This window comes from Cellulophaga baltica 18, assembly GCF_000468615.2.
Classification (GTDB): domain Bacteria; phylum Bacteroidota; class Bacteroidia; order Flavobacteriales; family Flavobacteriaceae; genus Cellulophaga; species Cellulophaga baltica.
In genome coordinates this window covers 3,517,955-3,575,625 of the sequence record NZ_CP009976.1, presented here as the reverse complement: position 1 = coordinate 3,575,625, position 57,671 = coordinate 3,517,955, and the positions used below count along the sequence as shown (strand labels likewise).

Below are 57,671 nucleotides of genomic sequence, written 5' to 3'. Positions count from 1 at the left end.
CTAAAGAAGCTTCTCCAGAAGTTACATCTGAACTTGCTACCGCCGTTGGAGCTTGATTGGCAGGAGTATTTACGGTTATTGTTATTGTCGCCTCAGAACTAGACAAAGCTGGTGTTCCATCATCGGTAACTGTAAGCGTTACATCATATGTTCCCGGTGTAGTAAAGGTGTGAGAAGGATTGGCAGTTGTAGCTGTGCTTCCATCTCCAAAATCCCAGGCGTAGGTTAATGTATCTCCAGTATCTGGATCAGTTGAAGTATCTCCTGTAAATTGCACATCTAGAGAAGCTTCTCCTGTAATTATATTTGAACTTACTACCGCCGTTGGAGCTTGATTGGCAGGAGTATTTACGGTTATTGTTATTGTCGCCTCAGAACTAGACAAAGCTGGTGTTCCATTATCGGTAACGGTAAGCGTTACATCATATGTTCCCGCAGTTGTAAAGGTATGAGAAGGATTAGCAGTTGTAGCTGTAGTTCCATCTCCAAAATCCCAAGCATAGGTTAATATATCGCCAGTATCTGGATCAGAAGAAGTATCTCCTGTAAATTGTACCGCTAAAGAAGCTTCTCCTGTAATTATATCGGAGGTTGCTACAGCTGTTGGAGCTTTATTGGCAGGAGCAATTACTGTTATTGTTATTGTCACCTCAGAACTTGACAAAGCCGGTGTTCCATCATCGGTAACGGTAAGCGTTACATTATATGTTCCAGCTGTTGTAAAGGTATGAGAAGGATTAGCAGTTGTAGCTGTAGTTCCGTCTCCAAAATCCCAAGCATATGTTAATGTATCTCCAGTATCTGGATCAGAAGAAGTGTCTCCTGTAAATTGTACTGCTAAAGAAGGAGCGCCAGAAGTTACATCTGAACTTGCTACCGCGTTTGGAGCTTGATTTGTATCTGTTACAATTATCGTGATAGTATCCGTACTAGTTAAAGCTGGTGTTCCATCATCAGTAACTGTAAGTGTTACGGTATACGTTCCTGCAGTTGTAAAGGTATGAGAAGTATTGGCCGTTGTAGCTGTATTTCCATCTCCAAAATCCCAAGCATATGTTAATGTATCTCCAGTATCTGGATCAGAAGAAGTGTCTCCTGTAAATTGAACTGCTAAAGAAGGAGCGCCAGAAGTTACATCTGAAGTTGCTATAGCTGTTGGAGCTTGGTTTGCGGAAGGAACTGTTACGTTTACCGTATAAGTTTGAATTGTTTCATCTTGAGCCGTAACTGTATAAATTACTGGATTCGTAAAATCTTGACTTGTTTCTGATTCCGGCGAAACACTTGCTCCTGTATGAATAATAACTGGTGACAATGTAGTTAAGTCAGTTCCTTCTGGAAGTTCTATAGTAATATCCGTTCCAACTATGGTACCTTCTACTCCATTTACTATAAAAGAAGTAATTTCTTTTTCTGTAGAAAGTTCATCAACCACTTCAAAACTTACGGTTTGAAGTAGTTCTTGTCCGTTTGAATCTTTCAATAAAAACTCTAAAGTTGTTTGTCCTAGTTCTGTAGAAACATACGTTAAGGTATACGTTCCAGGTGTAATACTAACAAATTCATTAAGGGTTTCATTCGCTCCACTAGGAGAAGATGTTATTGTACCTGTACCTTGAGTAAAGGAATAATTCCGTTCATAGGTAACTCCTGTAGTGGTAGTTTCACTCCCTAAAGTAATACTAATATCTTGTGAGCCACCCAACAAAACTTGTCCTGTAGGTCCTGTAGCAGTCCAAGAAACAGGAACATCACTAATAACATAAGATACAGTAACCTGCTCCTGAAAACCAAAAGTATCTTCAGCGGTAAAGGTTAACGAATGATCTCCTATAGTTGTTGGGATATAATTTAAACTAGCAGATAATGGACTCAACCCTACTTTTTCTCCTTCGGAAATAGTAGCTCCGGATTCATCTTGAAAATATCCTTGGCCTGTATTAATCTTGTACGAATAGGAATAAGAATATCCTTCCACGAGTTCTTCTGGAGTTACAGTAATAGAAGTAGCGAGCGGTGAATTAATAAAACCATCTGCTACATGAGTTTCTGAAATTTCAAATTCTACTTCAGTGTATAGCCCAACCTCTTTAGTACAGGCTATTATTATAGTGAGGACTAAGCTTAGATATATCGCTAAAGTTTTGAACTTCTTCATACTCAAATTATTAATTTAATTACAAGCAGAGCCATCTTGAACAATAAAGTTTATTGTTTCTACCTGATCTGGTAAGCCTAAGTTGTTTGAAACTGTAAATTCAAATTCCATATACTCACAATTCGTAAAAGGTCCTTCTAAAATTCCTGTGGAAATATTTGGATCGACCGTAAATTCACTACCCACGATGTGTGAAGTGCTGTTGTAGGTTAAAAAGGTAACATTTGGAAGACCAGTTTTATCCTTATAACTCATAGTAAATTGAATATTTTGAGCTAGTGCCGTAGAATTCGGAGTTATTCTAAAAGTTAAAGCCTGTGTAGTTGTTGTAACTGTGGGAGGGATTGGATCAATACTAAATGTATAACTAGGAAATGTTGGAGGCAATACTGTTAATGTTATACTATCTTGCAAATTACCATCTAGAGTTGTTACCGTAATAATCACATCACCATCACTTACACCTGTAACCACACCACTTGCACTAACAGTTGCTTTTCCTGGATTACTACTAACCCAAGAAACATTCTGATTTGTTGCATTGGAAGGTGTTATAATTCTTGTTAAGGAGATAGTTCTACCTATAGCGACTGTGGAGCCACTTCTATTTTCAATAGCTACACTAGTTACAGCTATCGGAGCAGCATCTACTGTAATAAGAGATGTTGCTATTTTATTTCCATCATCCGTAGTCACTGTAATAATTGTATTACCAACTCCAACCCCAGTTACTACACCACTGGCGTTCACAGTTGCAGCATCAGTATTACTAGAGGACCAAGATACTGCTTGATTACTTGCATTGCTTGGTTCTATATCAGCTGTTAAAGTGGCTGTAGTACCGTTAATAATGGTTAATGTTGGTGGGGTCAAATTAACTCCAGTTACTGATATAGGAGCAGCATCTACTGTAATAAGAGATGTTGCTATTTTATCTCCATCATCCGTAGTCACTGTAATAATTGTATTACCAACTCCAACTCCAGTTACTACACCACTAGCGTTCACAGTTGCAGCATCAGTATTACTGGAGGACCAGAATACTGCTTGATTACTTGCATTGCTTGGTTCTATATCAGCTGCTAAAGTGGCTGTAGTACCATTAATAATTGTTAATGTTGGTGGGGTCAAATTAACTCCAGTTACTGGTATAGGAGCAGCATCTACTGTAATGAGAGATGTCGCTATTTTATTACCATCATTGGTAGTTACCGTAATAGTTGTATTACCAACTCCCACTCCGGTTACGACACCACTAGCGTTCACAGTTGCGACACTAGTATTACTAGAAGACCAAGATACTAATTGATTACTTGCATTATTCGGTATAAGATTAGCTATTAAAGTAGTCGTAGCTCCTTCAATTATAGTTATTGTTGGCGGCGTCAAATTAACCCCAGTTACCAGTATAGGAACTGCATTCACTGTAATAAGATTATTAGCAGAAAAATTACCATCAACTGTTGTAACTGTAATAATAGCTGTTCCTGTCCCTACTCCTGTAACTACACCCGTTGCATCCACTGTCGCTATAGCATCATCACTAGAAGACCATGTCACATTTTGATTAGTAGCATTAGAAGGAGTAATAGTTTCTACTAGTGTCGTTGTACTTCCGTTAATAATAGTTATAGAAGTTGGATCAATTGTTATTCCTGTAACAGCTATAGAAGCAGCTTCTACGGTTACTAAAGAAGTAGCTGTAAATCCGCCATCTTGGGTTGTTACCGTAATTTTGGCTTCTCCAATACCTACACTAGATACTAATCCACTAGCATTGACTGTAGCCACACTCGTATTATCAGAGGACCAAGTCACATTTTGATTGCTAGCATTAGCAGGAGCAATAGTTTCTGTTAATGTTGTTGTACTTCCATCCGTGATTGTTATGGATGTCGGTGAAATAGAAACACTAGTTACAGCTATTGAAGCAGCTTCTACGGTTACTAAAGAAGTAGCTGTAAATCCGCCATCTTGGGTTGTTACCGTAATTTTGGCTTCTCCAATACCTACACTAGATACTAATCCACTAGCATTGACAGTAGCCACACTCGTATTATCAGAAGACCAAGTTACATTTTGATTGGTAGCATTAGCCGGAGTAATAGTTTCCGTTAATGTTGTGGTACTTCCATTGGTAATGGTTATCGCTGTTGGATCAACCGTTATTCCTGTTACGGCAAAAGTTGCAGCTTGAACCGTGATAGTCGAAGTAGCTGTAAATGCTCCATCTTCAGTAGTTACTGTGATGGTGGCAGTTCCTATTGCATTTCCTGTTACCACACCAGCAGCACTCACGGATGCAATAGCATCATCACTAGAAGACCAAGTCACATTTTGATTGGTAGCATTAGCAGGAGCAATAGTTTCCGTTAATGTTGTGGTACTTCCATTGGTAATGGTGATTGATGTTGGATCAACCGTTATTCCTGTTACGGCAACGGTTGCAGCTTGAACCGTGATAGTCGAAGTAGCTGTAAATGCTCCATCTTCAGTAGTTACTGTGATGGTGGCAGTTCCTATTGCGTTTCCTGTAACGACACCAGCAGCATTGACAGTAGCCATACTCGTATTATCAGAAGACCAAGTTACATTTTGATTGGTAGCATTAGCAGGAGTAATAGTTTCCGTTAATGTTGTGGTACTTCCATTGGTAATGGTGATTGATGTTGGATCAACCGTTATTCCTGTTACGGCAACGGTTGCAGCTTGAACCGTGATAGTCGAAGTAGCTGTAAATGCTCCATCTTCAGTAGTTACTGTGATGGTGGCAGTTCCTATTGCATTTCCTGTTACCACACCAGTAGCACTCACGGATGCAATAGCATCATCACTAGAAGTCCAAGTCACATTTTGATTGGTAGCATTAGCAGGAGTAATAGTTTCCGTTAATGTTGTGGTACTTCCATTAGTAATGGTAATTACTGTTGGATCAACCGTTATTCCTGTTACGGCAAAGGTTGCAGCCTGAACCGTTATAGTCGAAGTAGCTGTAAACCCTCCATCTTCAGTAGTTACTGAGATGGTGGCAGTTCCTATTGTGTTTCCTGTAACGACACCAGCAGCATTTACGGATGCAATAGCATCATCACTAGAAGACCATGTCACATTTTGATTGGTAGCATTAGCAGGAGCAATAGTTTCCGTTAATGTTGTGGTACTTCCATTGGTAATGGTGATTGATGTTGGATCAATCGTTATTCCTGTTACGGCAACGGTTGCAGCTTGAACGGTTATAGTCGACGTAGCTGTAAATCCTCCATCTTCAGTAGTTACTGAGATGGTGGCAGTTCCTGTTGTGTTTCCTGTTACCACACCAGCAGCATTTACGGATGCAATAGCATCATCACTAGAAGACCAAGTCACATTTTGATTGGTAGCATTAGCAGGAGCAATAGTTTCCGTTAATGTTGTGGTACTTCCATTAGTAATGGTGATTGATGTTGGATCAACCGTTATTCCTGTTACGGCAACGGTTGCAGCCTGAACCGTGATAGTCGAAGTTGCTGTGAATGCTCCATCTTCAGTAGTTACTGTGATGGTGGCAGTTCCTATTGCATTTCCTGTTACCACACCAGCAGCACTCACGGATGCAATAGCATCATCACTAGAAGACCAAGTCACATTTTGATTGGTAGCATTAGCAGGAGCAATAGTTTCCGTTAATGTTGTGGTACTTCCATTAGTAATGGTAATTACTGTTGGATCAACCGTTATTCCTGTTACGGCAAAGGTTGCAGCCTGAACCGTGATAGTCGAAGTTGCCGTAAAGTCGCCATCTTCCGTAGTTACTGTAATTGTAGCCGATCCTATTGCATTTCCTGTTACCACACCAGCAACACTCACGGATGCAATAGCATCATCACTAGAAGACCAAGTCACATTTTGATTGGTAGCATTAGCAGGAGCAATAGTTTCCGTTAATGTTGTGGTACTTCCATTAGTAATGGTAATTACTGTTGGATCAACCGTTATTCCTGTTACGGCAAAGGTTGCAGCCTGAACCGTGATAGTCGAAGTAGCTGTAAATGCTCCATCTTCAGTAGTTACTGTGATGGTGGCAGTTCCTGTTGTGTTTCCTGTAACGACACCAGCAGCACTCACGGATGCAATAGCATCATCACTAGAAGACCAAGTCACATTTTGATTGGTAGCATTGGCAGGAAGTATTACAGCGCTTAAATTTTCTGTTCCCCCGATATTAATTGTTATAGGGTTTGGAGTTATCGCTACACTAGCTACAGAAACATTGCTACTACAATTCACCGTATACGCTTGTATCGTTTCATCTTGAGCAGTAACCGTATAAATTACAGGACTAGAAAAGTCTTGATTTGTTTCTGATTCCGGAGAAATACTTGCTCCAGTATGTATAATTACGGGTGCTAAAGCAGTCAAATCGGTTCCTTCAGGAAGTAACACATCAATAGTAGTTCCCGTAATTGTCCCTGCTACTCCGTTTACTATAAATGAAGTAATTTCTTTTTCACTAGAAAGTTCATCCACAACTTCAAAGGTAACGGTAGTTATTAATTCTTGCTCATTGCTATCTCTTAATAAGAACTCAATCGTTGTAACCCCTAATTCATTAGAAATATACTCCAATTCATAAGTTCCTGGTTCAATGCTTACAAAATCATTCACCGCAATAGTATTGCTTTCAGGAGCTGCGGTATATAAATTACCAGAGCCTTCAGAGAACGAATAATTTCTTTGGTAGGTCGCGCCTGTTACAGCCGCTTCATTTCCTAAGGTTACCGTAATACTTTGAGAGCTCCCTAATAGCACTGGACCTGTAGGTCCTTCGGCTGTCCACGTAACTGGAATATTAGTAATGGTATAGGTAAGTGTAATTTCTTTTGTAAATCCAAAAGTATCAGATGCGGTAAAGGTTACCGAATGATTTCCTATAGCTGTTGGAATATAATCTAATGAAGCTGATAGTGGATTAAAAGAGGCCTTTACTCCTTCTTCAATTGTAGTACCATCAACAGCTTCAAAATATCCCGCTCCAGAGTTTATTTTATACGAAAAAGAATAACTAAGATCTTCTAATAGTTCCTCAGGAGTAATTGTTAGAAAAGTAGCTAGAGGTGTACTTATAAACCCATCAGCTTCATGTTCTTCCGTGATTTCAAATTCTACTTCTGTATATAAGCCCACTTCTTTGGTACAAGCAATAATTAAAGCTAGTAAGGCAATTGAGGCTAGTATATATTTAGTTGTGGATTTCATTGTAAATGTTTGTATATTCTTAATTATTGAGGTATTCCATTGTCAGCGGTCATATGAATATCAAATGATGGTCCCTCATTATTACTTATTGTAACATCTGAAAATGATACACCAATGGTAGCCCTATGTTGTCCTGTAAAACTAATGGAGCCAGAAGGTGGCATTATTATTATCACGCTATCAGAGTCCATAAATTCTTCATTATCGAATCCATTCCAAGTAGTGTCTAAATTTATGTCTTGAGCTATTACATTTGCTAAACCTTTTCCCATTCCTTCAGAACGTAATGTTACAGTCACTGTGGATCCAGAGGGAGCTGTGTATATTCCCGTAGAAAGGTCAAATGTAACTGAGGGCAACGGTTGTGGATTAACATTAACTTCTACTTCTGCGAAGTTTTCACTACCTAAATTATCGGTTGCTGTAAGTCTAAAGATATAGGTACCTGCAATTAAACCTGTTATGGAAGTCGATGCAGCAGAAGGTGTTGCAATCGTTGCTCCTCCTCCACTTATTTTAGTCCAAGTGTAAGTTGCTATTCCATCTGTATCAGTAGCAGATCCAACTAACATTACTGAATTTGTAGGTAATGTAATTGTTTGATTTGAACCGGCATTAACTGTTGGTAAAGTTATTGGCGCAGGATTAACATTGACTTCTACTTCTGCGAAGTTTTCACTACCTACATTATCGGTTGCTGTAAGTCTAAAGATATAGGTACCTGCAATTAAACCGGTTACGGAAGTCGATGCAGCAGAAGGTGTTTCAATCGTTGCTCCTCCTCCACTTATTATAGTCCAAGTGTAAGTTGCTATTCCATCCGCATCGGTAGCAGATCCTGCTAACATCACTGAATTTGTCGGTAATGTAATTGTTTGGTTTGAACCAGCATTAACCGTTGGTAAAGTTATTGGCGCAGGATTAACAATAACCTCTACTTCTGCAAAGTTTTCACTACCTAAATTATCGGTTGCTGTAAGTCTAAAGATATATGTGCCTTCTACTAAATTGGTTACTAAAGTTGACGCTGCAGTTGGCGTAACAATTGTAGCTCCTATTCCACTTATCTTAGTCCATGTGTAAGAGGCTATTCCATCCGCATCGGTAGCAGATCCTGTTAATGTGACTGAGTTTGAAGGTAAAGTAATTATCTGATTAATACCAACGGTAACATTTGGTAATGTTATGGTCATAGCCTCTATGGTTATGTTTGACGTATCTGTTTTATTCCCATCATCTGTAGTTACCGTAATCATTGTGTTTCCAGCTCCAATTCCAGTTACTACTCCGCTTGCATCAACAGTCGCCACAGTTATATCACCTGAACTCCAAATTACATCTTTATTTGTAGCATTTGCTGGTAAAATAGTTTCATTTAAAATTGTTGTATTCCCTTCAGTTATCGTTATCGAGGTAGGATTAAGACTAACACTTGTAACTGATACTGGAGCAGAATCTACAGTAACTAGAGAATTGGCGAAAAAATTACCATCTTCAGTAGTAATTGTAATAATAGCAGATCCTACTCCTACTCCTGTCACCAGTCCTGTTGCATTTACGGTTGCAATAGCATTGTCACTAGAAGACCAGATCACATTTTGATTGGTAGCATTAGAAGGATTAATAGTTTCTACTAATGTCGTTGTACTTCCGTTAATAATAGTTATAGAAGTTGGATCAATTGTTATTCCTGTAACAGCTATAGAAGCAGCTTCTACGGTTACTAAAGAAGTAGCTGTAAATCCACCATCTTGAGTTGTTACTGTAATTTTGGCTTCTCCAGTACCTACACCAGTCACTACTCCACTGGTATTAACGGTAGCCACACTCGTATTATCAGAACTCCAAGTAACGGTTTGATTGGTAGCATTAGCAGGAGCAATAGTTTCCGTTAATGTTGTGGTACTTCCATTAGTAATGGTAATTACTGTTGGATCAACCGTTATTCCTGTTACGGCAAAGGTTGCAGCCTGAACCGTGATAGTCGAAGTAGCTGTAAACCCTCCATCTTCAGTAGTTACTGTGATGGTGGAAGTTCCTATTGCATTTCCTGTTACCACACCAGTAGCACTCACGGATGCAATAGCATCATCACTAGAAGTCCAAGTCACATTTTGATTGGTAGCATTAGCAGGAGTAATAGTTTCCGTTAATGTTGTGGTACTTCCATTGGTAATGGTTATCGCTGTTGGGGCAACCGTTATTCCTGTTACGGCAACGGTTGCAGCTTGAACCGTTATAGTCGAAGTAGCTGTAAACCCTCCATCTTCAGTAGTTACTGAGATGGTGGCAGTTCCTATTGTGTTTCCTGTAACGACACCAGCAGCATTTACGGATGCAATAGCATCATCACTAGAAGACCATGTCACATTTTGATTGGTAGCATTAGCCGGAGTAATAGTTTCCGTTAATGTTGTGGTACTTCCATTGGTAATGGTGATTGATGTTGGACCAATCGTTATTCCTGTTACGGCAACGGTTGCAGCTTGAACGGTTATAGTCGACGTAGCTGTAAATCCTCCATCTTCAGTAGTTACTGAGATGGTGGCAGTTCCTGTTGTGTTTCCTGTTACCATACCAGCAGCATTTACGGATGCAATAGCATCATCACTAGAAGTCCAAGTCACATTTTGATTGGTAACATTAGCCGGAGTAATAGTTTCCGTTAATGTTGTGGTACTTCCATTGGTAATGGTGATTGATGTTGGATCAACCGTTATTCCTGTTACGGCAACGGTTGCAGCTTGAACCGTGATAGTCGAAGTTGCTGTGAATGCTCCATCTTCAGTAGTTACTGTGATGGTGGCAGTTCCTATTGCATTTCCTGTTACCACACCAGCAGCACTCACGGATGCAATAGCATCATCACTAGAAGACCAAGTCACATTTTGATTGGTAGCATTAGCCGGAGTAATAGTTTCCGTTAATGTTGTGGTACTTCCATTGGTAATGGTGATTGATGTTGGATCAACCGTTATTCCTGTTACGGCAAAGGTTGCAGCCTGAACCGTGATAGTCGAAGTTGCCGTAAAGTCGCCATCTTCCGTAGTTACTGTAATTGTAGCCGATCCTATTGCATTTCCTGTTACCACACCAGCAGCACTCACGGATGCAATAGCATCATCACTAGAAGACCAAGTCACATTTTGATTGGTAGCATTAGCAGGAGCAATAGTTTCCGTTAATGTTGTGGTACTTCCATTGGTAATGGTTATCGCTGTTGGATCAACCGTTATTCCTGTTACGGCAAAGGTTGAAGCCTGAACCGTGATAGTTGAAGTTGCTGTAAAGTCGCCATCTTCAGTAGTTACTGTAATTGTAGCCGATCCTGTTGTGTTTCCTGTTACCACACCAGCAGCACTCACGGATGCAATAGCATCATCACTAGAAGACCAAGTCACATTTTGATTGGTAGCATTGGCAGGAAGTATTACAGCGCTTAAATTTTCTGTTCCCCCGATATTAATTGTTATAGGGTTTGGAGTTATCGCTACACTAGCTACAGAAACATTGCTACTACAATTCACCGTATACGCTTGTATCGTTTCATCTTGAGCAGTAACCGTATAAATTACAGGACTAGAAAAGTCTTGATTTGTTTCTGATTCCGGAGAAATACTTGCTCCAGTATGTATAATTACGGGTGCTAAAGCAGTCAAATCGGTTCCTTCAGGAAGTACAACATCAATAGTAGTTCCCGTAATTGTCCCTGCTACTCCGTTTACTATAAATGAAGTAATTTCTTTTTCACTAGAAAGTTCATCCACAACTTCAAAGGTAACGGTAGTTATTAATTCTTGCTCATTGCTATCTCTTAATAAGAACTCAATCGTTGTAACCCCTAATTCATTAGAAATATATTCCAATTCATAAGTTCCTGGTTCAATGCTTACAAAATCATTCACCGCAATAGTATTGCTTTCAGGAGCTGCGGTATATAAATTACCAGAGCCTTCAGAGAACGAATAATTTCTTTGGTAGGTCGCGCCTGTTACAGCCGCTTCATTTCCTAAGGTTACCGTAATACTTTGAGAGCTCCCTAATAGCACTGGACCTGTAGGTCCTTCGGCTGTCCACGTAACTGGAATATTAGTAATGGTATAGGTAAGTGTAATTTCTTTTGTAAATCCAAAAGTGTCCGATGCTGTAAAGGTTACCGAATGATTTCCTATAGCTGTTGGAATATAATCTAATGAAGCTGATAAAGGATTAAAAGAAGCCTTTTCTCCTTCTTGAATTATACTTCCGTCAACAGCTTCAAAATACCCCACTCCAGAATTTATTTTATACGAAAAAGAATAACTAAGATCTTCTAATAGTTCCTCAGGAGTAATTGTTAGAAAAGTAGCTAGCGGTGTACTGATAAACCCATCAGTTTCATGTTCTTCCGTGATTTCAAATTCTACTTCTGTATATAAGCCAACTTCTTTGGTACAGGCTATGATTAAAGCTAGTAGAGCAATTGAGGCTAGTATATATTTAGTTGTGGTTTTCATATAATATACTTATCGTGGAATAGTATTATTCAAATTTATGGACAAGCTGCAAATCCAGTATTAATTAAAAAACTAACTGTTCTCGTTTGATCTGGTAATACAAGGTTTGTAGAGACTATAAATTCAAATTCTATATCGTTACATTCAGTAAAAGGTCCCTGAAGTATACCAGATGTAGTTCCCGAATTAACAATAAAACTACTGCCGACAATATGATCTTGATTATCATACTCAATAAAAGTAATATTAGCGAGACCAGATCTATCTTCATAACGCATAGTAAATTCTATTCCCTGTGCTATTGCCGCGGCATTTGGTATTATTCTAAAAGTTATATCTTGCGTAAAAGTCGTTACTGGATTAGGAATTGGGTCAATACTAAATGTATAGCCAGGCTCTTGAACTGGATCCAAAACTATTTCTACGGTATCAAATCCAGTGCCTCCTAGGTCATCTGTAACAGTTAATACAACGTTATATGTTCCTGGATCATCAAAAGTATGTGATGTAGCAGTTGGATTTATATTACTTATTATATTTCCTGTCGATCCAACATCACCAAAATTCCATTCATAATTTTCAATGGTTCCGTCAGTATCATCAGAACTTGCTACATTAAAAGTTATCGTTCTAGGGTAATCTGTTGTTGGAATCAAAATTCTATCTGTTATATCTACTGTTGGATTTTGATTTGGCACTACATTAATATCTATTGTAGCCATTGTAGTAGCTCCATCTTCATCTTCAATCGTATAGTCAAATCTATCATTCCCAGTAGTAGCAGTATATAATATAGATTGCCCTCCAGGAGCAATTGTTGCGCTACCATTAATAGGTGCATCTACCGCTATAATAGTTAAAACGGTTCCATCAGCATCACTATCATTATCAAGAACATCTAATGGATTATTTGGAGAATTTTCAATTACTGTAAATAAATCTGCCACAGCTATTGGAGCTTGATTGGCAGGAGCAATTACAGTTATTGTTATTGTTGCCTCAGAACTTGACAACGCTGGTGTTCCATCATCGGTAACAGTAAGCGTTACATCATAAGTTCCTGCGGTTGTAAAGGTATGAGAAGGATTGGCAGTTGTAGCTGTAGTTCCATCTCCGAAATTCCAAGCATAGGTTAATTCATCTCCAGTATCTGGATCAGAAGAAGTATCTCCTGTAAATTGCACGGCTAGGGAAGCTTCTCCCGTAAGTACATCTGAACTTACTACCGCTGTTGGAGCTTGATTGGCAGGAGCAGTTACAGTTATTGTTATTGCCACCTCAGAACTTGACAACGCCGGTGTTCCATCATCGGTAACGCTTAGCGTTACATCATAAGTTCCAGCTGTAGTAAATGTATGAGAAGGATTGGCAGTTGTAGCGGTGGTTCCATCTCCAAAATCCCAAGCATAAGTTAATACATCACCAGCATCTGGATCAGTTGAAGTATCTCCTGTAAATTGTACCGCTAAAGACGCTTCTCCTGTAATTATATCGGAAGTTGCTACAGCTGTTGGAGCTTGATTGGCAGGAGCATTTACGGTTATGGTTAGTGTAACCTCAGAACTTGACAAAGCTGGTGTTCCATCATCGGTAACGGTAAGCGTTACATCATATGTTCCAGCTGTTGTAAAGGTATGAGAAGGATTAGCAGTTGTAGCTGTAGTTCCGTCTCCGAAATCCCAAGCATATGTTAATGTATCTCCAGTATCTGGATCAGAAGAAGTGTCTCCTGTAAATTGTACTACTAAAGAAGGAGCGCCAGATGTTACATCTGAAGTTGCTACCGCGGTTGGAGCTTGATTTGCATCTGTTACAATTATCGTGATAGTATCCGTATTAGTTAGAACTGGTGTTCCATCATCAGTAATGGTAAGTGTTACAGTGTACGTTCCTGCTGTTGTAAAAGTGTGAGAAGGATTGGCTGTTGTAGCTGTGCTTCCGTCTCCAAAATCCCAGGCATATGTTAATGTATCTCCAGTATCTGGATCAGAAGAAGTATCTCCTGTAAATTGTACTACTAAAGAAGGAGCACCAGAAGTTACATCAGAACTTGCTATAGCTGTTGGAGCTTGGTTTGCGGAAGGAACTGTTACGTTTACCGTATAAGTTTGAATTGTTTGATCTTGAGCCGTAACCGTATAAATTACAGGACTAGAAAAATCTTGGCTTGTTTCTGATTCCGGCGAAATACTTGCTCCTGTATGAATAATAACTGGTGATAATGTATTTAAGTCAGTTCCTTCAGGAAGTTCTATAGTAATATCCGTTTCAACTATGGTACCTTCTACTCCATTTACTATAAATGAAGTAATTTCTTTTTCTGTAGAAAGTTCATCAACTACTTCAAAACTTACGGTCTGAAGTATTTCTTGTCCGTTTGAATCTTTCAACAGAAATTCTATTGAGATACTTCCTAATTCTGTAGAAACATACGTTAAGGTATACGTTCCTGGTGTAATACTAACAAATTCATTAAGGGTTTCATTCGCTCCACTAGGAGAAGATGTTATTGTACCTGTACCTTGAGTAAAGGAATAATTCCGTTCATAGGTAACTCCTGTAGTGGTAGTTTCACTCCCTAAAGTAATAGTAATATCTTGTGAACTACCCAACAAAACTTGTCCTGTAGGTCCTGTTGCCGTCCAAGAAATGGGAACATCACTAATAACATAAGATAAAGTAACCTGCTCCTGAAAACCAAAAGTATCTTCTGCGGTAAAAGTGATCGAGTGATCTCCTTTTTTTGTGGCAATATAATTTAATGAGGCTGATAATGGATTCAACCCAATTTTATCTCCTTCGGAAATAGTAGTTCCGGATTCATCTTGAAAATATCCTTCGCCTGTATTAATCTTGTACGAATAGGAATAAGAATATCCTTCCACGAGTTCTTCCGGAGTAACCGTAATGGAAGTAGAAAGAGGTGTATTGATAAAGCCATCTGCTACATGAGTTTCTGAAATTTCAAATTCCACTTCAGTGTATAGTCCTACTTCTTTTGTGCAGGCTATGATTATAGTGAGGAAAACAATAAAGCAAGTAATATATTTGTAATTTTTTTTCATAATATATTGAATATAAATTAGTTACAATGCGCCAAATTGTGCAACACCGTCACCACCTCTAAAGACACCTTCTAAAGTATATGTGTATGTTCCTGGACCAAAAAATCCAGTAGAATTACTTGAAGAAGCACCTATTCCTACCGATACATTAGTTGGAGCGCCATTGATATTAAGAAAAACAGAAGCACCCTTTGAACCACCAAATGCATTTAATTCAAAACTTAGAGAACCACCTGAAATTGTTAACGTCCCTGTAATTGAAAATTCTGACTCATTTATTGATGTTGTTGTACTATATGTAACAGTTCCCTTGGGTTCGTTAACAATAACTGTTCTAATAACTTCCGTAGCATCATTACCTGCTGCATCAGAAACATTATAGGTTACTGTATAAGTACCAGCTACATCAGGATCTACAAGATTAATAATATCAATTTCACTGGTAATATCCCCATCAACATCATCGTTTGCAGTCGCCCCTGCGTCAGTATATGCGTCTCCAACCGTTAAAGAAATAGAAGCAAGTCCATTTCTTGTAATTATTGGAGCGGTTGTATCTGGTGCATCAGAAACAATAACTGTTCTAATAACTTCCGTAGCATCATTACCTGCTGCATCAGAAACATTATAGGTTACTGTATAAGTACCAGCTACATCAGGATCTACAAGATTAATAATATCAATTTCACTGGTAATATCCCCATCAACATCATCGTTTGCAGTCGCCCCTGCGTCAGTATATGCGTCTCCAACCGTTAAAGAAATAGAAGCAGGTCCATTTCTTGTAATTATTGGAGCGGTAGTATCTGGAGCAGCAGAAACAATAACTGTTCTAATAACTTCCGTAGCGTCATTACCTGCAACATCAGAAACATTATAGGTTACTGTATAAGTGCCAGCTACATCTGGATCTACAAGATTAATAATATCAATTTCACTGGTAATATCCCCATCAACATCATCGTTTGCAGTCGCCCCTGCGTCAGTATATGCGTCTCCAACCGTTAAAGAAATAGAAGCAGGTCCATTTCTTGTAATTATTGGAGCGGTTGTATCTGGAGCATCAGAAACAATAACTGTTCTAATAACTTCCGTAGCATCATTACCTGCAACATCAGAAACATTATAGGTTACTGTATAAGTGCCAGCTACATCTGGATCTACAAGATTAATAATATCAATTTCACTGGTAATATCCCCATCAACATCATCGTTTGCAGTTGCCCCTGCGTCAGTATATGCGTCTCCAACCGTTAAAGAAATAGAAGCAGGTCCATTTCTTGTAATTATTGGAGCGGTTGTATCTGGAGCATCAGAAACAATAACTGTTCTAATAACTTCCGTAGCATCATTACCTGCTGCATCAGAAACATTATAGGTTACTGTATAAGTGCCCGGTATATCAGGATCTACAGGGTTAACAATATCAATTTCACTGGTAATATCCCCATCAACATCATCGTTTGCATTCGCCCCTGCGTCAGTATATGCATCTCCAACTGCTAAAGAAATATCACCTCCAATTAAAGTTATTACAGGAGCTGTGGTATCAAGTTTATTTATAACTTGAAAACTTATGATTTGAACTATTTCTTGTCCGTTTGAATCTTTCAATAAAAACTCTAAAGTTGTTTGTCCTAATTCTGTAGCTACATAGGTTAAGGTATACGTTCCTGGTGTAATACTAATAAATTCATTAAAGGTTTCACTCGCTCCACTAGGAGAAGATGTTATCGTACCTGTACCTTGTGTAAAAGAATAATTTCGTTCATAGGTAACTCCTGTAGCGATAGTTTCACTCCCCAAAGTAATAATAATATCTTGTGAGCTACCCAACAAAACTTGTCCTGTAGGTCCTGTTGCCGTCCAAGAAACGGCAACATTTGTTATCGTATAAGTTATCGTTAGTACTTTTTTAAAACCGAAAGCATCCACTACGGTAAAGGTTACAGAATGATCACCAACCACTTTTGGAATATAATTTAAATTGGCAGATAATGGACTCAACCCTGTTTTTTCCCCTTCGGAAATACTAGCTCCGGATTCATCTTGAAAATAACCTTCGCCTGAATTAATTTTATAGGAATACGAATATGAATATCCTTCTACAAGTTCTTCTGGGGTAACAGTAATGGAAGTAGCGAGCGGTGAATTAATAAAACCATCAGCTACATGAGTTTCAGAAATTTCAAATTCTACTTCAGTATATAGTCCCACTTCCTTTGTACAGGCTATTATTATTACCAGTATTGCTAGAGCACCAAAAATGTATTTAAATAGGTTTTTCATTGTGGTTGATTCGGGTTAGTTTTGCGCCTATTTATTGATAAGTTAAAGTTATTGTTTGTGTTTTTTCAATACCTGTGAAAATTTCTGTTACGGTAAAAGTTATTGTTACAACATTACTTAGAAGCAAGTCTGTATACCCTCCAATTATAGAGCCTGCCGTCATTGGAATTTCAATTCGCTCTCTGTAATTTATACCACCTAGTTCTAAAGTCCCCTTTCCTGTCTCCATAATCATTGTATAATTTCCTTCAGGCATACTACTGTTAGGGCTTATGTTAAAATAAAGATTTACTTCTCCATTTGGATATCCTCCCTCTGGAACAGGATCGTAAGGATTAGCACTGAAAGAAAAATCTGGCGCTAGTGGTTCTTCCAGAATAATTTGGACAGTATCAGACCCTGTAGCATCAAGATCATCAGTTACTGTTAAAATGATATCATAGGTACCGGCACTATTGAATGTATGTGTTATTACATCTGGGTTTTCGGTATTCACCTCGTTACCCGCAGAACCTGTATCACCAAAGTTCCATTTGTAATTTTTAATGGTTCCATCAGTGTCATTTGAATTAGCCACAGCAAAACTTATCGTTTTAGGAAAACTCCCATTAGGTATTAAAATTAAATCATCAATTTCTACCGTAGGATTTTGATTTGGCACTACATTAATATCAATTGTGGCCATAGTAGTAGCTCCATCTTCATCTTCAATCGTATAGTCAAATCTATCGTTCCCACTAGTCGCGTTATAAAGTATAGATTGCCCTCCGGGAGCAATTGTTGCGCTACCATTTATAGCTGTTTCTATAGCTATAATAGTTAAAATAGTTCCATCAGCATCACTATCATTATTAAGAACGTCCAATATATTGTCTGAAGAATTTTCTATTACTGTAAATATATCTGCCACAGCCGTTGGAGCTTGATTTGCATCTGTTACAGTTATTGTTATTGTAACCTCAGAACTTGACAACGCTGGTGTTCCATCATCTGTAACGGTAAGCGTTACATCATATGTTCCCGCAGTTGTAAAGGTGTGAGAAGGATTGGCAGTTGTAGCTGTAGTTCCATCTCCGAAATCCCAGGCGTAGGTTAATACATCTCCATCATCTGGATCAGTTGAAGTATCTCCTGTAAATTGCACCGCTAGAGAAGCTTCTCCAGAAGTTACATCTGAACTTGCTACCGCCGTTGGAGCTTGATTGGCAGGAGCGGTTACAGTTATTGTTATTGCCGCCTCAGAACTTGACAAAGCTGGTGTTCCATCATCGGTAACGGTAAGCGTTACATCATATGTTCCAGCTGTTGTAAAGGTATGAGAAGGGTTAGCAGTTGTAGCTGTAGTTCCGTCTCCGAAATCCCAAGCATATGTTAATGTATCTCCAGTATCTGGATCAGAAGAAGTGTCTCCTGTAAATTGTACTGCTAAAGAAGGAGCGCCAGAAGTTACATCTGAAGTTGCTACCGCGGTTGGAGCTTGATTTGCATCTGTTACAATTATCGTGATAGTATCCGTACTAGTTAGAACTGGTGTTCCATCATCAGTAATGGTAAGTGTTACAGTGTACGTTCCTGCGGTTGTAAAGCTGTGAGAAGGGTTGGCCGTTGTAGCTGTGCTTCCGTCTCCAAAATCCCAAGCATATGTTAATGTATCTCCAGTATCTGGATCAGAAGAAGTGTCTCCTGTAAATTGAACTGCTAAAGAAGGAGCGCCAGAAGTTACATCAGAACTTGCTACAGCTGTTGGAGCTTGGTTTGCGGAAGGAACTGTTACATTTACCGTATAAGTTTGAATTGTTTGATCTTGAGCCGTAACCGTATAGATTACTGCATTCGTAAAATCTTGACTTGTTTCTGATTCCGGCGAAACACTTGCTCCTGTATGAATAATAACTGGTGACAATGTAGTTAAGTCAGTTCCTTCAGGAAGTACAACATCGATAGTAGTTCCCGTAATTGTCCCTGCTACTCCGTTAACGATAAAGGAAGTGATTTCTTTTTCTGTAGAAAGTTCATCAACCACTTCAAAACTTACGGTTTGAAGTAGTTCTTGTCCGTTTGAATCTTTCAATAAAAACGCTAAAGTTGTTTGTCCTAGTTCTGTAGAAACATATGTTAAGGTATACGTTCCAGGTGTAATACTAACAAATTCATTAAGGGTTTCATTCGCTCCACTAGGAGAAGATGTTATCGTGCCTGTTCCTTGAGTAAAGGAATAATTCCGTTCATAGGTAACTCCTGTAGTGGTAGTTTCACTCCCTAAAGTAATACTAATATCTTGTGAGCTACCCAACAAAACTTGTCCTGTAGGTCCTGTTGCCGTCCAAGAAACGGGAACATCACTAATAACATAAGATAAAGTAACCTGCTCCTGAAAACCAAAAGTATCTTCAGCAGTAAAAGTGATAGAGTGATCTCCAATTTTTGTGGCAATATAATTCAGTGAGACTGATAATGGACTCAACCCAATTTTATCTCCTTCGGCAATTGTATTTCCGGCTTCATCTTGAAAATACCCTTCGCCTGTATTAATTTTATAGGAATAGGTATAAGAATACCCTTCCACTAGTTCTTCTGGTGTAACGGTAATAGAGGTAGCAAGAGGTGAATTAATAAAACCATCTGCTACATGAGTTTCTGAAATTTCAAATTCTACTTCAGTATATAGTCCTACTTCTTTTGTACATGCAATGATGACTGCCAATGATACAAAAAGTGTAAAAATATACCTGTAGTTTAACTTCATAAATAAGAATTACCTAAAAAAGTAGTAGCGAAGCCCTAAACCTGAAAAGTTTGTAAATTGACCAAAATCGCTATTCATATGATAGAACTGAGATGTTTTAGCTACGATAGATAATCTATTACTAATTATAACATCAATTTCAGCTCCAATTGTTCCTCCATAAATCAGTTTACTTTGTCCGTCTAAGAAAACAATATTTGAAAAAGCCTCATTACCACCATTTACTAACTCATAACCAGCCAATAAACCAGCTCCAATACTTAGTACTTTATATCTTCTAGCGGTGGCATATAATGTCGTGAAATAAGAATAGGAAACCGTATAACTTGAATAAGGAATAGTTACTTCTCCAGAGGTATAATTAGATAAAGAAACATCTAAAGCTATCTGCGTAAAAGAGTATTCATCTAAGTTGGTATTAAAGGTCATTTCACCTCCATAGCCATCTCCGAATTTACCAGCAGCCCCCATTACAGAATTTGAAAAAGCCTGTGCGTGAATAAAATTTGATACTAATAAAACAATTAGCAATAAAAAATATTTCATTTAGATAACAAGTTTAAATATTTATAATCCAAGGGAAGAATTACCATTCTAGAACTATCTATTTCGTCTAGAACAATTTCTACTATTTGATTGGTTTGTAAAGGAAATTTTTTGAAAACATATACGATTTCATTATTACTTTCAGGATCAATAATCTTCTGTAAATTAAATGTATGTACAGGTTCTAATATTGAAGGATTGTTGTCTCTATGGCTCTCTTTAATAAAAAAGCTGAGTCCATTTACGTTGTAATCTTTTTTAGAAGTGTTTTCTAAAGAAAGCATAAAATATATTTCTTCACGATCTACTAAAATATTATTAAGACGAACAATGATTTTCTTATTTTGACGGAAACTACGTTTTAAGATACTCTTTTGTAAATAATTGTTTTCACAAAAAATGCTGTAATATTCTTCTCGATCTAAATTATATAAATCATTTTCAGAATCAGAATATAGCTCAGGGTCCGTATTAGGTTGATTTGAAAATCCTTCAAAAACGTCAGGACTAACATTCATATCCGTTGGCGGAGTTTTAATTGTTTCTCGAGGATCTGTATTAGACGCTACGGGTGCGACACTTTCTGGTGGAGCGTTTGGCTTAGGATTTGCTTGAACAATTGTAGTATTCTCTGGCTCTGTTGGCGTCGCAGAATTTCCTGAATTCATAGCTCCTACCGCCTGATTCGCATTTATAATATGGGTATACTTTTCTAATTTTTGTGAATAATTAAGTACAATTGAAAAAATACTACCATCCGTCGTTATTACGGTCATATTACTGGGTGTTCCCTTTCTAGCTTTTAAGGTTCCAATAGTATTTCCTTGGTCAAATTCGAACTTATAATTGCTTGCTGGTGGAATAACCTGTTCAATCACTGCTGGAAAGAAAAGGGTTACTGTAGTAAATTCATTGGCCTCTACAGTTAATGGTTTAGCATTATCCTGAGCAGTAACACTGCCCATAAGAACTAAATACACTATTAAAAAAAAATAATTTTTCTTCATAAGAGGTTTTTCGTAAATCAACAACTGCTTTTAACTAACGGCTTATTACGAGATTTAATATGCAAAAGTACAATTTTGATTAAAAATATTGGTTATTTTCTCAGAAATGAAAAAGCTAAAGATAAATAAATGAAAATAATAGCCGAAATATATTAGTCCAAATACAAATAATATCTTAAAAAAATCTTGTCTTCGCTTCTCTGATTGTGATTGGCATGCCCTTATGAAGATGTGGTAACCAGCAATATAAAACAAACCTTATTAATTTTTATAGGTTTTTTCTTTGTTGAAAATTACTAGTTAAGGAAATTCTTTTTTTTAAATAAATTATTAAACCTTATTTATAGAATGAGTCTATAGGGATAGTTAATGATTATTTGTTTTAAGCTTTTTCATTATCAAATAAATTATGGAAACAATAATATGAATACTACTTAGCACCAAGAATAATACTAGCCAGACTAATGAATTTCCATATGCTGATTTGAAAAGTCTAAATGCTAAAATAATTAGTACATAAGAAATAAGCACGATAAAATTGATTATTCCCGTTTTATTATCTTTTTTGAAAATAATAAAACATAAAAATAATGTTATCAGAAAAAAAACTAAACAATAGGTAGTATCCTCACTCATTTACAAAAATTATGATTTTAATAAATGACTTGAACCAGATTTGATTTTTGATTTACCGTAATTCTTCGTATCTAAATACTTGTAATAATTAATAATTTGATCAGTTTTAGATTTATGGGAGTTTTCTAGTATTTTTAAAACACCCTCTAATTCTATGGTATAAGTATCATTTCCGTGTTCTAGAATTTTATCACTAGAATCATCTAATGCATTTGAATGTATATTTATAACATTGCCCTTTGCGTCATCCCCTGAAAGATAATCTTTGTAATGGCTGATATTTATATTTCTGGTAAGATTCTTAGGATATGTAATACTGTTAGACTGATGCGGCCCAAGATTAACAGAATACTCAATAATATGGTTTTCGTCGTATGCAAAACTCAAACCTTCTTTAGCTGCTAAACTTTTTATTTCATTTGAAAGAGACTCCATATAAGCTACTCCGAAAGCAGATCCTCTACTATGCGAAATAACTTGTAACTGTTCTGTAATTTCATTTTTGTCATTCCGGGAATTTTTCATCTTTTTCCAAACATTGGGAGCATCTAATTTTCCTTTTTTCTTTCCCGCTTTCTCCCTTGTGCTTGCCCACATTCCTTGATCTCCATCTATATAATGAAATTTTGATGGAGTATATCCAGTTTCTCTAGCCGTGGCCGCTAAAAGATACGGACTCCAATAGGAAGCGTCAGCTCTTTCTTCATCCGAACTTACAGCTCCATTAATCAATATTGGAAATTCAAACTCTAAAACATCTAAATCTATATAGTTATTGAACGTCTTTTTTAGATTAGAACTCTCATAACTTTGCTTAAGATTTCTTTTTAAAGTCGACTCGAATTTTTTTGAAATCAATTCTTGAGAAACCTTATTACCTCCCTTGATTTGAGCCATAGAAATTTTAGTAGCACTTTTAGTTTTTCTAATGCTACGTTTTATATCATGCCTAAGCTTTAAATCTTCTATAGTGCTCATTCCTAAAAGGATATTATTTAATGATGAATAAGGTTATAATTCTTAGCTCTTACTATTCCCCCCAACTATTTTCAAAAACCATATCACCTATAGTAATTGTACTTGCTGAAATGACAATTCTTTTTTGCATAGGAACATCATCTATAGCATCAAACTCCTCTTCTAAACTTACACAAAAAGCTCTAGTAAAGGTTACTTCTTGCAAACGTGACAAAGCATCGCGCTTATAGAATAAGATCGCACCATCTTTGGTTTGTTCCGGCTCCATCATCCAATGAAATAAGTCAGATTTACCTTGAGATTCAATAGTAATCATTATTTGACCACCTCTTGGTTTTCCTGAAGGTTTGCCAGTGTGATCCATAGGTTGTTCAAAATTATACGCACAATGAAGCACGTTGTATTCTTGACCATCTACAATTAATTTTGCTAAAAAAGACATAGGTTATGGTATTAATATAATTATCAGTGGTTAAAGTACGTTCTAATATCCTAGTATCAAAAAAAAGTCGATAAATTACATCGATTTATTTCTCAAAAAAGAACACCTCTAAAAACTATATAGCCTTAGAGGTGTTGGTATATGTACTGTAAATTATTTTATTGTTGTTCGTAATCCGTATCCCATTCAGAACCTTCATCACCTTTTTGACCATCCATTTTAATCAAAAAGTTTTTAGCAGGGAAATAAGGCTTAAGTCTTACATCTAGTAATATACGGTCTAATTGATTTGGATCTTGTTCAAATTTTTTGATTTCAAAATTTTCTATCAATTTATCTGGACCCGTAATTCCGTCTAAGAAATGTACAATTTGTTTATGAATTTCGTTTCTAGTTTTAGCATTAAAGTTTTCAAAAGCTCTACGGTTAAGAAAATCCATTAATACTTTAGTTACATAATCAAAAACACGCACTACAGAATAAGTTTGTAGCCCTAAGTTATCACCATTAAATAAGGTCTTTGCAGAAAATGCCATCACTTTGCCATATTCATTAACCATAGGAACAAGGCCAAGGTTTTCTAAATTTGCAATTTCACCTTTTCTTAAATCAAAGGCAACACCATCTACTTCACTTAAACCACCGTGTTTTTTACCTGCAGTTACTTGAGACATTAGAGTTCTATATATTTTACCAGCTAAAGCTCCAGAAGGTGCAACGTGTAAATCTTCTTCCTCTCCTACTTCTGCATGCTTACCTCTACCTACTAACCAATTACAGGTCATAATAGTGTTTGATAAATACATGTCACCACTTGCAAGATTGGCACTTTCAAACATTTCCATAACGTCATCCGGCTCATCTAAATGCGCGAAATCCGTTACTAAAGTTACTTTATTATCGTGAGCTAATTTTGCCCATTTGTCTACAACAGATTTAGAACCTAAATACCCTGGTAAAACCATTAAGGAATAGTTTTCTCTTAAATCCAATCGGTCATATTTAGATACTAATTCTTCTCTAATATGGTCAAAGAAACGTGTGTTATCTAAATCTGTTAATTGGTCTAATTCTGCATTTACTATAGACACATTTTTTAAAGATGGTAAATCTGTGTTTTTATAGAAAAGCGCTACAGAGCGGTATGAAGATTCTAATTCTTCCGACTCTTCTAGTGCTTGTTTTATGTTTTTATTTAATAGCTCTAATGATTGTTTAGATTTATCATCTGCAGATTGTACTTGATCAAGGATATCGTCACCAGATTTTAAAGTTTCTGACCAAAGTTCAAGAATTTTCTGTAAAGCTTGTCGTTCAGATTTTTTTCCGTTCTCTGTTAAGAACATTTTTCTTCTGGCCTTACGGTCAGGATTTAAATTCTGTACATCATCAATCGCTGATTCTAATAAATCAAATCCACCAAACTTGGCTAACCCGTCTGCTTTTTCTTTAATTTGATCTATAAATGGTTTGTCACTTAAATGCGACTCTTGGTTGTTTTGTGAAGTATTCGCCATAATTGCTTTTCGTAATTATTTAGTGTTTTTTATTTCGTTAATCAATGCATCAATAGTATCTATTAGCGCTTCTTTTGCTTCTGGATCTTGTAATGCAGATTTTAAAATTTTATTGGTTTTTAATTGCTTAATGATTTTTTTATACTGATCACTTTCAATTTCTAATTCTTTTAAGAAAACACTATTATTGGTAATTCCTTTTTTACCGAAATCGCCTAAATTGCTGAATTTTATGGTTTCATTTATTGTTCCTCCATTTTTATCTTCAAAAGGGACCTTTAATTCAGGTCTAAAATGTTCGAAAATATCTTCTACAGTTCTTAAACCTTCTATTACCTCTGGCTTTATTGGCGTATTCGGAGTTAATTTACCTGCAATTAAAGTTCTGTTTTGTGGAATTTCATTTAGAGCTTCACTTGCATCGCCTTTAACATCATTAGCACCTATTCCAAAATTACTAGCCATATTTTATATTTTTTAAGTTGGTTAAATTTAATCAAAAAAAGTTATTTACAATAGTTATATAGAAGATAAACGTAAAAAGGAGGCATTTAAGTATGCCTCCTTTTAGAAAATATGTAATTTTTATGAGATTATACCCACTCGTTGATATGCTCACCACCACCACTAGATAATTCTTTTGCAGAAATAGTGAAAGTTTCAGTTAAAGGATTTTGGCCAGAAGACTCAAAATTCTCTCTGTACTTGATTAAGTAACCTTCTTTAAAGTTTACTTCTTTTAAGGTAGCATCGTTATCTCTTTTTACGAAAACGATAGTTCCATCTTTTCTTTCGAAGTTATTAGTCATCCATTCGAAAAATCCAGTTTCTCCGTTAGACTCAACAGTTAAGTTAATACGACCACCTCTTGTTACAGAAGAAGGTCTTCCTGTAGGATCTACTTCTTGGTTCAAATCATAAGAACAATGTAAAATGTTGAACTCTTTTCCTGCTACTTTTAATCTTGCTTTGAAAGCCATAATAATGTGTTTTTGTGGCAAATACTGCCTAGTTTATATAACGTCACATAAGGACATCGTAAATATAAAAACTATTTTAAGAAGTAGAAAATAAACTCGATGAACTGCATCATAAAGTCTTAAATAAGAACTTCTTACCTTATTATATATATAATCCGTTAAAAAGTCTTAGAAAAGAGTCCTTTTTTAATCTTCATATCAATAGTCATACTAGTAATACAACCCGTATCTTCCTTCTTTCTCAAGTTTAAACTATTGATTTCAATTTTTTGATCTCTTATAGCATTAAAAAGCTGATTCACCGTATAGCGTTTACCACTTTTATTAAAGACAGGAATACTACTATAGCAAAAATAAGAACGCATAGCTCTGTCATCTAATCTTCTTTCTGAATACCCCACTAACATTTGTAAAATCTCATCAGAAGAAACTACAATTTTCTTAACCTCCGGCTCTACAACAGGTTCAGGAACGGTTACGGTGGGTGGAAGCACTAAAGAATCATTAATATTGTCTAAAGCGGTCTCAATAGGATCAACTCGGTTTCTTGGTGTTATTACTTGACGTTCTCCTCTACTATCTAAAACAACAATTCGGCGTCTAGACTCATGTCTTCTATCACCGTTTACAACCAATAAAATTGTTTTCTCTCCTGGAGATTTAAATGTATATTTCTCCTCTTTGTTGGTTCCATCAATATGCAATGACTCACCAAAACTCCATTGCCAAGATTCTGCGAATGGCGCATCACTTGAAAATACAACCTCCTCACCTACTTTAACATTCGTAGGTAAAATTATATTCGGAATTAATTCAGGAGAAATTAATTCCTTCTTCTCATTAATGGTAATCTCCTTAACCACATCACATTGCCCATTTACTCGTAATGCTACTTTATAAGTTCCCGGTTTTGTAAATTGATGTGCTACATTAGATTGAAATTTTGTGTTAGTTTTGTCACCAAAATCCCACTCCCATTCAACACCAGAATCATCAATGCTATTAAATTCGATTAAATCTTCTGTGGTAAAAGAATTTGCTATGATCTTAAAATCAGGGTTTCCACAATCAACCTTACTGTTAATTTTAAACGAGATTAGTATTAATCCTACAACAAGTAATACTAAAAAAGTTAGAAATACGTTTCGGTCAAAGTGGGTTTTTATATTATTACTTTTCATTAAAATTGGTAATAGAAATTATTAAACTCTTATATTTATCCTTAAAATTACAATTATTACTATGAAACTAAAACTGATGTTTTTAATTCTTATTGTGCAATTTATAGGTTGTGGTAAAAACACTTCCAAAGGTGTAAACCAAATGTACTATAAAAAACAAATAGAAGAAGCACATAGGTTGAAAGAAAAAGAAGCTCTTGTTGTAAAAGAACCAGAAAGAGTAGCCACAACTACCTACCTTACTTATGAGGAAAAAGAGGAGTTTGCTAAGGCGTTGAATATTCCTACAGAAGAGCTTGAGAATGAAAAGTTATATGGTAAAATTAAAGACTGGTTTGGCGTTCCTTATTTATGGGGAGGAACCACAAAAAGAGGTGTAGATTGTTCTGCATTTGTACAACATGTATATGACGTAGTGTACGAAAAAGAATTGCCTAGAACTTCACAACAGCAATTTGATGCCAATTTGGATGTAGCTTTTAAAAGTCAGAAAAATTTAAAAAACGGAGATCTTATCTTTTTTAGACTAAGACACAAAGAAAAAGTAATCTCTCATGTGGGCATCTATTTACAGAACGGAATGTTTCTAGGATCTAATTCACCAAGAGGGGTAGAAATTGCAAATTTGAAAGATGCGTATTGGCAAGATAAATATGTTTCTTCTGCTAGAGCCTTATTAAAATAATTTAATGGAAAACAATATACTACAGGAAATTCGAGACCATTTTGATGGCTTGGATTTTGATATAAAAGCAGAAACATTTGCGGCGGGAATCAAAGAATTCTCTGATGTTTCTTACAGCTATTCTGATTATTTCAAAAGAAGGTACAGTCCCGATGTTTCTGGTATTAGGGAAGATGATGTTTATAAGGAGAATATAGTTGTTCATCTTAGTCGTCGTGGATTTTACAATATTTTTCCAGAACGTTTTTTTCATAAAACTGTTGGTAGTACTGGGTTTGTAAATGATATGGTCAATGCCTACAAGAATAGAAAAGTAGAGCAAGAAAAAGCCCAAAAGTTTTTTAATCCGTTAGAGGAAGAATTTTTTCTACACAGAGTAGAAGTAGAACGAGAAGAAGATCGTATTTTTGAATCGCTGGGAAATTCTGAATTAGTTTATTTCTTGTCAGACTTATGGGAGATCAATTCCAACATACCACATGTCATGGCCGGAAAAATTTTGAAAGCAATTCCCTTTATGCATAAGATTGCAGGAAATTTAACGTTAATACAGCAAGTATTAGAAACAATAATCGAAGAAAGCTTAACCATAACCAAAACATACACCACCATTCCTAACACACACGAACATAACGATACCTTGCAATTAGGCGTAAATTTAGCGACGGCAACCACCGGTGCTTCCTATTTGCCAAAATATACGTTCACTATTAACAATATTAAAAACCCCGAAAAAATTCATGACTATTTACCTAAAGGACAAATTAGTTTAGTAATGCAGTATTTTTTAGATCACACCATGCCTTTTGAGAGTGATTTTGAAATAGACTTTACTTTGCCTCAGAAAAAACAAAACTTTACACTGAGTGATGCCATCTTTGCTGGTCGACTTGGTATATCTTCTACAATATAATTTTCATGATAAAACGTTACTTAAAAACATTAATAAGCTTTGAGGCATTGATGCCTTTTATGATTATTGTGGTGATCACGATACTTGTACTTACCTTATTTGCTTCTAAAACACCTGGTTTTAAAAAACAACGCAAGAAGTTTTATATCTATTTGATATCAGGTATTGTCGTAATGGGAATATTTACGTGTATTGTCTATAACTTAAAACAAACAGGCGTATTACTAAGGTATTTTTCCATGCTTAGTTTTTCTTTTTTATTGGGAGCTTTACATGTGTACTTTGTCCGTTATTTCTTCGACAAATTTGAAATAGAAAATAAATTTAAAGAATTGCTAATTGCCTTTGTAACTGCCTTGGTGCTTGTTGTGCCTATTATAATGGTTGCCTCTTACTTTCAAGATCTAAAGTATCTAGGTTATTATTTCTTAATTACAACCACTTTTGTAGTGCCTACCGCGTTTTATGCACTGTTTAATTATGCTATAAGCGTACCCGTAAAGTTATATTCTAAATGGTATTACCCTTTAGGTAATAAATATGAATCTCCTAAGCATTATGAGTTAAACAATATGATTGTTTTAAACTTTATGTTTTATAAAAACACGAAAGAAACTCATCTAACAAGTTTTAAAGCAAAAGCACCTAAAGATATGGATTTTGGTAGGTTGTTTTTCTTTTTCATTAATGATTACAACAGTAAAAAAACCACTACTAAAATTGAGCTTCTTGAAGACTCTGGCGATCCATTTGGCTGGTATTTTCAAACCAAACCTAAATGGTTTGGAGCTTCAAAACATATTAATTCATCACTAACCGTAGAACAAAACAATCTAAATGATGGCGACACCGTAGTGTGCCAACGTATATAATATTTATTATGATAGAGGACATAAAACACTTTAAAACAAATTGGATCGATGGTATGAAAATCTCTAAAGAGCATTTTCAAAACCTCCAAGACTACGCAGAAAATACAGCAAAAGATCTTACCAGTATTAGAATAGGAAAAGATGGTTATGGTTTGTTGGCATCACATTTAAGTGATCATAATGAATACATTGTTACTATTGATGTACATAAAAGCTTAAAAATTTCGATTAAAAAATTACGTGCTATCACTCCAAACGGTACGCGTGTAGAAATTACAAACTTCACACCTGCGGTTAAAGAAGATGTGGTTGTTGAGCAGTTTGCAGATAACAAATTAGAAGAAGGTTTTGTTCTTTTAAATGTAGATCAAGAAGATACGGTTGCTTTTGGAGAGCAAAACCCAAAAGAAATGCCTCCTCGTTATCCGTATACTACAAATAGGTACTTTTTCACTTTTGTAACTGCAAATGATTTAGAAAAATCTGGACTAGCAGGGAACCAGCTTCCTATTGCTAAAATTATCAGAGAGAATAATGCTTTGGCCGCAGCCACAGATTACATAGCGCCCTCTACTACCCTAGGAACTAGTGAAGCATTAATCGATTTTTATAATGTTGCCGAAGCTTTCTTGAAAATGGCCGAACGCAGTTCTATACTAATTGTACAAAAAATAAATACCAAGCAGAGTGATAATCCTATTGCAGACGCTATGCATACAGTAGTAGATAAATTGTATGCTTATTTATCACAACAAATTACCTATGTAAAATGGGAAGAGTATGAAATGCATCCTAAGAAATTAATTGAAATTATCGTTAGTTTTTCAAGACTTTTCAAGAGCTCAGTAGATGTATCATCACCGGAAAACAAAGAACAATTGTTCAACTATTTTGGAGAATGGACAGATTTAAAGGGGGGTGATTATGAAAAAATATTTACCAACATTATCAATATTGATTACAAGCATACAGATGTTAATCAAAACTTATTCATCATCAATTCATTTATGAATGTAATTGAGCGTTTGTTCACTATTCTTACGCAAGTAGATTATATCGGTAAACGTAGAGATATGGGCATATTTGTAAATGAAAACATTGTAGAAGACAAATTCGGTAAATCTGGAGGTCCTTCATTTTTAGCGGAATAAAATAAAATTATACTATGGAAATTTTAAATAAAAAAGAAAGGATATCTGCTTTTCTACTTTTTTTACTCATGTTTTTGGTCACTATTGTGCTCCTTTTTGTAGCGGTGTTTTTTAGTTACAAATTACCTTGGAAAGAGAATGATGTCTTACGTGCAGAAAACAAGAAAATTCAGTATGAATTTATGTATCAGAAGCAGTTTATCAATGAACTAAAACGTGTAGATGTTTTAATAGATTCATTAGATAAAACAAAACAAGGAAATATCTTTTTAGAACAATCTATAAATTCTGATTTAGTAAAAATTAAGAATGATATTCCAAAAGACTCTCTTGAAAACAGGAACATGTATGAGAATTTAATTCTTACTTATAAGAAATTGTTAGACGCAAAAAGAGATTTAAAACAAGTAGCCAATGCTAAAACTGAAATTGATAAATTAGATAAGCAATTGGATGATTATGAAGATCAAATACGAAATTTAGAAACCGCATTAGAATTAGCCAGACGTATAAACAGAAACCAATAAGTATGAATAACGAAGTTGAAAAGGCTATTTATATTGCAACACAAATTGCAGAAGAAAATCAGCATCAAAATTACACCGCTGCACATTTAATTAAAGCAGCTTTAAATAGAGATTTATCGCTTTTGCGTAAACTCCATAATCTAGGTGTAGATGTTTATTTTGTTGAAGAATGGGCAGAAGTTAACATTGAACAAACCCCAAAAAGATCTTCTAGAAATACAGAAGTAGAAGCAGATTCTGGTGTACAATTAGTATTTGTAGAAGCTGAAGATATCAAAGGGAAGCTTGGTAAGGATGAAGTTGATTTATTGGTTTTATTCATTGCAGCAATAACACCTGGCGTAGGCTTTAGTTTTGATCAATTAAAATCGCTCCCTGTTAGTCACAATCAACTTTTAGAAACGCAAAAAGGTACGGAAGGGAAAGTCAACCCTAAAATTAGTTCTTCTGCAACTTCCTCTGAAGCAACAGATACTAGTGTGTTGACCAAATATACTTCAGATCTTGTAAAATTGGCTAGTGCTGGAGAATTTGCGCATATTATCAATAGAGATAAGGAATTAAAAAGTATTACCGAAATTTTAAGTAGAAAGTCTAAACCTAACGTGATTATCCAAGGAGAATCGGGTGTTGGAAAATCTATTTTAATTAAAAATTTAGCAGTACTAATTGCTGAAAAGAAAATCGTAGATGTTTTACAAGAGGCTACATTTTTAGAAATACACACTACCCTACTCTTATCTGGAGCTTCTTATAAAGGAGAAGTAGAAGATAGATTACAACAAATATTTGAACAGGCAAAATCCTTTACCATGCCTATTTTGGTCATGGATGATTTTCATGCCCTACTGCAAGATAATGCTACGAGCCAGGGAATATTAAATGTTATAAAATCTGAATTAAATAAAGGAGAAATTGTTCTTATTGGAGTCACTTCCCCAGAACATTTCCGAAAGCATATAGCATCTGATGATGCCTTAAGCAGGCGTTTTGAATCGGTTAGTTTAGAAGAACCAGATACAGAAACTGCTTTTAGAATATTAAAAAATGTAGGTGAAACATTTAAAAAACACCACCAATTAGAAATTTCTGATGACACGCTAAAAGAATCTATTTTATTTTCAAAACGGTATTTAAAAGAAAAAAACCTTCCAGATTCTGCCCTAGATTTAGTAGATAGAACCATGGCTGCAGCGAAAGTATCGCAGCAATCATTACCTGCAGATGTTGAAGAGTTAAAAAATAAATTAGCCTTTTTAGAAAAGAAGTCAGAAACCTTATCAGAAGAACAACGCAAAGAGGAAATAGATTGGATCTACATAGAGCTTAAGAATAAATTAGGACCTATTATTATCGGGAAATATGATACAGAAGATCTATTATCTTTTCCTTCCTATGCTGATAAAGTAGCTTATTTAGCTACCATTCTAGAAGCTATTGAAGAGCATTCTACAAAAGAATTAACAGCAATCTTTGATGAAGATTTAGCAGCTGTTGTATCTAGTATTACCGGTATACCTGCTGGAAAAGTACAAACACAGGAGCGCGAACGTCTTATGGAGATGGAAGCTACGCTTAAGAAACGTGTTATTGGTCAAGACCATGCGGTAAAAACAATTACAGAAGCTATTATAGAATCAAGGTCGGGGCTTTCTAAAGCAGGCCAACCAATTGGCTCTTTCTTTTTCTCGGGACCTACAGGAACAGGAAAAACAGAATTAGCAAAATCATTGGCAGAGTTTTTATTTAATGATGAAAGCGCTATCATTCGTTTTGACATGTCTGAATTTAAAGAGGAACATTCAGCGGCACTTTTATACGGTGCACCTCCGGGATATGTTGGGTATGAAGAAGGCGGTATGTTAGTAAATAAGATTAGACAAAAACCGTATTCTATAGTACTTTTTGATGAGATTGAAAAAGCACACCAGTCCGTTTTTGATGTATTCCTTCAAATTTTAGATGAAGGTAAACTTAGTGACCGTTTGGGTAAATTAGGCGATTTTTCTAATGCCGTAATTCTTTTTACTTCTAACATAGGATCAGAATTTATCGCAGAGAAAATTTCTGATGGAACCACACCCTCTTCTGATGAAATCTTAGAAATAATGGCGCCATATTTTAGGCCAGAATTTTTAGGTAGAATCACAGAGATTATTCCCTTTGCCCCTATTTCGAAAGAAAATGCACCTCTTATTTTTGACTTACATCTTAAAAAAGAATTGCTTGTTTTAGCAAATAAATTGGGAATTACACTTGATATTGATAAAGAAACAAAAGACTTTTTATCCTTAGATGGTTTTTCATCTACGTATGGTGTTAGGCCTTTAAAAGCGGTAATCCGAAACAAATTAAAAAGACCTTTGTCTCGTATGATTATCTCTGGTGAGATTACAGCACCACAAACTGTAAAAATCAGCTTAAAAGACACTGTAGTTGTTTTTGAAGTAACCAAGTAAAACTAGGCTAAATGGCAAAACAGTACTACGAAGCTCCTTTTGATTTTAAGCGTTTTTTTGAGAAGAAAGAACTTCGAAAAATAACGCTACAAGAATCTATATCACAATTTATAAGCATCATTATAACCACCTATTTTGAAGAATATGTTTTTGATGAAGGCTTTGGTAGTGAAATATGGGAGACAGATTTTGACCTGTTAGTAAATGCTAATGTTTTAAAAGAGCAAATTAAAAGATCGCTTACCAATCAAATAGAAACCTATGAAAAGCGATTAGGCAACACAAATCTGACCATTAATTTGCAAGAAAGTGTATCTGAAAATTCTAATAAAGTACGATTGAAAAAATATCTAAATATTACAATTACAGGAACATTATTAAAAACCAACGAACCGTATTATTTTAGTGGAGATTATTATTTAGCACCACTATCTTATAAGTAAACACATACTCCTGAATGAAATCATTAAGTAAAGAAGAAATAAAAGAACGGTTAATTAGAAGGGCTGCCGATACATGGGGAATGGATGAAATGGAAATTGAATATTCCCTTGATCCAATTGTCAGTATACTTTTTGATGCTTGTGCGCATGAATTTGAACGTATTTCAGATACCATAAAATCTAGTAGAACAAGAATTACAGAGCGCTTGGTAGATTTACTAACGCCCCAAGTTTCTGTAACCGCTAGGCCTGCCCATGCCGTTATGCATGCATTGCCAATAGACAGTACTCTTAATATTAATGAACGTTCAGAATTTTACCACCGAAAGAGAATGCCAATTTTCAGGGAGAATGGTAAAAACGATTTTGAAGATTTTTTCTTTGCTCCTGCAGGAGATTTTAAAATTAGCAATTGCAGTTTAGACTATATCGCCTATCCAGAAAAAATTGCTTCACATAAAAACCACCGGAACATCCCTTTTATTCTCAAAGAGAATTTTGTGGGCGCTGCAGATGGTTCAAGTATTTATTTAGGAATAAAACCAGATGATGAAGTAACATCTATCCAAGACTTACTTTGTTATTTTGATTTGCTTAATTTTTCTCAAAAAAATGTATTAACGCACCAATTAGGTTTATCTAAATGGTCTTTAAATGGTAACCCATTAGAGGTGGTTAACGGGTACAACGAATTAGAATTCGCCGGGCAAGATTTAAATACCTATATCAATGAGTCTATACAGAGTAAGATTAAGTTCTACGAGAATTATGTAAAAGAATTTTACCAAGATCATTTTTATACCATTACAGATGCTATTGATGTAAAGAGTAATTTAAGAGACTATCCAGAAGATTTTGAGACGTTTTTAAGTGAGAAAGATTTAAAAGAATTTAAAACACCACTATTGTGGATCAAGATTTCTTTTTCTTCTATTGTATCTAGTCAAATGCTAGATAATTTACATTGCCATATCAATTGTTTTCCTGTGTTGAATAAAAAACGACATGAAACCAATAGACGCTTAAAACCGTATTTTAACATTTTACCACTAGAGGTCGATGGAGATTTCTTTTTTGATGTGCAAGATATAAAAGGCGATAGTGGTAACACGTATTTTATTCAAGATCGAAAAAAAGAAGACACGGCTACTAGTACACAGGCATATCTGCGTTTTGGTGGCGTTTCTCGTTTTGATGAGCGTGATGCTTCAGAACTTTTAAATTACACCATAGATTTGCTCAAAGAAGATAGTATTGCGTTTAATGCTATGAATGATGATTTTATTAATACTAATTTAAAAGATCTTAAACAGATAATTTCTAGGATTGATCAACAGATAGAATTAAGAGATTTTACCAGAAATAAAATTCCATATCTGGTTATCAATAAAAATAGCATTAATAAAAATAAAGATCAATTTGTCTTTACAAATTACTGGAGTACTGCTGGTGACAAGGCCAATAAAATAAACCCATATGTACAATTAGTGCAGTATTCGGGTACCGCATTTTTAACAAATTCGCTAACCTTTATTACCGGTACTATTGGTGGTAAAGATGAACCGAATGCTAGTGAAAAAATATATGCCTACAGGGAGCATATTCTTTCTAAAGGAAAAATAATTACACGACAGGATATTATTCAACATTGCTTTGGTATTTTTAAAGATAGTATTACCAAAGTAACCATAGAAAAAGGTGTAGTTGTTGCTTTAGATGAAGGTGTTGGGTATACGCCAACTACAGATGTATACATTACCAAGCATGAAGATGCCGTATATGATGAAGAAAGTTGGGAACACTTAAAGAAAGAAGTGCTAATAGGCCTCCAATCAAGGTCTGCAAATGTACTTCCTTTCCGTGTTTTTTATAGCTAATAATCTATAATTTATATTGTAATTCATCGAAATACGGGTGTATTTTTTGTTAAGCTCGTTGATTGTGTCTATTTTAACGTTTTAAATTCTACAGCCATGCCTAAAATGATTACCCCAGTGCTTATTATCGATGGAGAACGTTTTCTTCCTAAATCTGGTTATAAGGTTTCTATAGAACAATCCATGGGTACCCACAGCTCTTTTAGTGTGGTTTTTCAAACCAATGCTACCGAAGGATACAGCGGTACACTCATGAATAATTCTATTAATTATTCGGGTAAAAAAATATCTATAGGGGTCAATGATGGCGAATTAGAATATGTGGGGATTATTACTTCGGTAGCCTTACAAAAAGGTATTGGTGCTTCTGGCGCTATTGTACTATCAGGACAAGGAGCTAGTATTTTACTCTCACGCTCCGTGCAATGTTTTAGCTATGAAGAAGGGTCTTCTTTTAGCCAAGTAGTGAGTGATACGTTTAACGGACATTCCACTGACCTTCTTAAAATGGAAATAGGAAGTGGTACTAACATCCGTTTGCCTTATACGGTACAATATAATGAGTCCGACTTTTCATTCTTACAACGTATGTGTGCACGTTATGGCGTTTGGATGTATGACAATGGGAGAACCTTTTGCGTAGGACGTACAGGAGATAAACAATTCAGCGGCGTATATGGTCAGGATATTCAAACCTTCGGACTCTCTACGACTCTGCAATCCCAAAATAGTGGCTTTACGTCTAAAGATTGGGTCAATGATAGTGACTTAGAATCGGTTTCCTCTTCTTACAATGCACAAAGCGGACATATGTATGCCGGGCATGTAAAAAATGAATCTGAGGGTTTATTTGCTAAAAAAGAAAATTACTCCTGGAATCACAACCAGAATGAATATAGCGGACAGCAAGGTTTAGACCATGTAGCAAAAGTAGATACCTTATCTAAAGCAGCGAATATGATTATTGCCAACGGATCTTCAGAGATTGTTGGTTTGCGTGTGGGTGATAATTTAACCATTGAAGGCGTTAGTTTTTCTGATAAAACACGTAGAGATGCTTTTGGATCCTATATGGTTACCAAAGTAGCGCACCGTTTTGATCATAGTGGTAATTATGAAAATCATTTTGAAGGGGTACCAGAAGGCACAGAACACCCACATTACAGTGCGGTATTTGCTACGCCCTCTGCAGAAGAACAACGTGGTGTTGTTTTAGATAACAATGACCCTGATGGATTAGGACGTGTAAAAGTACAGTTCGGTTGGCAACGCAGAATGGGCACCTCTACCCCATGGATAAAAATGAATACCCCATACGGTGGTAACGGCAAGGGTTTTTACTTTATTCCTGAACTAGACGAAGAAGTACTCGTAGGTTTTGAAAATAACAACCCTGAAAAACCGTATGTATTGAGTGCTGGCTTTAATAGCAGTGCCAAAAGTGGTGTTGCGGATGCCGATAACAATATAAAAGCCATCATGACCCGCAGTGGGCATATTATTGAACTAAATGATACAGATGGTGGGGAGATGATTACTATAAAAGATAAGAATGAGAATTTATTTAGTATAAATACGAGTGCAAATAATATAATTATACACGCAAATAATGATGTCTCTATAAATGCAGAGAATAATGTAAGTGTATCTGCAAAAGAATCAATGTTATTGAATGCTAAAAACATTACTATTAGCGCTGAAGAAAACATTAACATTACTGCAGGAAAAGATTTTACCAATAGTGTTGGAGAAAATCTCAACATAATGACAAAAAATAAAAATTTAATAGTTCAAGAGAACTTAATGATTGATGCTAAGGTAAGTGAAACTGTTGCTGACGAAATAACACTTGATAGTAAAGATCAAAATTTGACTTTAGCTTCTGGAAAAACTGTTGATATACAGAGTAAAGAAAAGGTTAAGTTGTTTTAAAAATGTCTGAAAACTTATCAAATATTAATTTACTAGAGGCTGTCAATGTAAAGTTAGAACCTCAAGGTTTTAAAGGTATTTATGGTTGTATGATTGAATTTCAATCAGAATCTAAAATGAATTTTTTAAAATTTAAATACAGTTATGAATATTTAGGCAATAAAAATTATAGTGGACATATTTTTAAAATTAATAGATTTAAAGATATATATATAAACGATAAAAGCCCTCAAAACTTTATCGAAGATATATCCATTGAAGTTAGTGAAACACTGTATCCTTTAGAAGTACAATGCAATCATTCTGGTGGTTTTAAAACAATTAGAAATTTTGATGAAATAAAAAAACGCTGGCACAAGAAAAAGAAGAGCTTGTTATCTAAATATAAAAATGAAAGCGTTATTAAGTACATAAATGTGTTTGATAAATCTATGAGCTTCGAAGAACTATTTATTGAGAAGATGAGAAATGATTTTTTTTTATCGTTATACTTTCAACCTATATTTAAATATTACACTGCCTTTTATAAAATAGAAAGTACGCTCAAGTTTCCTATCGTAGGAACATCTAAACAAGTTTGTTTCAAAGTAAATCAACGATTAGACGAGAATCATTTAAAAGAAAATGAGTATCGTATAATTATGGATGGTGAAATAGAAGATGAAAGAAGTTTAACCGATTTAGAACAGAAATTAGACTACCCTATTTATAATTCAGATAGTATTGAAGATAAAGGTAATTGCCAAATAACATATCAGTTAAATAATATTTCAAAAATTATTGAAGGGATATATGCCGAGTTTAATTTAAATTTTGGAAATACTAGAAAAGTGGTCGTTAAAATGTTTCTTTTAGAATAGTGTGATATGAGTAGTAAATATATGGTTGTTCAAGGAGCTTTGTGTGAATGTCAGTTTGGAGATTTTCCTGATAAGTTAAAGGTGATGTCTCAAAATAAAATATACGCTAACGATAGCAAAGCAAGTAATAAACTTATTGCTTCAACAATGGAACTTGGTGGTAGTACCTTCGAAAAAAATACTTTTGGACAATGTAAGATGCAACCAACGGGAAGTAGTTTCAAACCTTGTCAGATTGTTATAACGCAATGGGACGGCGCATATGAAAATGTTGAATTAGCTAATGGCGGGCAAATACTTTTGGAAGATAGTAAAGCTACTTGTCCAATGGGCGGTAGTCCTTGTATTAGTATATTACAGCATGGGCAAACTAATGAACAGAATATAAGTTCAGAAGAAAATGCAGTAGTAGAACAAATTAATCCATTAGTTACTATGGAAGACCTTCAGGGTCCTGAGCTAGAAGATGAAATAATTTTATCCTAAATTTTATTAAGATGTCAAACGGAATTGAAAAATTAGGGCTTGTAAATCCTGATGATAAAAATATTATTTGGGGTGGCGGAAAAAAATTTCCTTCCTATATAAAGGTCAAAGCCAATTGTGAAATTGAGATAATAGCTTTTAAAGATTCTAAGTCTAAGGGTTTACGCCCAAAATGGATAGCTAAGCCTAGAGAAAAAAGACCATTTTCTAGTCAGCATAAAAATGATTATACTGGTGATATAATGGGAGCGAAAGTTGAAGCTAAATTTTGCGGGCCACAAATTTATCACGTAGAAGCTTTTATAGGAGAACCAATTAACAAAGAACCTAACCGTATTTTAATACAAGGCTATGCTCCTGAAAAAATTACTAAAGCAGAATGGCGAAAATCTAAAACGGGCGCTAGTTTAAAAACTAAACCGAATAAATTTGGAGATGATATATGGCTTCACTTAGAAACTGAAGGATTGAATGGTTGTAGATTAAATATTATGGTTTATAATGACCAAATAGGAGATGATCAGCATGTAGCTAACTATGTAGCAAAATGCTATAGTGGCGAAATAAACTTGTTAATAAAAGACACATTTAAGTGGAGAGCAGGAACTGGATATTTAAGAACAGACAATGAAGAATATTACATTAAAGTAAAAATACTAGGTAAAAGTTATTTAATTAATAATTTGAGCGGAAAGAAGAGAATCGCAGAATTTGTAGTGTTTAAAAATGACATCACTAAAAGAACTACTGAAAAGTCAACGAGTACATTACCTGCTAAAGTTGATCAATCTGAGATAAATTTAGAACGTTATGAGCCATGCAGATTTAAAACTATTGCTATAAAGGATGATCTCAATGAAATTGTTTTATTTGATGAAGGAAACTTAAAAATAGAAGAAACTAGCAAAACTAAATTTGCAATATCTGAATACATATATTTTAAATTTGAAAAATCGGATCTAACACCTAGTGCGAAAGAAGTTTTAAATAATATTTCAACGTTCTTATTAGACAACCCTTTTGTTCCTTGTACCCTTGGAGCACATTGTGATATTAGAGGGAGTCACGAATACAATGATACTCTATCAAACCAAAGAGCAATTTCTGCGGTAAACTACTTAGTTGAAAAAGGAGTATCTAGTACTCGAATTACTGCAAAAGGCTACGGTAAAAGAAGATTATATATTAAAGGAGAGAATATTAGTGAGGCTCAACACAAAATGAACAGAAGGGTAACAATCCAATTTAATGTTCATGGTGGAGATGCAGAAAGTATAAAATTAAGTGCTATAGCACCTGATATAAATTTAAAAAAAGATTTTCTATTAAAAGTTGACAATTATAAAGTTAAATCTTGTTTAAGAAGAGGGTTTAAACAAAAACATGACGACTTGGTCTATGTTGTGGAATCTATTCAAGGAATAAAGAGTTTTCCCAATCATTATCCAAATAACAAAGTAAACCACAAGATATATTCAGATTCTACAAAATTTAAATTAATACCCTTAGATTTTATTTTACCTCATAAAGTAACTCCTAACAAATTTTTATATTATATTAATAGTTGCAGATACTATAGTAATGAAAAAAAAGCAACGGTTCTACTTGATGTTTACCCTGATATAAAATGGGATTTTCATGTTTTTGGGAAATTAAAAAACCCATTAGGGGTTAAATGGTCAGGTTTAGATACTAAGGGAGTTGAAGAAATGCGATCACTATCTGGTAAAATTGCAGCTCAGAAAAGATGGAAAAAAACTGAAGCAGCTTTTGGATTTGCTCTTAATGCCAATTGGAATAAGACAGGAGAAGATACGTATGATGAAAATTTTGCTGTAGGATATACTTATGAAGATAGCTTTAAAAAATTATACAATCTCTTTACAAGTTTAAAAGGAATTTCAAGTACAATAGCTGAATTTACAGGAGGTAAAGCTAAAAAAATAGCTTCAAAAAAAGTAGGGGTTAAAATAGAGGTAACTCCCCCAAATGTATCTTTAGGAGCCGAGTGGCAACTTGATAGAGCTTCTGATTACGGTAAGGTTAACACTAAAATTGGAACTTTAATAAAAATATATTTAAAGGCTGAACCAATAATAGGTCTCGATATAACATTTGATTTACTTGGGCTTGTCGTTAAGGGTGCGTCTGTTGCTACCACAGGTAATACTGCTGCTGCAGATTTATTTTTGATGATTAGAGATTGGGCTGAACGTGGATATGATTCTGAGCGCATTTCTGTCAGTTTTAAGATGTGGATAGATGCAATTTTAAGTAGTTCAATAAATGGAAGTATAGATGGACAATTTAATACCGAAAGTAAAGGAGATACTCAAATTGCCTTTATGATGGACAGTAAAATAAGTGTTGAATTATCCGTAGGGGTTGAACTAACTGGTAAAGTAGTCATAATTAAAACTGGAGTTAAAAAAGGAAAAGCTATCGGAGTAACTGGCGAAGCTACTGGAAAAATAACTGCTGCTTCAGGTAAATTAGGAATAGTTCTAGGCGGTAGAGTAAAATTTGAACAAAATGTTGGCTTATTTTTAGAACCGATATTATTATTACAAGAATGTACAGCAACCGCAGTTATCTTAATTGAAGTTAAATTTACTTACAAGAAGCATAGTGGAGATTGGACACCTTTAAATAAAAAATGGAATAAAAGATTTTGGAAAGAAACAGATCTTTTAGAAGAAATTTTTGATGAGAAGCAAAAATATGAAATTATAAATCTTAAATCTTAAATTAGAACACTAATGAAAACTATTACAAAAACAGTAATTTTATTAAGCTTATTAATTACTTCTTGCAATTCGCAAACTAAAATGGATATTCTTAATCTAAAACTACCTCTTGCAGATAATCTATTAATTAACGAAAGATACAATATAGCTGAATTTAATTCTGTACTGGAAACGGGATATTCTATATATAGATCTTATGATCCAAATTTATTGATATTCGATAATGAAATTATAGCAAGTAATTCATTTAACAATCCTAATGAAACAACTAATTATGGATTATTTTATGTTAAAAATGATAGTAAGTTACTGTCATTGATAAAAATGACAAGCTTCGAAACTGAGAAAACAAAATTATTACATGAAATTTTGTTGAAAAAATTTGGGAAGCCAAATTATTATGAAAGTATTTCTTTTGCTAGTTATAGTGTATGGGAAGACAAATTATCTGGTAACATATATTTATTTGAACATAATTACGGCGGTGAAATTAATAATATTCCTGTTGAAGAGGGTTTGCTTTTCATTATTGATTATAATGATGAGGAACTACTTGATAAGTATACTAAAGCTAATTATAGTTACTATCAAAAATATTTAAAACGTAGAAAACTTGATGGAAAAGAGTATAGTTATGAAGAGTTTGCCAAAAAAGAAAACGAAAATGGTACATCAAGATATTTAAAAGCTATATCTGATCCTGTTAATCATTAAAATTTAAACCTTTTTATTCTGCGATATTTAAAATATTCTCCATAAAATACAGAGGTAATAAACTTCATAATATTATTTAATTATTTAAAAACACCTCAAACTCTATAAAATTTATAAATGGAAAAACCACATTATGTAATTCAATTTAGTGCGGCTCAATGCATGTTTGAAATTAGAGTAAATGATATTATCGTTGTCACCCTTAATTTAGAGGAACAGGCAATGACAATTATACCTTTTAATTATGCAATAACTGATTTGGGTAAACAAATAATTACTGTTCGTATTTTACCCGTTTTTGGCGAAATACATTTAAGGAATACTGCAGAATTTTATTATGATGTTCTACTTTATGATGTTTCTAATGGGTTCAAGCTAAAAGAAAACCTAGGAGGATATAAAGCACCTAAAGTAGATAATAGTAAACCTAAAACTGTATTAACAAATACCTATAGTATTGATGCAACTGTACCTTTTAAATTAAATGACTCTTGGAAAGAAGGGCAAGATCTCAAAGAGGTAAAAGATTTATATGAAAAATTAAGAAAAACATATAGCAATATTGCTAATATTATAGAATCTAGAAATTTCGATGGTTTATTAAAATTAATGGAACTTAAAGAAAATAATATTCAAAAAGCACTTTATTTAGCCAAGGAAGATAGAAATGCTAGAATGAATAGTTTAATAATCGATATTAAAGGTGGCTTTAATAAAATTCAAATACCAAATGATTGTATCATTGTTTATTCTTCTTATAATAAAATAGCGTCATTAAAAAGAGCAAACGGTGAACCAGCTCTTAGTCTTATGAATTTAGAAATTAATGAAGAATTAATGTTGGATCTTGATTTTTATCTCCCTAAAAATTCATCACAATTCCAAATAATTTAAATAGAAAAATTGACATTAGCATTTTTTAATTACGCTAGATTTGCTTCAATTGAAAAAATAAGTACTATATAAATATATACCAAAAGAATATAATATTAAAAATTATCGCTTTATTCTAATAATATTTTATTTTTTTCTCATGAATACAATAAGAATATTCGTGATATTGATACAGAAACTACTACTCTTTATATTCTTGAAAAAAAATAAAGAAATAGTAACTAGTTTTACTCAAAGTCTTTATCGACACTACAAAGACTATTTAGAAGATAGAATTAACAAAAATGAAAATTATAGCTTTAAAGAATTTGCTAAAAAGAAAAACGAAGAGGGAACATTAAGATATTTAGAAGCCATATCAAACCCAATTAAACATAAATAATTCTTATGAAACATATTTTTCTTTTAATTACCATATCCCTTTTGGGATTATCCCCAGTTAATTGTCAAGACACAGATAGAGGATTAGATATCGCTGAAATTATAACGGATAAAAATCCAGAGGCTATACAATACTATTTAAATGATACAGCATCTTCGGAATCAGATTATGGTGAATTTAGATCCACAAATTATTTTTACCCTGTAGATTCTATTCCTAAACTAACAATTTTAGACATCCCAATTCAAAATTTTAGCTGCACTTATTTTGATGATGATCTGGGACTTGTTACCCTACGAATAGACGGCAAGGAGAATTTTAATACATTGCAAGATAGTTTAATCATTCAGTTTGGAGCTCCTACTATTGTAGAGGAAGATGGAGATATTAATTATACATGGAAAGATGAAAAACTGTTTTGGTACATTATCCATATTCCAAGCTATGTTCAAGAAGAAAATTTTAAATGTACATTAAGTATTGAAGGTAAAAGATATCGTAAAATTAATGAAGTATATAGCGGGAATTAAATGCAATATGCTCTCCTCAACATACTATAAAATGGGTGAATCATAACAAATGGTGAGGATATTTTAATTAAAAATCAGGCACTGTAAAGATCTTATTATCACGAAAAATAATGAAAATTACACAATACAACTATATTGAGTTTTAATAGATATTGCAAACAGGAGAAGACTATTTTTCACATTGTTTGAATTATTTTATTTATTACTATTACATCCAAAATTAATATACAAAATCTTTTAGCAAATAAGTGTAAATTAAAAAATATTGATATTGAAAAACACTATACTCTTATTTATATGCTTAATTAACATAGTACGTGCGCAAGAACATAAAAGGGAACAAGGAATAGCACAAGTAGAAAATATAAATGTCGTACCTAAAGAAAAGCAAATCACGTACGCTATTCATATAAACGCAAAAACTCCTTATGAGATATATTTAGATGATATACCAATAGAGCGCAATTATGAGAGCGGTATGAATTCTACAATAGAATTGAATCAGTATCTTTTAAAAAATGGAAAGCATAAATTAAAAGTATGTTATTTACCTAGACCAGATTCAGTAGATGGCTTGTTGCAACCAAATCATGTTTATAATAGTAAATATTCTAAATGGAATATTTACTTTCTAAATTATGTAAAGAATAAGGAAAAACCATTAGGTTACGAAGGCGAATTGGACTATCAAAATAATGAGCTTTTAATTGTAGCTCCACCAGAACCGGTACTGTTTTGGGAGCAAACTTTTGAACTCAACGTAGATGCACTACCTTATGAATTAGAAGGGTGGTCTAATGGACAGAATTTAGAAGATCTTAATAAAGATGAACTAAAAAAAGAAGTTTTTAAAGAATACAATAAAATCAGAGATCTTTTAAATCTGGGAAAAGTTGACGAGTATATTAGTATAAATAAGAAAAAATACTTGGAAATGGCAGTTTGTTTATATATTAAAGATGTAAATACTTACTGGTCAGAATCTGTAAAAAAAGAGTTAATTAGTGATTGTAAAGGTAATATGTGGCCTTTAAGTGAAGAGGAATATACAATGAAAATATATGGTAATGGAAAATTAGTCAAATTAGAAAGAATTAATCAATTTAAAAATAGAGGACTGATCGCGGAAACAGAAACTGATTATTGGTATTATAGTTTTTTACTTTATAAAACTATAGGTAGTGATACTTTTGAAATTATAAGAAAGTAATATTAATTTATTTATTTTAACAATATGTAATACAAACTGCGCTAGAACTGCTTAATAAAGTGTGCACAACAAGGTAAGGAACAACTAATAAAGCTTCTATGGTCTTTTATATTCCTGAAAACTGATGCCATTGGTTTACTAGAGCATTAAAAACTAGCCCAAGCCTCATATGAAGGATAAAGGAGAGTTCAATTTCTGTTTGTACTTGCTTTCTTATTTTAATTCCTATAACTTAAAATCTATTAAGTATAGAAAGAATATATATTTAACTATATTTTATTTTAATGAAGAGATTACTTATTTTAAAACTGTTCGCCATATTTTTTACAATTGTTGGATATTCTCAACCTAAGAATATACCTCCAGCAGAGGTAACTTCAGAAAACGTAGTAGACTATATTGCCAGCAAGGTTAAAGTTTATGACAAAAACCCAATGTACGCTATTAGACCCTTACAAAATAGTTGCGTTTTTGAAGTTTTAATAAATGATCATCTTGCTTATAAAAATTACGATTTAAAAAAATTAGCTACTCCTTTTTTAATTAATCACTATATCTTAAAAAGTGGAATACAAACGATTACGTATAGGTTGTACCCGTTAGAAGATTTAATGGTAGACACCTACGGTAAAGGAGAAACGATTAATACACTATTAAATAATACTTCTATGAATATTGAAGTTATCAAATATGAAGATGTAAAAACCGGAACACGTATTGGTGATGAGATTTTAGTTGAGAAGCATGAAAGTTTCACAAAAAAAGGAACAAGAGAATTTATAGGTAGTGGCTTGCCCTATTATGAATATACCTTTACGTTTGAAGCAACCGTTCCATATGAAATTGAAGGCTGGAGCAATGGGCAAGATTTAACAAAATATGATAAGAAAGAGTTAGAAGCTGTAGTTTTAAAAAAATATGCGCAAATTAAACAATTATATTTAGAAAAAAATATTGATAAATTAGTGCAAGTTGAATATTTAGACAAATCACTAAGAGAAGACATCTCTGATTACAAAGATAAAGAAACAATCAAAAGATATTGGGATAATTACTACGCAGATGTAATTTTAGAAGATAAACAATTTCAGTCGATAGAAGGTTATGAAATGCAATTTTTTGGAAATAATAAAATTGTCACTTTTCGTCATCCCGTGATTTCACCAATGGATCCCAGACTAAAAGGTGAAGCGGCTCTTTATTTTTTAAACACAGAAGATAGTGGTATAATAATAGCTAACTTTAAAGGAGTTTATCTATTTCTTCCTGAAGGAAAACCATTAACTGTTGAAAATTTACAAATACTTTAATTAGTTGCTTGTATTTTTAAACATTTAGTAATACATAAGCATAGCGCTATTGGAATTATAGCCTATTTCAATAGCGCTAGCCCTCGTTTGTAACGAGTGCCCTGCAGCGCAAGAAACAACTACAAAAGCTATCCATTCAGATAGCTTTTGTTCTTTTAAGTAGTAAGTGAAAATTCTAAATTTCAAAATCTAGCAACTGGACATTTTGTTTCTTAGTCCCCATATTTTAGATAAAAGTATAAACTAAACAGGATTAACCTATTAAGAACGCTATTGCTTAGAAATAGTCTAGAATCAGTAATTTTATAATACACCATAAAGCTTCCTATAGTAACAAGATTGTTTTCTTAGAATTAAAAAAAAATAAAAAGCTATTACTTGCAGACGGACTATAGTGGAGAATATATTTTCAGTATATTTATTTTTTTAATGATAAGGATGAGATTATTAGACAAATTAGTAGTACTAACAGTAGGTTTTTTTACGCTTTTGGGGTTTGCCCAACAACCAAAAGATGCTAAAGCAACTACTGCCCTACCCACAGCTATAGAAGATATTAATTCAAGTAATGTAGTAGACTATATTGCCAGCAAGGTTAAAGTTTATGACAAAAACCCAGTGTATGCCATTAGACCTTTACAAAACAGTTGCGTTTATGAAATTTTAGTAAATGGTTATCTTATACATAAAAACTATGATTTACAAAAGTTAGGAACTCCTATTCCAATTAATGCTGCAATTTTAAAAAGTGGTACCCAAACTATTACGTATAGGTTGTACCCGCTAGAAGATTTAATGGTAAACACCTACGGTAAAGGGGACACGGTTCATACGCTGTTAAAAAATACTTCAATGAATATAGAGATTATTAAGTATGAAGATATAAAGACCGGAACACGCATTGGTGATGAAATTTTAGTTGTGAAACATGAAAGTTTAACTAAAAAAGGAACAAGAGAATTTATAGGCAGTGGTTTACCTTATTATGAATATACATTTACATTTGAAGCAACCGTTCCTTATGAAATTGAAAGCTGGAGCAATGGACAAGATTTAACAAAATATGATAAAGAAGAGCTGGAAGCTGTAGTTTTAAAAAAATATGCACAGATCAAAAAATATTATCAGGAAAATAATGTTGATAAATTAATACAATTAGAATTTTTGAATCAATCTTTAAGACAAGATATCTCTGATTATAAGGACAAAGAATTAATTCAAGAGTATTATGATAATTATATAAATATAGTTACGAAAAAGGATAAAAGAATTCAACCTTTAGAAAGTTATGAAATGCAATTTTTTGGAAATAATAAGATTGTCACCTTTCGTCACCCTGTAATTTCACCTCGAGACCCAAGGCTCAAAGGTAAATCAGCTTTTTATTTTTTAACAACTTTAGAAAGTGGAAGAATAATAGTAAATTTTGATACTTTATTTTTATACCTTCCTAAAGGAAAAGCATTAACTGTTGAAAATTTACAAATACTTTAATTAGTTGCTTGTATTTTAAACATCTAATTAATACTTAAGCATAGCGCTATTGGAATTATAGCCTATTTCCACAGTGCTATTTATGGCTATAGTGGACATTAAACTACACCATGAAACTACTCTATAAACTCATTTTCTTATTCCTTTTTATCTTCAGCGTTGGTTGTGCCGACCTACTAAAAATGGATACACATTTTGTGCCAATTGAAGCAGAAAATCTATACGAGTATGATAGCATGCAATCATTTGAAGAAATTTATGATAGTACAAAAATTATTGAGTTTTTAAATAGAAAAACAGTAACCGAAGTCATTAAATTAGAAAATTTTAACGCACTTACCTCCGTTCGATACAGATTTAGGGAAAGCCTAGAAGGCAGCCTAGACAGAATGACATTTGGCTCTATTACTATTGACGGTAGGCTACCAGGATTTTCTAGAATAGAAGTCAACGATAGGTATGTTCCCCATACCCTGACTTTTTTAGATATGGATTTCTTCTATTACCTTCCCTGGGAAAAATCACAGTCTTATGATATAAAATTAATAGCCCAAGATATTATTCATAATTTGGATGACAGCACTATTTTTTATGTAGATGAAAACAGTATCATTTATGGTGAAAGAGGTGAACACCACGTATTACATATCACCTATTTAGAAGCTATAAAACGCTTAGAAGTCTTCCATAGTGTTCAGAAAGAAAATCCATTTAGGAAGCTACCAGAGCAAGATTTATTTTCCAACTCTTTGGCTAAATTGCGATTGACAAAAAACTTCCACAATACGAAAAATGCGCCCGAAGAAATTGATTGGACTAATTTTGAAAATTTAATCTCCCGCCATCAAAGAAAAATTTTTGCAACTATAAGAGATTTCATACCAGAACTTAGTATGGAATTTTCTGAAGATATAAGGTTTGCTTTTGAACTCAAAGACTATATCCTTAACGCATTAATTGTTCGCGATAGTACCATAAATAAAGTATTTAAGGAGTTAAATACTGTTACTGTAAACACAAAAATCAATTTAAAAGAAGATACAATTCATAAACCGTTGAAACAATCATTAAGAGATTTAAGTATCTTCCATGAAATAGAAATAGTGCATAAAACCGACCAAGGGTTTATTATTAACGAAAACGATGATAGATTTTACTTGGTGTTTATTTATGAAAATAATGGGGCTCCTTACCTACTGTGTTTATCCGGCCTTGATAATTTAAGAGAGGCTCACTTTTATTTTCAATTATTAAGTAACTTAGAGCACTTAAAATATAAAGGTTTATAAGTTAACCGCTTCATCATAATCAATATCCCATTAATTACGTGCTAGAAACCTTCAGAGTAGATAATATGGACACTGTTTTTATGGTCTTTCTGACTATATTTTCTAGTATTTTTGGTCTTTTTTATTACTTAGTATTAAAAAGTCTATACGGAGTCAAATTTCCCGTAATCTGGCCCTTATTTATCATTCCGCCCTTTATCGTGGTGATAACAGTTATTTTAGATCCCGGTTATGTACCTTTTGCCTGTTTGGTAAACTTCCCTATTCTTCTAGCATTAATGCTTATAGGAGGTGTTGTAAAAGCTATCAGAAACAAAAATTCTATTTGGGGATTCATCGCTTTTATTGTAGCCATGCCTCTTATCATGATTACTTGGCCTTATGGAATTATCTTAATTACAGCCTTTGTTATCCTTAGAGAAATACTTACACCAAGTTCAAAGAATACTTTTTATGAATTACAGGGTGTTTTGCCAACCTCTAAAATTAGATCTCTAGCTATGGGCTTAGTAGAAGTTTCAGGAAAAACGATTCTCATAGAACCCGTTTTATCTGCAATAAAAAAAGTGCCTTGCATTGGATACCTCTATAAAGTAGATGCCATAAATAGGGATAAAAATGGAAAAATAAGTTATAGCAATATTTCAAAGGAAACGGTCTGTAATTCATTTCAGATAAATGATGGCAGTGGCGTCATTACGGTATCAGGAGATGATCTTGAGTTGATAGATTTACCAGAATCTAAATACTCTTATTCCGCTGGTGATAGACGTTTTCAGTTGTTTTTATTAGAAGAAAATACGAAGGTGTTGCTTATTGGTAAAGCTACGAATAGAAATCAAGAGGTATTCATTGAAAAAGACCCTTCAAAAGATGTATTTGGCGTTGCTACTTATGAGCATGTAGAACAGTGGAATTTATTGCGACCCTTACAACAATCATTTGTAAAATATCTTTTGATTTTGATTGCCTGTATCAGCGTTATTTTAACTTGTGAAATCACCGTGCATGAAAACGAATTACTCTTTTCTTTCAAGTCGCTCTTAGAGGTATTTAATTTAAAGGAATCACTACCATTTCAATTATAAACTAAAAAAAATGAAGCCCTATTTATTCATCATTATTATAGCACTTATACTCCTATTTTTTGTCAGAGGAATAGTTTCGCTTTACAACCGCTTGGTTATGTTAAGAGCTAATACCGATAAGAATTTTGCAAATATTGATGTGCTATTAAAACAACGCGCTGATGAAGTTCCAGAATTGGTGAGAATTGTAAAGGGGTATATGCGCTATGAAGAAAACCTATTAATTAAGGTGACGGAATTGAGAACGCAGTATTTGAGTGCCAGTGATAAAGAAGAGAAAATAAAAACATCTAATGCATTAAACAAAAGCTTAGCTTCTATAATGGTGGTTTCTGAAAATTACCCCGAGTTAAAAGCGAACGCTTCTTTTTCGGCACTGCAATCAAGAGTCTCGGAATTAGAAAACCATATAGCCGATCGTCGGGAACTTTATAATGATAGCATCAATCTCTATAATATTGGAATAAATGAATTCCCTGATGTATTAATAGCGAAATCTTTTGGCTTTAAAAACAAAGAATTATTACAAATTACTCAAACAGAAAAAAAGTATGATGGAGTTCAGTTTTGAGTATTATGATTGGTTAAAAGAAATCAATATAAATACAAGTATTATTAAGTCCGTAGCATTTTTTGGTGTTCTATTGCTTATTGTTCCAGCTAGAATATTGGCTATTTTTATGCGAACGGAAGTAAAGAAAAAGTTTCTATGGCTGGTTTTCGTATGTGTCATAGCCACATGGCTATTCGGATCTTTGGTGGTCGGCGTTATGGCTTCTTATATTCCTGGCGGATTAAAGTTATTTTTAGCTTGGCTAGCGGTTTTGTGCAATGTTCTTGGTTTTACAGTAGCTAATCACTCAAGGTTATATAAAATTTACGAGCAGCAACTAACCAAAGGGTACTATAAAAACTAACATGAAAATTTAATTTAGAATTCTCATTTTAATCCTTACTATTCATCAATAATTTTTTCCATATGAGTTCAAAAACAATTTTTAGTTTATTCTCTATTTTACTTTTGGCACTAGTAGCCAACGGACAGCATAAAGTGGATTATGACCAAGTGGATACAGAAATTACGGACCATTATAAAGATTATGAATATTTAAGTAAAAAGCGACCTGGGTATTATCTTCAAGTAAATAGTCAAAATTGTTATTATGATATTAGAATGAATGATGGCCCAACAGGTCTTTATTATGATGAATTTCCTGCGTACTCCGTAAGGCTACCAATTAATCTAAGTATTTTAAAAAGTGGAGAACAAAAACTATCTATAAAAATATTTCCTTTTCAAGGGAATACGCTAAGCGCAAAGGCCAATTTACAATTACGTTTGATGCGCTATTCAGACATGACCGATATGGAGAACGACTTTAGTGGCAGCACGGTACTTTGGGAATGGAACATGCCTGATGTAGGCTCCCAAAAATTACCCATCTTCGCTTTTGATACCGTTTTTGAGGCAGATGTACCCTATAACTTAGAAATATTTGATTTATACGCTACTGATCTTTCCGAAATGGACAAAAAGGACTTACTAGCTCAAGTTGTTACCGAGTTTACCAACAAAAGGGATAGTGTAATAAACAGAAGTCAAGACAGGGATTATCTATTACGACATGTAAAAAGGGCGTTAGTACAAATTTATCCCGATGATCAACTACTGAATGAAACCGTTGATGGTATGTTGATCCTTGGAGAAGGTAAAATACCGCAACCTTTAGAAGATTTTGAACTTCAATTATATTACAATAATAAATTAGCCACCTTGGTACGTAGAAAAAATAAAGAAGCTACAATTTGGTTCGAGAACGAAGAGAAAACTTCTATTTCTTTTCAACCATACTATATCTTTAAACATAAAGAAACAGGCACTTGGCATATGTGGTAATAAGCCTTTAACTTGAAAATAAGCTATCCGTAAGGTTAGATGGTTTTGTTTTAGAACACTTTCAGTATATTTAAATTTAATACACCTAGTCATTAAAAATCTACTCACCACCCTCCTACTCTTCTTAGCAACCATTGGTGTCGCTCAAGATCATTATCCCGTACTAGATAGGATGGTGACTGATAATGCTCAAATTTTCACAGGAGAAGAGCTGAAACAGTTATCCATTAAACTAAAATTATTTCAGAAGGAAACTTCCAATCAACTTGTAATACTCACTATAGAAGAATTGAATAATGAACCTATAGAAGACTATGCCTATAAAACTTTTGAAGTCAATAAAATTGGCCAGAAAAACAAAGATAATGGTATCCTCTTAGTGATAGCTAAAGAAGATAAAAAAGTACGTATTGAAGTGGGGTATGGACTAGAACCTATAATCACGGATGTGATCGCATCACGAATTATAAGAAATATATTAACTCCTGAATTTACAAAGGGTAATTACTTTTTGGGTGCTGATGCCGCTATAAATTCGCTTATCCATGAATTAAGTCCGGCTCAGCCAGCAAGCAGGCAAAATTATGAGGTTCCGCCAACAACAGAACCTATGGCCCCTTCCACTATGGAGACTGATACATCTTCCGCTGTGCGTAAAGATTCTTTAAAAACCACTTTTGGTAAGTATGTTTTTTCTACGGCACTTATGGCTTTCTTGGTTTTAAGTCTATGCTTTATTAAGGTTTCTTTTAATACGTGGGTGATGACCTTAGTCGGAGCATTTACAAATAAAGTTAGCTTTTCTAAAGTACTTGGCTACGCTTATAAAACTGGACGCCTACTTTTCTTAGGCCTTATTATATTCACTTTTATGGTTTTTACGCTTTTAGCATTATTGTTTGATGTCTATCCTAATCGATTTTTCTTTTTAGTGGAAGATTACAAGTGGCTTGCTATCCCCATACTACTACTTATATCTCCTTTAATTTTTGCCTTAATGCATGTAAAGTATTATGGCTTAAAACTGAATTTTGCCCTTGCTAATAATGACACCTATTTTATCAGAAAAGAGATTGAAAGTATACTGGATTTAATTGGAGCGGTCAATTCAAATTCTAGCAATGATGGGTACCACTACAGTTCATCTGGACGAAGTTATACCTATGATTCAGGAAACGAAGAAGACTCCAACAATAACTCAAATTCGTATGCTGGAGGAGGAGGAAAATCTGGAGGTGGTGGCGCTAGTGGTAGTTGGTAGCTTTTACGTATATTGCCTATGACTTACAATTCCAATGATGATCAGATACTTTTTAATATTTCTTTTAGTGGGAATACTCAATGCTTGCGGGCAGGATTTAAAAAATATAGTGCCTGTAAAAATGACTTCCTATGATTCTTTACTTCTATCTCAGTTAGACAAAAATAGCAAACATAAAAAAATAAAATATGCGCTATCTACTACTTCTAAGCTACCTTATAGTTTAAAAATAAATGATATTTTGGCGGAAGAAAACATAGTTCCAAATGATGATCGTGTATTGAATCATTTTACATGGAGTTATCTAGAAAATTACATTTTAGGAAACGGAAACTATACGGCAAAATATACATTTCAGCCGCATGAGGATCCAGAAATTGCAGCAGAAGATGGTTTGATACATCAATCGGATCTAGATGAATTAGAAATTGAACTTTTGAGGTATGAAGAATATGATGGTGAAATAGAAAATATAACAATACATAAAAAATTTACTTTTACGATACCAAATCCTGTTTCTTTTACAGAACAAGAGATAGAATTTACTATCAAAGATTTACCTTATAAAATCAAAGGTTGGAGCGAGAGCCAGGATTTAAGAGATATAGATTCAGAATTACTCAAAAAAGAAGTTGTAGCTTATTATCAAGAATTGAGAAACATCTTGAATGAAGGTTCAAATTATAAGTATACATATGAACTACAAAAAACTAAATATTTAGAAGCAGCTCTTTCTGCATATTTAAATAAAGAAGAATATTTAAATATGCTCAATACTAATGCTACAAACAAAATCACTAAAAATAAAATGTATCCAATTGAAAATTATAGTTTAGCTATAGAAGCAGAAGGTAGATTGGTTAAATTATACAGAACAGATTCTGAATTATTAAATTGGGATGTTCTAATTTATGAGGATGAAAAATATAGAAACTCCCTAGCGGTGCGATTACATAAGCCTAAGGGATCTGATACCTTTGAAATTATTACTAAATAATTTCTGCATGGATTATGTAATATCTATAGACAACTTTTAATTTACCTCGATAGCGCTCATTTGTAACGAGTGCTATATCGAGTAAGAAAATATCAATTAAAATTATTTTAACAACAATACATTCTACCCCTGTTTATAAAAATATAGGAGGATGTCATATGACGATTAGGGGGGCTTTTGATGCAGAATCTACTGCACCAATTCAAAAGCTGACAGTTGGAATATGAGCTCAGTAAAGACCTAAATAATACACAATTAAAATTTCATAAACTTATGGAGATTGATAATAAAAAAATAAAATTACTTATTACTATCGCACTTATTATCAGTTTAACAGCATGCAATTTTTTTAACTCTAATTTAAAAGAAAAAGATGTTAGCACTGATGCATCAAAAAAATCAAACGCTGAAGAAAAAAATATTGTTAATGATTCAGATGATTTAACTATAACGCCAAAGTACGACGACCCTAGGTATAAAGAATTAATGACGCAATTTGAAAAACAAGAGCACCGTTTTGAAATTGATGCGTGTGAATTCAAATATAATGGGAAGTCTTTTTTTATTGGAGATTCTTACGAGAAAATACTAAGTATTTTTGGCGAGCATAAGGATGAATTATTTTTGTCTGAAAAATATTCATATTATAGATTTGAATATGACGATATTAAATTAACTTTCTTGTTGTCGGAACCAGGAAAAAAATTGACCACACTAAACTTAGTTTTAGATAGAAGATTTACGGGAGATGTTGCCCCTCCTTTTGAAATAATATTACTTAGAAAAATTCCTTATAAATTAGGAAACTCGTTAAATGAATTCATGGAATTATCTGATCTTAATCATGATAAGTTAAAACATACTCAACATTCATTTTCGTTTATAGAACTAGAGAAATGTTCTATAAACGAAAATGAAACAATTTTTACAGTATTAGATTCTAATCCTGTTTATAAAAATATTGGAGGAGGTCATATGACGATTAGGGGAGCTTTTGATCCAGAATCTACTGGACCAATTAAAGGCCTGAAAGTTGGAATATCAGCTCAGTAAAGAAAAGAACAAATACACTATTTAAATTTTTTAAATTTGTTGAAGTTGATACAAAAATAGCATACTTGTAATTAACGTGATTATTATAAATTTAATAATAGACAATTTTTTTTTAACTCTAATTTAAAAGAAAAAGATACGAATACTGATGCTTCAAAAAAGTCAAACGCTAAAGAAAAAAATACACATGAGCTTACAGATCCTGTACCTATAACTTCAAATTATGATGATATTAAATACAAAGAGCTAAAGATGAGCCAATTTTTTTTACAATGAATGTGAAGCCTACTTATGAAAGCATTGAAAGAGAACATATAACTGCTATTAGGAGTAATAAAACTAATTCAAGTAGCACCGATTGAGGTGATAGGTGGTGATGTAAATACTATAAAGTAAATATAACTATTTCAGGAAAACCAATAGCAACAATTAGGAGCATGCATATTTGTCCTATGTTTAGCGGTGCCGCATGTGCGCGGCCTCGGATAGCGCTCTTCTGTTACGCGTGTTAAATAAATTAAGTAAACATTAATATAAAATTATTAAGAATTTAAATACCTCTTGCATTTTTTCAATAGTGAGTAAACATTATTAATTTTTATTGAAAAAAATTCCATTGGTAAATTGATTATATACTACATTTTTATTTTATAACTAAAAGCTATAGTATTACTTATAAATTTTCCTTTGGGAAGCTTGGTATATATTGGACTTTCTTTTACAGAATCATCTAATATTTCTTCAGGAAATTCAAAGCTTATCATAAGTGCTGTATTCCCATCTTCATCTACACAAAAACTTTCATCCACATCCTCAATATAGATTCGAAGTTGCTGCGTGGCTTGAGGGGCTAATGCTTGAAAATTATCCGGGGAAAATTTACCATTAGGTTTAAATCCACCATCCAGAATTTATGCAATAGAAATACCATGCATTACGCTATTACAATTCTTAGTAATTTTACCTAATATCAATTTATAAGGAGTACAATAAAATGCCATGTGATTTAAGTTCTCATTAAGGATGTACAAAGTATCTTGACTTTGGTTGGTTATTTTTGCACTTACATTAATAGATCCATCCATATAGCTTTCATCATCAAATTCCAAATAATGAAAGTTAGGGCTAAAAATTTCAATACTAATTTTGGAGTTTTGAGTAAAGCCAAAAGAAAAATAGTAGTAAAGCAAGCTTGATTTAAATGTTTTTAATAAAGTATCTCACCAATCTATAATATCATAAAGTTCTATTTTAATAAACCAAAGTTGTGTATGATAAAAATAAATAATACTAGAAGTAAAAATATTATAAATAATCTTATTTT

The 57,671-nt window shown here is 33.9% G+C and carries 44 protein-coding genes (2 of these 44 running past the window's edge); 27 read left to right on the top strand and 17 right to left on the bottom strand.

Annotated features, from left to right (window positions below):
* From M666_RS20055 to M666_RS15230, 14 genes are all read right to left on the bottom strand, one after another.
* On the bottom strand, positions 1 to 2,158 hold the 5' portion of the coding sequence (locus M666_RS20055) for a PKD domain-containing protein (RefSeq protein WP_029446553.1). Its footprint begins 797 nt before the window's first position; the window shows 2,158 of its 2,955 coding nt (coding positions 1–2,158); its start codon is at positions 2,156 to 2,158; the stop codon falls past the left edge of the window.
* Between the two features lie 15 nt (positions 2,159 to 2,173).
* On the bottom strand, positions 2,174 to 7,393 hold the full coding sequence (locus M666_RS20050) for a beta strand repeat-containing protein (RefSeq protein ID WP_052206663.1): 5,220 nt from the start codon (positions 7,391 to 7,393) through the stop codon (positions 2,174 to 2,176).
* A 23-nt stretch (positions 7,394 to 7,416) separates the two neighbouring features.
* Complete coding sequence (locus tag M666_RS20045; protein WP_052206662.1) at positions 7,417 to 11,889, bottom strand: beta strand repeat-containing protein; 4,473 nt, start codon at positions 11,887 to 11,889, stop codon at positions 7,417 to 7,419.
* 35 nt (positions 11,890 to 11,924) lie between these two features.
* The gene (locus M666_RS20040) at positions 11,925 to 14,954 is read right to left on the bottom strand and encodes a PKD domain-containing protein (protein ID WP_052206661.1); all 3,030 of its coding nucleotides are present in this window, start codon (positions 14,952 to 14,954) and stop codon (positions 11,925 to 11,927) included.
* Between the two features lie 21 nt (positions 14,955 to 14,975).
* Positions 14,976 to 17,243, bottom strand: coding sequence for a DUF5011 domain-containing protein (locus M666_RS20035; RefSeq protein WP_052206660.1), 2,268 nt, complete (start codon positions 17,241 to 17,243; stop codon positions 14,976 to 14,978).
* Positions 17,244 to 17,274: 31 nt separating this feature from the next.
* Positions 17,275 to 19,989 (bottom strand): PKD domain-containing protein, encoded by a 2,715-nt coding sequence (locus tag M666_RS15275; RefSeq protein ID WP_039325896.1) that lies wholly within the window; start codon positions 19,987 to 19,989, stop codon positions 17,275 to 17,277.
* Positions 19,990 to 19,998: 9 nt separating this feature from the next.
* Positions 19,999 to 20,535, bottom strand: coding sequence for a conjugal transfer protein TraO (locus M666_RS15270; RefSeq protein ID WP_024480881.1), 537 nt, complete (start codon positions 20,533 to 20,535; stop codon positions 19,999 to 20,001).
* Positions 20,532 to 21,542 (bottom strand): DUF4138 domain-containing protein, encoded by a 1,011-nt coding sequence (locus M666_RS15265; protein ID WP_029446551.1) that lies wholly within the window; start codon positions 21,540 to 21,542, stop codon positions 20,532 to 20,534. The genes M666_RS15270 and M666_RS15265 overlap by 4 nt, the downstream gene beginning before the upstream one ends.
* Positions 21,543 to 22,187: 645 nt before the next feature.
* Positions 22,188 to 23,156 carry a hypothetical protein gene (locus M666_RS15255; protein ID WP_029446550.1) on the bottom strand — a complete coding sequence of 323 codons (969 nt, stop codon included), beginning with the start codon at positions 23,154 to 23,156 and terminating at the stop codon, positions 22,188 to 22,190.
* Positions 23,157 to 23,208: 52 nt separating this feature from the next.
* Positions 23,209 to 23,598, bottom strand: a complete 390-nt coding sequence (gene tssD / locus M666_RS15250) for a type VI secretion system tube protein TssD (RefSeq protein WP_024480877.1) — start codon at positions 23,596 to 23,598, stop codon at positions 23,209 to 23,211.
* Positions 23,599 to 23,756: 158 nt separating this feature from the next.
* A complete protein-coding gene (locus M666_RS15245) occupies positions 23,757 to 25,115 on the bottom strand; it encodes a DUF5458 family protein (protein ID WP_024480876.1) in 1,359 nt (452 codons plus the stop codon).
* 15 nt (positions 25,116 to 25,130) lie between these two features.
* A complete protein-coding gene (locus tag M666_RS15240) occupies positions 25,131 to 25,580 on the bottom strand; it encodes a hypothetical protein (RefSeq protein ID WP_024480875.1) in 450 nt (149 codons plus the stop codon).
* Between the two features lie 128 nt (positions 25,581 to 25,708).
* Positions 25,709 to 26,095, bottom strand: coding sequence for a type VI secretion system tube protein TssD (gene tssD, locus M666_RS15235; RefSeq protein WP_024480874.1), 387 nt, complete (start codon positions 26,093 to 26,095; stop codon positions 25,709 to 25,711).
* A 158-nt stretch (positions 26,096 to 26,253) separates the two neighbouring features.
* Positions 26,254 to 27,276 (bottom strand): PKD domain-containing protein, encoded by a 1,023-nt coding sequence (locus M666_RS15230; protein WP_029446549.1) that lies wholly within the window; start codon positions 27,274 to 27,276, stop codon positions 26,254 to 26,256.
* Positions 27,277 to 27,337: 61 nt separating this feature from the next.
* Between M666_RS15230 and M666_RS15225 the strand changes: the two genes are divergently transcribed.
* From M666_RS15225 to M666_RS15095, 27 genes are all read left to right on the top strand, one after another.
* Positions 27,338 to 27,961: a C40 family peptidase gene (locus M666_RS15225; RefSeq protein WP_029446548.1), complete on the top strand. Its 624-nt coding sequence runs from the start codon at positions 27,338 to 27,340 to the stop codon at positions 27,959 to 27,961.
* 4 nt (positions 27,962 to 27,965) lie between these two features.
* Positions 27,966 to 28,874, top strand: coding sequence for a hypothetical protein (locus M666_RS15220; RefSeq protein ID WP_025615208.1), 909 nt, complete (start codon positions 27,966 to 27,968; stop codon positions 28,872 to 28,874).
* Positions 28,875 to 28,879: 5 nt separating this feature from the next.
* Entirely contained in the window at positions 28,880 to 29,746 is an 867-nt protein-coding gene (locus M666_RS15215) for a TssN family type VI secretion system protein (protein ID WP_029449306.1), read from the top strand.
* Between the two features lie 8 nt (positions 29,747 to 29,754).
* Positions 29,755 to 30,897, top strand: coding sequence for a hypothetical protein (locus M666_RS15210; RefSeq protein WP_024480869.1), 1,143 nt, complete (start codon positions 29,755 to 29,757; stop codon positions 30,895 to 30,897).
* A 14-nt stretch (positions 30,898 to 30,911) separates the two neighbouring features.
* Complete coding sequence (gene tssO / locus M666_RS15205) at positions 30,912 to 31,424, top strand: type VI secretion system TssO (protein ID WP_024480868.1); 513 nt, start codon at positions 30,912 to 30,914, stop codon at positions 31,422 to 31,424.
* Between the two features lie 2 nt (positions 31,425 to 31,426).
* Positions 31,427 to 33,883 (top strand): AAA family ATPase, encoded by a 2,457-nt coding sequence (locus tag M666_RS15200; protein WP_029446547.1) that lies wholly within the window; start codon positions 31,427 to 31,429, stop codon positions 33,881 to 33,883.
* Between the two features lie 11 nt (positions 33,884 to 33,894).
* Positions 33,895 to 34,326: a GPW/gp25 family protein gene (locus M666_RS15195; RefSeq protein WP_024480866.1), complete on the top strand. Its 432-nt coding sequence runs from the start codon at positions 33,895 to 33,897 to the stop codon at positions 34,324 to 34,326.
* A gap of 14 nt (positions 34,327 to 34,340) precedes the next feature.
* Positions 34,341 to 36,203 carry a type VI secretion system baseplate subunit TssF gene (locus tag M666_RS15190; RefSeq protein ID WP_029446546.1) on the top strand — a complete coding sequence of 621 codons (1,863 nt, stop codon included), beginning with the start codon at positions 34,341 to 34,343 and terminating at the stop codon, positions 36,201 to 36,203.
* 96 nt (positions 36,204 to 36,299) lie between these two features.
* Entirely contained in the window at positions 36,300 to 38,135 is a 1,836-nt protein-coding gene (locus M666_RS15185) for a type VI secretion system Vgr family protein (protein WP_039325888.1), read from the top strand.
* A gap of 2 nt (positions 38,136 to 38,137) precedes the next feature.
* On the top strand, positions 38,138 to 38,995 hold the full coding sequence (locus M666_RS15180; RefSeq protein ID WP_029446544.1) for a hypothetical protein: 858 nt from the start codon (positions 38,138 to 38,140) through the stop codon (positions 38,993 to 38,995).
* Positions 38,996 to 39,001: 6 nt separating this feature from the next.
* A complete protein-coding gene (locus M666_RS15175; RefSeq protein ID WP_029446543.1) occupies positions 39,002 to 39,481 on the top strand; it encodes a DUF4280 domain-containing protein in 480 nt (159 codons plus the stop codon).
* 11 nt (positions 39,482 to 39,492) lie between these two features.
* The gene (locus tag M666_RS15170) at positions 39,493 to 42,228 is read left to right on the top strand and encodes an OmpA family protein (RefSeq protein WP_029446542.1); all 2,736 of its coding nucleotides are present in this window, start codon (positions 39,493 to 39,495) and stop codon (positions 42,226 to 42,228) included.
* A gap of 12 nt (positions 42,229 to 42,240) precedes the next feature.
* Entirely contained in the window at positions 42,241 to 42,942 is a 702-nt protein-coding gene (locus M666_RS15165; protein ID WP_029446541.1) for a hypothetical protein, read from the top strand.
* Positions 42,943 to 43,059: 117 nt separating this feature from the next.
* Positions 43,060 to 43,836: a hypothetical protein gene (locus M666_RS15160; protein ID WP_029446540.1), complete on the top strand. Its 777-nt coding sequence runs from the start codon at positions 43,060 to 43,062 to the stop codon at positions 43,834 to 43,836.
* 196 nt (positions 43,837 to 44,032) lie between these two features.
* Positions 44,033 to 44,218 carry a hypothetical protein gene (locus M666_RS15155; protein WP_029446539.1) on the top strand — a complete coding sequence of 62 codons (186 nt, stop codon included), beginning with the start codon at positions 44,033 to 44,035 and terminating at the stop codon, positions 44,216 to 44,218.
* 5 nt (positions 44,219 to 44,223) lie between these two features.
* Positions 44,224 to 44,748 carry a hypothetical protein gene (locus tag M666_RS15150; RefSeq protein WP_029446538.1) on the top strand — a complete coding sequence of 175 codons (525 nt, stop codon included), beginning with the start codon at positions 44,224 to 44,226 and terminating at the stop codon, positions 44,746 to 44,748.
* Positions 44,749 to 45,019: 271 nt separating this feature from the next.
* Positions 45,020 to 45,958 carry a hypothetical protein gene (locus tag M666_RS15145; protein ID WP_029446537.1) on the top strand — a complete coding sequence of 313 codons (939 nt, stop codon included), beginning with the start codon at positions 45,020 to 45,022 and terminating at the stop codon, positions 45,956 to 45,958.
* Positions 45,959 to 46,242: 284 nt separating this feature from the next.
* Complete coding sequence (locus M666_RS15140) at positions 46,243 to 47,268, top strand: hypothetical protein (protein ID WP_029446536.1); 1,026 nt, start codon at positions 46,243 to 46,245, stop codon at positions 47,266 to 47,268.
* A gap of 378 nt (positions 47,269 to 47,646) precedes the next feature.
* Positions 47,647 to 48,762: a hypothetical protein gene (locus M666_RS15135; protein WP_151198073.1), complete on the top strand. Its 1,116-nt coding sequence runs from the start codon at positions 47,647 to 47,649 to the stop codon at positions 48,760 to 48,762.
* A 182-nt stretch (positions 48,763 to 48,944) separates the two neighbouring features.
* Positions 48,945 to 50,051 (top strand): hypothetical protein, encoded by a 1,107-nt coding sequence (locus M666_RS15130; RefSeq protein ID WP_029446534.1) that lies wholly within the window; start codon positions 48,945 to 48,947, stop codon positions 50,049 to 50,051.
* A gap of 38 nt (positions 50,052 to 50,089) precedes the next feature.
* Positions 50,090 to 51,139 carry a hypothetical protein gene (locus M666_RS15125; protein WP_151198072.1) on the top strand — a complete coding sequence of 350 codons (1,050 nt, stop codon included), beginning with the start codon at positions 50,090 to 50,092 and terminating at the stop codon, positions 51,137 to 51,139.
* Between the two features lie 10 nt (positions 51,140 to 51,149).
* Positions 51,150 to 51,710 (top strand): LemA family protein, encoded by a 561-nt coding sequence (locus tag M666_RS15120; RefSeq protein WP_029446532.1) that lies wholly within the window; start codon positions 51,150 to 51,152, stop codon positions 51,708 to 51,710.
* Entirely contained in the window at positions 51,691 to 52,056 is a 366-nt protein-coding gene (locus tag M666_RS15115) for a hypothetical protein (protein ID WP_029446531.1), read from the top strand. The genes M666_RS15120 and M666_RS15115 overlap by 20 nt, the downstream gene beginning before the upstream one ends.
* Positions 52,057 to 52,118: 62 nt before the next feature.
* Positions 52,119 to 53,036, top strand: a complete 918-nt coding sequence (locus M666_RS15110) for a hypothetical protein (protein WP_029446530.1) — start codon at positions 52,119 to 52,121, stop codon at positions 53,034 to 53,036.
* 172 nt (positions 53,037 to 53,208) lie between these two features.
* A complete protein-coding gene (locus tag M666_RS20030; protein WP_029446529.1) occupies positions 53,209 to 54,297 on the top strand; it encodes a TPM domain-containing protein in 1,089 nt (362 codons plus the stop codon).
* 67 nt (positions 54,298 to 54,364) lie between these two features.
* Positions 54,365 to 55,294 (top strand): hypothetical protein, encoded by a 930-nt coding sequence (locus tag M666_RS15100; protein ID WP_151198071.1) that lies wholly within the window; start codon positions 54,365 to 54,367, stop codon positions 55,292 to 55,294.
* 216 nt (positions 55,295 to 55,510) lie between these two features.
* Positions 55,511 to 56,347, top strand: coding sequence for a hypothetical protein (locus tag M666_RS15095; protein WP_151198070.1), 837 nt, complete (start codon positions 55,511 to 55,513; stop codon positions 56,345 to 56,347).
* 635 nt (positions 56,348 to 56,982) lie between these two features.
* Here the strand turns inward: M666_RS15095 and M666_RS20515 are convergent.
* The 3 genes from M666_RS20515 to M666_RS15085 all read right to left on the bottom strand — a co-directional run.
* The gene (locus M666_RS20515) at positions 56,983 to 57,156 is read right to left on the bottom strand and encodes a hypothetical protein (RefSeq protein ID WP_158400251.1); all 174 of its coding nucleotides are present in this window, start codon (positions 57,154 to 57,156) and stop codon (positions 56,983 to 56,985) included.
* A 102-nt stretch (positions 57,157 to 57,258) separates the two neighbouring features.
* A complete protein-coding gene (locus M666_RS15090) occupies positions 57,259 to 57,456 on the bottom strand; it encodes a hypothetical protein (RefSeq protein WP_151198069.1) in 198 nt (65 codons plus the stop codon).
* 137 nt (positions 57,457 to 57,593) lie between these two features.
* Positions 57,594 to 57,671: the final stretch of a hypothetical protein gene (locus M666_RS15085; RefSeq protein WP_029446525.1), read on the bottom strand. It continues 606 nt past the right edge of the window; 78 of the gene's 684 nt are visible here — the last part of the coding sequence; its start codon lies off the right edge, out of view; it ends in the stop codon at positions 57,594 to 57,596.

Excerpts from the sequence above, each read along its gene's own strand:
- M666_RS20050 (WP_052206663.1), bottom strand. The coding sequence starts at position 7,393 with ATGAAATCCACAACTAAATATATACTAGCCTCAATTGCCTTACTAGCT.
- M666_RS20045 (WP_052206662.1), bottom strand. The coding sequence starts at position 11,889 with ATGAAAACCACAACTAAATATATACTAGCCTCAATTGCTCTACTAGCT.
- M666_RS20040 (WP_052206661.1), bottom strand. The coding sequence starts at position 14,954 with ATGAAAAAAAATTACAAATATATTACTTGCTTTATTGTTTTCCTCACT.
- M666_RS20035 (WP_052206660.1), bottom strand. The coding sequence starts at position 17,243 with ATGAAAAACCTATTTAAATACATTTTTGGTGCTCTAGCAATACTGGTA.
- M666_RS15275 (WP_039325896.1), bottom strand. The coding sequence starts at position 19,989 with ATGAAGTTAAACTACAGGTATATTTTTACACTTTTTGTATCATTGGCA.
- M666_RS15270 (WP_024480881.1), bottom strand. The coding sequence starts at position 20,535 with ATGAAATATTTTTTATTGCTAATTGTTTTATTAGTATCAAATTTTATT.
- M666_RS15265 (WP_029446551.1), bottom strand. The coding sequence starts at position 21,542 with ATGAAGAAAAATTATTTTTTTTTAATAGTGTATTTAGTTCTTATGGGC.
- M666_RS15255 (WP_029446550.1), bottom strand. The coding sequence starts at position 23,156 with ATGAGCACTATAGAAGATTTAAAGCTTAGGCATGATATAAAACGTAGC.
- tssD (WP_024480877.1), bottom strand. The coding sequence starts at position 23,598 with ATGTCTTTTTTAGCAAAATTAATTGTAGATGGTCAAGAATACAACGTG.
- M666_RS15245 (WP_024480876.1), bottom strand. The coding sequence starts at position 25,115 with ATGGCGAATACTTCACAAAACAACCAAGAGTCGCATTTAAGTGACAAA.
- M666_RS15240 (WP_024480875.1), bottom strand. The coding sequence starts at position 25,580 with ATGGCTAGTAATTTTGGAATAGGTGCTAATGATGTTAAAGGCGATGCA.
- tssD (WP_024480874.1), bottom strand. The coding sequence starts at position 26,095 with ATGGCTTTCAAAGCAAGATTAAAAGTAGCAGGAAAAGAGTTCAACATT.
- M666_RS15230 (WP_029446549.1), bottom strand. The coding sequence starts at position 27,276 with ATGAAAAGTAATAATATAAAAACCCACTTTGACCGAAACGTATTTCTA.
- M666_RS15225 (WP_029446548.1), top strand. The coding sequence starts at position 27,338 with ATGAAACTAAAACTGATGTTTTTAATTCTTATTGTGCAATTTATAGGT.
- M666_RS15220 (WP_025615208.1), top strand. The coding sequence starts at position 27,966 with ATGGAAAACAATATACTACAGGAAATTCGAGACCATTTTGATGGCTTG.
- M666_RS15215 (WP_029449306.1), top strand. The coding sequence starts at position 28,880 with ATGATAAAACGTTACTTAAAAACATTAATAAGCTTTGAGGCATTGATG.
- M666_RS15210 (WP_024480869.1), top strand. The coding sequence starts at position 29,755 with ATGATAGAGGACATAAAACACTTTAAAACAAATTGGATCGATGGTATG.
- tssO (WP_024480868.1), top strand. The coding sequence starts at position 30,912 with ATGGAAATTTTAAATAAAAAAGAAAGGATATCTGCTTTTCTACTTTTT.
- M666_RS15200 (WP_029446547.1), top strand. The coding sequence starts at position 31,427 with ATGAATAACGAAGTTGAAAAGGCTATTTATATTGCAACACAAATTGCA.
- M666_RS15195 (WP_024480866.1), top strand. The coding sequence starts at position 33,895 with ATGGCAAAACAGTACTACGAAGCTCCTTTTGATTTTAAGCGTTTTTTT.
- M666_RS15190 (WP_029446546.1), top strand. The coding sequence starts at position 34,341 with ATGAAATCATTAAGTAAAGAAGAAATAAAAGAACGGTTAATTAGAAGG.
- M666_RS15185 (WP_039325888.1), top strand. The coding sequence starts at position 36,300 with ATGCCTAAAATGATTACCCCAGTGCTTATTATCGATGGAGAACGTTTT.
- M666_RS15180 (WP_029446544.1), top strand. The coding sequence starts at position 38,138 with ATGTCTGAAAACTTATCAAATATTAATTTACTAGAGGCTGTCAATGTA.
- M666_RS15175 (WP_029446543.1), top strand. The coding sequence starts at position 39,002 with ATGAGTAGTAAATATATGGTTGTTCAAGGAGCTTTGTGTGAATGTCAG.
- M666_RS15170 (WP_029446542.1), top strand. The coding sequence starts at position 39,493 with ATGTCAAACGGAATTGAAAAATTAGGGCTTGTAAATCCTGATGATAAA.
- M666_RS15165 (WP_029446541.1), top strand. The coding sequence starts at position 42,241 with ATGAAAACTATTACAAAAACAGTAATTTTATTAAGCTTATTAATTACT.
- M666_RS15160 (WP_029446540.1), top strand. The coding sequence starts at position 43,060 with ATGGAAAAACCACATTATGTAATTCAATTTAGTGCGGCTCAATGCATG.
- M666_RS15150 (WP_029446538.1), top strand. The coding sequence starts at position 44,224 with ATGAAACATATTTTTCTTTTAATTACCATATCCCTTTTGGGATTATCC.
- M666_RS15140 (WP_029446536.1), top strand. The coding sequence starts at position 46,243 with ATGAAGAGATTACTTATTTTAAAACTGTTCGCCATATTTTTTACAATT.
- M666_RS15130 (WP_029446534.1), top strand. The coding sequence starts at position 48,945 with ATGGATACACATTTTGTGCCAATTGAAGCAGAAAATCTATACGAGTAT.
- M666_RS15120 (WP_029446532.1), top strand. The coding sequence starts at position 51,150 with ATGAAGCCCTATTTATTCATCATTATTATAGCACTTATACTCCTATTT.
- M666_RS15115 (WP_029446531.1), top strand. The coding sequence starts at position 51,691 with ATGATGGAGTTCAGTTTTGAGTATTATGATTGGTTAAAAGAAATCAAT.
- M666_RS15110 (WP_029446530.1), top strand. The coding sequence starts at position 52,119 with ATGAGTTCAAAAACAATTTTTAGTTTATTCTCTATTTTACTTTTGGCA.
- M666_RS20030 (WP_029446529.1), top strand. The coding sequence starts at position 53,209 with ATGGTGACTGATAATGCTCAAATTTTCACAGGAGAAGAGCTGAAACAG.